General features: G+C 57.8%; 37 protein-coding genes and 2 pseudogenes. 25 read left to right on the top strand and 14 right to left on the bottom strand.

Going from position 1 to position 50628, the window contains the following annotated elements:
- Nucleotides 1-270: hypothetical protein (locus V3W49_RS17660; protein ID WP_500147254.1), on the top strand; the 270-nt coding region annotated here is incomplete at its 5' end.
- A gap of 153 nt (nucleotides 271-423) precedes the next feature.
- Nucleotides 424-633: a hypothetical protein gene (locus V3W49_RS17665; protein WP_500147256.1), complete on the top strand. Its 210-nt coding sequence runs from the start codon at nucleotides 424-426 to the stop codon at nucleotides 631-633.
- A 638-nt stretch (nucleotides 634-1271) separates the two neighbouring features.
- On the opposite strand, the gene V3W49_RS17670 is transcribed toward V3W49_RS17665, so the two are convergent.
- Nucleotides 1272-2744: a DASS family sodium-coupled anion symporter gene (locus V3W49_RS17670; protein ID WP_500147257.1), complete on the bottom strand. Its 1473-nt coding sequence runs from the start codon at nucleotides 2742-2744 to the stop codon at nucleotides 1272-1274.
- Between the two features lie 259 nt (nucleotides 2745-3003).
- The gene (rnz, locus tag V3W49_RS17675) at nucleotides 3004-3918 is read right to left on the bottom strand and encodes a ribonuclease Z (RefSeq protein WP_500147259.1); all 915 of its coding nucleotides are present in this window, start codon (nucleotides 3916-3918) and stop codon (nucleotides 3004-3006) included.
- A gap of 73 nt (nucleotides 3919-3991) precedes the next feature.
- Between rnz and V3W49_RS17680 the strand changes: the two genes are divergently transcribed.
- The 8 genes from V3W49_RS17680 (at nucleotide 3992) to menE (ending at nucleotide 12118) form a co-directional block, all read left to right on the top strand.
- The gene (locus V3W49_RS17680; RefSeq protein ID WP_500147261.1) at nucleotides 3992-4432 is read left to right on the top strand and encodes a GNAT family N-acetyltransferase; all 441 of its coding nucleotides are present in this window, start codon (nucleotides 3992-3994) and stop codon (nucleotides 4430-4432) included.
- A 68-nt stretch (nucleotides 4433-4500) separates the two neighbouring features.
- Entirely contained in the window at nucleotides 4501-4812 is a 312-nt protein-coding gene (locus V3W49_RS17685) for an ElaB/YgaM/YqjD family protein (RefSeq protein WP_500147263.1), read from the top strand.
- A gap of 105 nt (nucleotides 4813-4917) precedes the next feature.
- Nucleotides 4918-6219, top strand: a complete 1302-nt coding sequence (menF, locus tag V3W49_RS17690; RefSeq protein ID WP_500147264.1) for an isochorismate synthase MenF — start codon at nucleotides 4918-4920, stop codon at nucleotides 6217-6219.
- A 269-nt stretch (nucleotides 6220-6488) separates the two neighbouring features.
- Nucleotides 6489-8159 carry a 2-succinyl-5-enolpyruvyl-6-hydroxy-3-cyclohexene-1-carboxylic-acid synthase gene (gene menD / locus V3W49_RS17695; protein ID WP_500147265.1) on the top strand — a complete coding sequence of 557 codons (1671 nt, stop codon included), beginning with the start codon at nucleotides 6489-6491 and terminating at the stop codon, nucleotides 8157-8159.
- On the top strand, nucleotides 8156-8938 hold the full coding sequence (menH, locus tag V3W49_RS17700; RefSeq protein ID WP_500147266.1) for a 2-succinyl-6-hydroxy-2,4-cyclohexadiene-1-carboxylate synthase: 783 nt from the start codon (nucleotides 8156-8158) through the stop codon (nucleotides 8936-8938). The genes menD and menH overlap by 4 nt, the downstream gene beginning before the upstream one ends.
- On the top strand, nucleotides 8935-9792 hold the full coding sequence (menB, locus tag V3W49_RS17705; RefSeq protein ID WP_500147267.1) for a 1,4-dihydroxy-2-naphthoyl-CoA synthase: 858 nt from the start codon (nucleotides 8935-8937) through the stop codon (nucleotides 9790-9792). The genes menH and menB overlap by 4 nt, the downstream gene beginning before the upstream one ends.
- Nucleotides 9792-10757 (top strand): o-succinylbenzoate synthase, encoded by a 966-nt coding sequence (gene menC, locus V3W49_RS17710; RefSeq protein ID WP_500147269.1) that lies wholly within the window; start codon nucleotides 9792-9794, stop codon nucleotides 10755-10757. The genes menB and menC overlap by 1 nt, the downstream gene beginning before the upstream one ends.
- Nucleotides 10754-12118, top strand: coding sequence for an o-succinylbenzoate--CoA ligase (gene menE, locus V3W49_RS17715; protein WP_500147270.1), 1365 nt, complete (start codon nucleotides 10754-10756; stop codon nucleotides 12116-12118). The genes menC and menE overlap by 4 nt, the downstream gene beginning before the upstream one ends.
- An 86-nt stretch (nucleotides 12119-12204) precedes the next feature.
- Here the strand turns inward: menE and V3W49_RS17720 are convergent.
- The 4 genes and pseudogenes from V3W49_RS17720 to V3W49_RS17735 all read right to left on the bottom strand — a co-directional run.
- A pseudogene (locus V3W49_RS17720) lies at nucleotides 12205-12375 on the bottom strand (Rpn family recombination-promoting nuclease/putative transposase); the annotation flags it as partial.
- 141 nt (nucleotides 12376-12516) lie between these two features.
- Nucleotides 12517-14043, bottom strand: coding sequence for a tripartite tricarboxylate transporter permease (locus V3W49_RS17725; RefSeq protein WP_500147272.1), 1527 nt, complete (start codon nucleotides 14041-14043; stop codon nucleotides 12517-12519).
- Nucleotides 14044-14054: 11 nt separating this feature from the next.
- A complete protein-coding gene (locus tag V3W49_RS17730; RefSeq protein WP_500147273.1) occupies nucleotides 14055-14489 on the bottom strand; it encodes a tripartite tricarboxylate transporter TctB family protein in 435 nt (144 codons plus the stop codon).
- A gap of 12 nt (nucleotides 14490-14501) precedes the next feature.
- Nucleotides 14502-15485 (bottom strand): Bug family tripartite tricarboxylate transporter substrate binding protein, encoded by a 984-nt coding sequence (locus V3W49_RS17735; protein WP_500147274.1) that lies wholly within the window; start codon nucleotides 15483-15485, stop codon nucleotides 14502-14504.
- Between the two features lie 329 nt (nucleotides 15486-15814).
- On the opposite strand from V3W49_RS17735, the gene tctD reads away from it, so the two are divergent.
- The gene (gene tctD / locus V3W49_RS17740; protein ID WP_500147275.1) at nucleotides 15815-16489 is read left to right on the top strand and encodes a transcriptional regulator TctD; all 675 of its coding nucleotides are present in this window, start codon (nucleotides 15815-15817) and stop codon (nucleotides 16487-16489) included.
- Nucleotides 16476-17900, top strand: coding sequence for a sensor histidine kinase (locus tag V3W49_RS17745; protein WP_500147276.1), 1425 nt, complete (start codon nucleotides 16476-16478; stop codon nucleotides 17898-17900). The genes tctD and V3W49_RS17745 overlap by 14 nt, the downstream gene beginning before the upstream one ends.
- A gap of 14 nt (nucleotides 17901-17914) precedes the next feature.
- Here the strand turns inward: V3W49_RS17745 and V3W49_RS17750 are convergent, their stop codons facing one another.
- Nucleotides 17915-19360, bottom strand: a complete 1446-nt coding sequence (locus tag V3W49_RS17750; protein WP_500147277.1) for a catalase — start codon at nucleotides 19358-19360, stop codon at nucleotides 17915-17917.
- A 278-nt stretch (nucleotides 19361-19638) separates the two neighbouring features.
- On the opposite strand from V3W49_RS17750, the gene V3W49_RS17755 reads away from it, so the two are divergent.
- The 3 genes and pseudogenes from V3W49_RS17755 (at nucleotide 19639) to glpQ (ending at nucleotide 23599) form a co-directional block, all read left to right on the top strand.
- A complete protein-coding gene (locus tag V3W49_RS17755; protein WP_500147278.1) occupies nucleotides 19639-20841 on the top strand; it encodes a nicotinamide mononucleotide deamidase-related protein YfaY in 1203 nt (400 codons plus the stop codon).
- 329 nt (nucleotides 20842-21170) lie between these two features.
- A complete protein-coding gene (gene glpT / locus V3W49_RS17760) occupies nucleotides 21171-22532 on the top strand; it encodes a glycerol-3-phosphate transporter (protein WP_500147279.1) in 1362 nt (453 codons plus the stop codon).
- A pseudogene (gene glpQ, locus V3W49_RS17765) lies at nucleotides 22529-23599 on the top strand (glycerophosphodiester phosphodiesterase). Before glpT ends, glpQ begins: the two are co-directional and overlap by 4 nt.
- A gap of 64 nt (nucleotides 23600-23663) precedes the next feature.
- Here glpQ and yfaE read toward each other — a convergent pair.
- From yfaE to ubiG, 4 genes are all read right to left on the bottom strand, one after another.
- Complete coding sequence (yfaE, locus tag V3W49_RS17770; RefSeq protein ID WP_500147281.1) at nucleotides 23664-23921, bottom strand: class I ribonucleotide reductase maintenance protein YfaE; 258 nt, start codon at nucleotides 23919-23921, stop codon at nucleotides 23664-23666.
- A 2-nt stretch (nucleotides 23922-23923) separates the two neighbouring features.
- On the bottom strand, nucleotides 23924-25057 hold the full coding sequence (gene nrdB / locus V3W49_RS17775; RefSeq protein WP_500147282.1) for a class Ia ribonucleoside-diphosphate reductase subunit beta: 1134 nt from the start codon (nucleotides 25055-25057) through the stop codon (nucleotides 23924-23926).
- A 54-nt stretch (nucleotides 25058-25111) separates the two neighbouring features.
- Nucleotides 25112-27397, bottom strand: coding sequence for a class 1a ribonucleoside-diphosphate reductase subunit alpha (gene nrdA / locus V3W49_RS17780; protein WP_500147283.1), 2286 nt, complete (start codon nucleotides 27395-27397; stop codon nucleotides 25112-25114).
- 368 nt (nucleotides 27398-27765) lie between these two features.
- Nucleotides 27766-28485, bottom strand: coding sequence for a bifunctional 2-polyprenyl-6-hydroxyphenol methylase/3-demethylubiquinol 3-O-methyltransferase UbiG (ubiG, locus tag V3W49_RS17785; protein ID WP_500147284.1), 720 nt, complete (start codon nucleotides 28483-28485; stop codon nucleotides 27766-27768).
- A gap of 158 nt (nucleotides 28486-28643) precedes the next feature.
- On the opposite strand from ubiG, the gene gyrA reads away from it, so the two are divergent.
- Nucleotides 28644-31283, top strand: a complete 2640-nt coding sequence (gene gyrA / locus V3W49_RS17790) for a DNA topoisomerase (ATP-hydrolyzing) subunit A (RefSeq protein WP_500147285.1) — start codon at nucleotides 28644-28646, stop codon at nucleotides 31281-31283.
- A 412-nt stretch (nucleotides 31284-31695) separates the two neighbouring features.
- Nucleotides 31696-34542, top strand: coding sequence for a two-component system sensor histidine kinase RcsC (rcsC, locus tag V3W49_RS17795; RefSeq protein WP_500147287.1), 2847 nt, complete (start codon nucleotides 31696-31698; stop codon nucleotides 34540-34542).
- A 214-nt stretch (nucleotides 34543-34756) separates the two neighbouring features.
- Here rcsC and rcsB read toward each other — a convergent pair whose 3' ends face one another.
- Both rcsB and rcsD read right to left on the bottom strand, forming a co-directional pair.
- On the bottom strand, nucleotides 34757-35407 hold the full coding sequence (rcsB, locus tag V3W49_RS17800; protein WP_138098506.1) for a response regulator transcription factor RcsB: 651 nt from the start codon (nucleotides 35405-35407) through the stop codon (nucleotides 34757-34759).
- 21 nt (nucleotides 35408-35428) lie between these two features.
- Nucleotides 35429-38101, bottom strand: coding sequence for a phosphotransferase RcsD (gene rcsD, locus V3W49_RS17805; RefSeq protein ID WP_500147289.1), 2673 nt, complete (start codon nucleotides 38099-38101; stop codon nucleotides 35429-35431).
- Between the two features lie 980 nt (nucleotides 38102-39081).
- Here rcsD and V3W49_RS17810 point away from each other — a divergent pair.
- The 6 genes from V3W49_RS17810 (at nucleotide 39082) to mgtE (ending at nucleotide 46490) form a co-directional block, all read left to right on the top strand.
- On the top strand, nucleotides 39082-40182 hold the full coding sequence (locus tag V3W49_RS17810) for a porin OmpC (protein ID WP_500147290.1): 1101 nt from the start codon (nucleotides 39082-39084) through the stop codon (nucleotides 40180-40182).
- 134 nt (nucleotides 40183-40316) lie between these two features.
- Nucleotides 40317-41360, top strand: coding sequence for an FAD:protein FMN transferase ApbE (gene apbE / locus V3W49_RS17815; protein ID WP_500147291.1), 1044 nt, complete (start codon nucleotides 40317-40319; stop codon nucleotides 41358-41360).
- Between the two features lie 80 nt (nucleotides 41361-41440).
- Nucleotides 41441-42499, top strand: coding sequence for a bifunctional DNA-binding transcriptional regulator/O6-methylguanine-DNA methyltransferase Ada (gene ada / locus V3W49_RS17820; RefSeq protein WP_500147293.1), 1059 nt, complete (start codon nucleotides 41441-41443; stop codon nucleotides 42497-42499).
- 2 nt (nucleotides 42500-42501) lie between these two features.
- On the top strand, nucleotides 42502-43152 hold the full coding sequence (alkB, locus tag V3W49_RS17825; RefSeq protein ID WP_500147295.1) for a DNA oxidative demethylase AlkB: 651 nt from the start codon (nucleotides 42502-42504) through the stop codon (nucleotides 43150-43152).
- A gap of 78 nt (nucleotides 43153-43230) precedes the next feature.
- Nucleotides 43231-44877, top strand: a complete 1647-nt coding sequence (locus V3W49_RS17830; RefSeq protein ID WP_500147297.1) for a multidrug ABC transporter permease/ATP-binding protein — start codon at nucleotides 43231-43233, stop codon at nucleotides 44875-44877.
- Nucleotides 44878-45053: 176 nt separating this feature from the next.
- Nucleotides 45054-46490, top strand: a complete 1437-nt coding sequence (gene mgtE / locus V3W49_RS17835) for a magnesium transporter (protein ID WP_500147299.1) — start codon at nucleotides 45054-45056, stop codon at nucleotides 46488-46490.
- A gap of 21 nt (nucleotides 46491-46511) precedes the next feature.
- Here mgtE and V3W49_RS17840 read toward each other — a convergent pair whose 3' ends face one another.
- Nucleotides 46512-48005 carry a SulP family inorganic anion transporter gene (locus V3W49_RS17840; RefSeq protein ID WP_500147301.1) on the bottom strand — a complete coding sequence of 498 codons (1494 nt, stop codon included), beginning with the start codon at nucleotides 48003-48005 and terminating at the stop codon, nucleotides 46512-46514.
- A 193-nt stretch (nucleotides 48006-48198) separates the two neighbouring features.
- Here V3W49_RS17840 and V3W49_RS17845 point away from each other — a divergent pair, with 193 nt between their 5' ends.
- On the top strand, nucleotides 48199-48528 hold the full coding sequence (locus tag V3W49_RS17845; protein WP_500147302.1) for a hypothetical protein: 330 nt from the start codon (nucleotides 48199-48201) through the stop codon (nucleotides 48526-48528).
- A gap of 209 nt (nucleotides 48529-48737) precedes the next feature.
- The gene (mqo, locus tag V3W49_RS17850; protein ID WP_500147303.1) at nucleotides 48738-50390 is read left to right on the top strand and encodes a malate dehydrogenase (quinone); all 1653 of its coding nucleotides are present in this window, start codon (nucleotides 48738-48740) and stop codon (nucleotides 50388-50390) included.
- The last annotated feature ends 238 nt before the right edge of the window (nucleotides 50391-50628 follow it).

Consider the following 50628-nt stretch of genomic DNA (forward strand, 5'->3'; position numbering starts at 1 on the left):
TCAGCGGCGTTTTTTACCGCCGGGGAGCCCGGGTTGCCAGGGGAGCGGCGACTGAGCCCCCCTGGCCCGTTCACCCGCGGTGAATTAACAGAGAAGCAATCACTCAAAGTGAACGGAACAGCCCACCGCATCATCATATTCTGCCCAGTGACCTTTCAGATGCAGGCCGGGGCGGCGGTTGTATTGGTGGTCATGCCGGCTGCACTATTTCTGCGCCAGTGTCGTGTTCTGGAGGAATATGCCGCGCTGGCGGAGATTCCGTTCACCTGAAGGTGATTTCTCTTATGCCGGTTGCGGAGTCGGTGAATTCACAGTGATGTGCCGTATTCCGGAGAAATATGCCGCGCTGGCGAAGGTTCCGTTCACCTTAAGGTGATTTCTCTTATGCCGGTTGCGAAACCGGTGAACGGGCCAGGGGCTCAAATGCCGCCCCTGACAACCCCGCTTTCCGGCGTGAAAATCGCCCTTCGGGGCCCCTGCGTATTCCCGCCAGCCGGACGGGGCGGGCGTGACGTCACCTCCCTGTGCCGCACGCCCTCAGCCCGACGTCCTGTCGGGCTGACCCTGGCGGCCGTGAACGCTGCGGCGATTTTCAGGCCGGAGAATGTCATCGCCTTTAATCTTCTGCCCTGATTAATCAGAGCTGGTATCATTTGAAAAAACAGACTGAAGCGACGAGGGGCTTATATCCCGGCTTAAAAAACGCCGTAGCGTTCACGCAGGGCCGGAGGAGCGACAGGATGTCGCGACAGGGCAAGGTCGCCATGGATGGAGACTCTTGCCCGTTCCGAAAAGCCCGGAGTGATAAGCGAAGGGGCCCGCGACAGCGGCGTTTTTTAGCGCCGGGGAGCCCGGGTCGCCAGGGGAGCGGCGACTGAGCCCCCTGGCCCGTTCACCCGCGGTGAATTAACAGAGAAGCAATCACTCAAAGTGAACGGAACAGCCCACTACATTGTCATATTCCGCCGCTTTTATTCTGAAACCGGGCGCCGGAGCCGCCTGTCACCCTCACCCCGGCCCTCTCCCTGAAGGGAGAGGGAGTCTCATTCTGCTCACTGGCGGTGAATCAACAGAGAAGCAGTGACGCAAAGTGAACGGAACAGCCCGCCGCATCGTCATATTCTGCCGCTTTTATTCTGAAACAGGGCGCCGTAGCCGCCTGTCACCATCTTCCACGGGACGTACACCCAGGAAGGGAGCTTCCCCCCAGGTCTTCTAAAACCTCACGCTAATCTGCGATAATTCATTTAATTATCAATAAAAAACGCCCATCACCAGTACCCCAGCCACTTCCACCACAGCCCGCCGACGATTAACCAGACCGCCAGGTTAATCACGCTCATAATAAAACCGGCCTTCCACCACTGGCTAAGCGTGGTATAGCCGGAACCGAAAATAATCGGCGCCGTACCGGTGGCGTAATGGGTTAACGACATCATCAGCGAAGAGGAGAATCCCAGTATCAGACCCAGCAGCGCAGGCGGGGCGCCCAGCGTGATACCGGCTGCGAAGAAGGCGGCGAACATTGCGGTGACGTGGGCGGTGGTGCTGGCGAAAAAATAGTGAGAGTAAAGATAAACCAGGGTTAACAGCAGCGTGCTGCTTACCCAGCCCAGCCCCATATGGCTGATACTGCCGCCGACCGCCAGCGACAGCCAGTGAATCAGCCCCAGCTTACCCAGAAAGCTGGCCATCATCACCAGGGCTGCGAACCAGACCACCGTATCCCAGGCGCCTTTGTGCTTGAGAATATCGTCCCAGCTCAGTACGCCGCTGCCCAACAGCACCGCCAGCCCAATTAGCGCGGCGGTAGTCGGATTCACCGCCAGCGCCGGGCCGAACAGCATGGCAGGAACCCCCGCCCACAGCAGCAGTAACAGCGCGAAGACGGCCAGGGTAATTTTTTCCGGTAGCGTCACCGGCCCCAGCGCTTGCAGCTTTTCCCGGGCGAAGTGAGGGGCGTCCGGCGTGCTTTTAATTTCCGGCGGATAGAGGAAATAGACAATCAGTGGCATCAGCAGTAGCGAACAGACGCCCGGTACCAGCGCCGCCAGCGCCCACATGCCCCAACTTAGCTCTACGGCGCCGTGAGTGCCTTTAGCGATCAGGCTGACCACCAGGGGGTTCGGCGCCGTGGCGGTAATAAACATCGCCGAGGTTACCGGGTTGATATTGTAGTTAACCAGCGCCAGATAGCGGCCGATTTTAGCGCTGCTGTTCAGCTCGGGCCGGGAGCCAAAACTGTCGGCAATCGACTTCATTATGGGGTGAATAATACCGCCGCCGCGCGCGGTGTTGCTGGGCGTCACCGGCGCCAGCGTGGTTTCCGCCAGCGTCAGGGCATAGGCGATCCCCAGCGTTTTCCTGCCAAACAGCGAAATAAAATAGTAGCCGATTCGCGCGCCCAACCCGGTTTTATTCAGGCTGATGGAGATCATCATTGAAAAGCCAATCAGCCAGATTAACGGGTTAGAAAATCCGCTCAGGGCGTCGCTGAGCGCGGCGCCGGGCTTGCCCGGATGGGTGACGCCGGTAACGGCGACCAGGGCAATAGCGATAATCGACACTGCGCCAATCGGCATCGCCTTACCGATAATCGCGATAATGGTGCCGATAAACAGCGCCAGTAACTGCCAGGCGTTAGGTGCAACGCTTGCCGGCGGCGGAATAACAAACCAGAGTATTAACGTGACGGCGACAGCGATCAGAGAGGGAACAGGCCTGAGCGGCGTGAGTTTATCCATAACATCCCCATTTATGACCCGCGATATTTAAGTTGCCAGCCTGAAGGCACAGCGCCAGGCGGCTTCCCTGCAACTTTAAGATCTGTTGGGCTGATTCAACGAAAGGGAAAACCCGGCAATGGCAGGGTATCCCGGCGGCTCAAGCGTGAGGGGACGGCGCTATTCGCTCAATGATGTATATCAATGCGGTGGGGGATATGCGTGATTGTACTGATAAACGGGCCGGATATGATGCGGATATCCGGCCTGCGCGGCTTAATTACAGGGTGACGCTGTAGAAATCTTCCGCCAGTTCAGTATTCGCAAACAGCGCCCGGCTTTCGGCCAGCAGGGCGGCGGCACCTTCGGGGCTATAGCGCGAGCTGATATGGGTAATAATCAATCGAGCGGCGGCCGCGTCGCGGGCAAGCTCTGCCGCCTGACGACTGGTGGAATGGCCGCGGCTGTTGGCCTTTCCCGCCATGGCGTGCTCCAGGGTCGCTTCATGAACGATAAGATCCGCTCCGCGTGCGAGCGTCAGCGCATTGGGGGTTGGCGCCGTGTCGCCGAAGATGGCGACGGTTTTGCCGCGTAGCGGGGGCCCCAGCCATTCGCGGCCGTCAATGACCCGGCCATCCTCCAGTCTGACGCATTCGCCTTTTTTCAGCTTCTGGAACAGCGGCCCGGGTTGGATGCCCGCTGCGGCCAGCCCACGGGCGTCAAGCGCGCCGGGTCTGTCGCGCTGCTCAATACGCCAGCCGTAGCACTCCACCGGGTGTACCAACGGGGCGGCGCTAACCCGTAGTTCGCCGTCGTCAAATATTTGTCCTGGCGAGATCTCGTGAATTTCCATCGGGTAGTCGGTCCAGGAGCCGCTGAGTCGCAGACAGGTTTCGACATACTCCCGCAGCCCTTTAGGGCCGTACAGCGTTATCGGTGCGGCGCTACCCGCCATGGAGCGGCTGCATAGCAGGCCCGGCAGGCCGAAAATATGGTCGCCGTGCAGATGGCTGATAAAGATCTTCTCGATATTTCCGGGATGGCTGGCCGTGTGCAGCAACTGGTGTTGAGTGCCTTCGCCGCAGTCGAACAGCCAGCGCCCGCTTCCCTGGTCAGCAGGTTTAAACAGAATGGCGGTGACATTGCGTGAACGGGTTGGGATGCCTGCGGAGGTGCCGAGAAAAGTCAATTCCATGGTAATGTTCTGTCGTCTGCGCAAATTGAAGCCCCAGTATAGCGATATCAGAAAAACAAATAAGGAGCACATCATGATTCAGTGGCAGGACCTGCACCATTCCCAACTTTCGCTAACCCAGCTTTATGCGCTACTAAAGCTGCGCTGCGCGGTGTTTATCGTCGAACAAAACTGCCCTTATCAGGATATTGACGGTGAAGATCTGCGGGGCAATAACCGCCATATTCTGGGCTGGCGTGACGGTGAACTGATCGCCTGTGCCCGCCTGCTGGAAGAGTCGGACGGCGCTATCGCCATCGGCCGGGTGATCGTGGCGTCCCAGGCTCGGGGAGAAAAGCTGGGCTATCAGTTAATGGAACAGGCGCTGGCGTCCTGTGAACGCCACTGGCCCGGTGTCGGATTGCGGCTGGGTGCTCAGGCTCACCTTGAAGCATTCTATGCAAGCTTCGGCTTTCAGCCGGTAACCGATATCTACGACGAAGACGGTATCCCCCATATCGGTATGGCGCGTTGATGAGTACGCAAACCGCCCATATCCTGGCTATAGTCAATTGAGGTTAACTTGCATGAGGAAGGTAAAGAATGGCGGAAACTTCAACGGGTTATCGCAGCAATCCGCAAGATGATCTGGAGCAGCTCCGGGAAACCCTGGACGAGATCCTGCACGCATCCGAGGATCCGACGGATCAAAAATATATCGAACTGCGGGAACGTGCGGAACAGCGACTGCATACCATCAGGCAGCGTCTGAGCAACGCATCGGACAGCTATTACTACCGGGCGAAAAGGGCGGTGTGCTGTACCGATAGCTACGTTCGCGATAATCCCTGGCGTGGCGTGGGAATCGGCGCCGCCGTGGGCGTGGTGCTGGGAGTATTGCTGGCTCGGCGCTGAATTCGCACATCGTGCGCCATTGTTGACCTTACCTAATGGGTGGGATTTCTCTTTGCCACTCAGACCACGTATACTTCAGGGCTTTTCAGGGAAGGCGGGGTTAGCGTGAATTCACTTACTGGGGCGTTGAATCAGTTGCTGCGTCAGCTCGATAGCCCGTTTCCTGAAGCGCCAGGCTTGCGGCAGTTCTATGTCACAGTGACACCGGAGGGCGAAGCCGATGGGCTGGCGTGGCTGGCGAGCCAGTGGCTGTGGCCGCAATTTTACTGGCAGCAGCGTGATGGCGTAGAGGAGCTGGCAGCGTTAGGGGCGGTGCGCCGCTTTTCCAGCCTTGCCGCCGCCCGGGATTTTCTGGCGGCGGAGCAGGGTGGTGCCTTGCTGCGTATCTGCGGCCTTAACGCCTTCGACCCCGAACGGAGTTTCCTGTTCGTGCCCCGTCTGCTATGGCGTCGTCGGGGTAATGAGATAAGCTTTATCCTGACGCTCTGTAGCGAGCGCAGCCTCCAGCAGGATGCACAGGTCGCCCGCCGTTTCCTCCGCCGTCTCGTGGCCCCGCAGCCCTTGCTCGCCCTGACAAGCCAGTGCCTTGAAGAGTGTCACCTGCCCACCAGGGAAGGATGGCGCGATATGATAAACCAGGCGCTGGATGCGATTATTGTCGGCGATATGGAAAAGGTGGTGCTGGCCAGAGCCAGCGACCTGCGCTTCGCAAGCCCCCTTTCGCCGGCCTCGCTGCTGGCTGCCAGCCGCGCGGTGAACCGCGGCTGCTATCATTTCTTTATGGCCTTCGATGACGATTCGGCTTTTCTGGGCTCCAGTCCGGAACGTTTGTGGCGTCGTAATGGTCTGGCGCTCACCACCGAAGCCCTGGCGGGTACCGTGGTGGGGGACGACGACGACGGTCGTGCAGCGCAACTTGCCCGATGGCTGCTAAACGATGAAAAGAATCAGTACGAGAATAGCCTGGTCGTGGAAGATATCTGTCAGCGCCTGGAAGGGGCGGCCAGCGTCACCGACATTGCGGAGGCGCAAATTGTCCGGCTGCGCAACGTACAGCACCTGAGGCGAGAAATCGAGGCCCGGCTGTCAGCGCCCGACGACGCCCTGTGTCTGCGGCGGCTGCAACCCACTGCCGCCGTGGCAGGGCTGCCGCGTGAAGCGGCGCGACGTTTTATCGAACAGACAGAACCCTTCGAGCGTGAGTGGTATGCGGGATCCGCAGGCTGGCTTTCCGCCGATGACAGCGAATTTTGCGTGTCGCTGCGTTCGGCAAGCGTCCAGGGCGATCGCCTGAGGCTGTATGCCGGCGCCGGGATAGTGGCGGGCTCGGTACCCGATGCCGAATGGCAGGAAATAGAAAACAAAGCGGCGGGGCTGCGTTCGCTGCTTTTTTCGTCCGGACGATGAATGTGCCGATCCCCGTCATACTTCAAGCTGCAGGTGCGTTGGCCGCACTCGTGCACCTGGTCACATAGTACGGCTATGTTCCCGGGAATTCACGAGCTTGCCGCGTTACGAGGTCCTGATGGGCCTTGCCCCTTCGGGGCCGTGCTGAAGCACGTTCATGCCTGCCTGCGGCAGACGTGTCCTGCAACTCGAATTATTTAGGGGATATATCAATAATCCGATCAGGCGCAATTCTTATAATATTTGATAAATGAATACCGGACTTCGACATGTCTACAAGTACCTTTAATCGCCGCTGGGCGGCGGTCATTCTGGAAGCCCTGACCCGGCATGGCGTGCGCCATGTTTGCATTGCGCCTGGCTCGCGCTCCACGCCGCTTACGCTTGCGGCGGCGGAAAACGGCGCTTTTATTTGCCATACCCACTTTGATGAACGCGGGCTCGGCCACCTGGCGCTGGGGCTGTCCAAAGCGGGAAGGGAGCCGGTTGCGGCAATCGTGACTTCCGGGACGGCGGCGGCAAACCTCTACCCTGCGCTGATTGAAGCCGGGCTGACCGGCGAACGCCTGATCCTGCTGACTGCCGACCGCCCGCCGGAACTGATCGATTGTGGGGCGAATCAGGCTATCCGCCAGACCGGAATGTATGCCAGTCACCCGAGCCAGACCCTTTCCCTGCCGCGACCGACGCCGGATATTCCGGCGCGCTGGCTGGCTTCCACCATTGATAGCGCCATGGGGCGGTTGCGCGCCGGTGGTCTGCATATTAACTGCCCGTTCGCCGAGCCGCTCTACGGCGATCCGGATGACAGCGGTTTGCCGTGGCAGCAGGCGCTGGGCGACTGGTGGCAGGAAGATACCCCGTGGCTGCGCGAAGCGCGGGAAACGACCAGCGCGCGCCAGAGCGACTGGTTCTTCTGGCGTCAGAAACGCGGCGTGGTGGTGGCAGGGCGCCTGAGCGCCCGGGAAGGCGAGCGGGTAGCCGCATGGGCGAAGACGCTGGGCTGGCCGCTGATTGGCGATGTGTTGTCCCAGACCGGTCAGCCGCTGCCCTGCGCCGATCTGTGGCTCGGCAACGCCCGGGCCGTGACGGAGCTTAACGAAGCGCAGATTATTATTCAGTTCGGCGCCAGCCTGACCGGCAAGCGTTTACTGCAGTGGCAGGCGACCTGCCATCCGCAGGAGTACTGGCTGGTAGACAATCTGGAAGGGCGCCTCGATCCCGCCGGACACCGGGGCCGACGTCTGGTGGCGGATATCAGCGACTGGCTGGAGACGCATCCGGCGGAAAAACGCACGCCCTGGTCGCAGACGCTGGCGCCGCTCTCAGAGCTGGCCAGAGAGCGGGTCGGCCAGATGACCGAAACCTTTGGCGAGGCGCAGGTCGCCAGCCGGCTGCCGCAACTGCTGCCGCACCAGGGGCAGCTGTTTCTGGGCAATAGTCTGGTGGTGCGGCTGGTGGATGCGCTGGCGCAGATGCCGGTGGGGTATCCGGTGTACAGTAACCGCGGCGCCAGCGGCATCGATGGCTTGCTTTCCACCGCCGCCGGAGTACAGCGCGCCATGGCGCGGCCGACCCTGGCCGTGGTCGGCGATCTTTCGGCCCTGTATGATTTGAATAGCCTGGCGCTGCTGCGTCAGTGCCCGGCGCCTTTCGTACTGCTGGTGGTGAATAACAATGGTGGACAGATCTTCTCGCTGCTGCCGACGCCTGCGAATGAGCGCGAACGCTTTTACTGCATGCCGCAGAATGTCGATTTTTCCCATGGAGCGGCGATGTTCGGCCTGAATTATCAGGCGCCACAGGACTGGGAAGAACTGAAGGCGGTGATGGAGAACGCCTGGCGAACGCCGGGCGCTACCGTGGTGGAGCTGAAGGTCGAAGAGACCGCAGGCACCCGGACGCTCCAGCAACTGCTGGCGCAGGTCAGCCATCTGTGAAACTCCATGCCATCGCCCATGTGGCTGGCGGCGTCGGGGCGCCCTGGCTGGTCTGGCTGCACGGTTTTCTCGGCAGCGGCGAGGAGTGGCGTCCTTTTCTCGGGGACTTTCCCGGCTGGTCGCAGCTGTGGGTGGATCTGCCGGGGCACGGCGGCTCGGCGGATATTGTGGCGCATGATTTTAACGACGTCAGTGTCCGGCTGGCGGCGACTCTGAAATACCATGGCGTGGCGCGTTACTGGCTGGTTGGCTATTCGCTGGGCGGTCGGCTGGCGATGTATCACGCCTGTCTGGCGCGGCCCCGGGGGTTACGGGGACTGGTGGTGGAAGGGGGTAATCCCGGCCCTGAAACGCCTGAGGCCAGGCGGGAGCGTGCCCGGAGCGATGCCCGCTGGGCGATGCGCCTGCGCTCGGAACCGCTGGAGCAGGTGCTGGACGACTGGTATCGCCAGCCGGTGTTTCGCCATCTGAATGCATCACAGCGTGCGGCGCTGGTCGCGCTGCGTCGCCATAACGATCCCCGGGCGCTGGCGGCGATGCTGGAAGCGACTTCACTGTCGCGCCAGCCGTATCTGGCGCCCCAGCTAAAAACGCTGGATATCCCTTTTTATATGCTGTGCGGCGAGCAGGACGCGAAGTTTCGCGCACTGGCAAGCCGCGATGCGCTGCCGCTGCGTATTATCCCCGGCGCCGGGCATAACGCCCACCGGGAAAATCCGCGGGCGTTCAGCGCGACGCTTACTGAACTACTTCATTCGGCTTATGAGGAACCATCATGATTTACCCTGACGAACAAGAGCTCTATGCCCCGGTGAAATGGCACGATTGCTCTGAAGGCTTCACCGATATTCGTTATCACAAGTCGGAAGACGGTATTGCGAAGATTACGATTAACCGTCCGCAGGTGCGCAACGCCTTTCGTCCGCTGACCGTTAAAGAGATGCTTCAGGCACTGGCCGATGCCCGCTATGACGATGGCATCGGCGTTATCGTTCTGACCGGGGAAGGGGAAAAAGCCTTCTGCGCCGGTGGCGATCAGAAAGTGCGCGGCGACTACGGCGGTTATCAGGATGACAGCGGGGTTCACCATCTTAACGTGCTGGATTTTCAGCGCCAGATTCGCACCTGTCCGAAACCGGTGGTGGCGATGGTGGCGGGTTACTCCATCGGCGGCGGCCACGTTCTGCATATGATGTGCGACCTGACGATTGCGGCAGACAACGCCATTTTCGGTCAAACCGGGCCAAAAGTCGGCTCCTTTGACGGCGGCTGGGGCGCTTCCTATATGGCGCGGATCGTGGGGCAGAAGAAGGCGCGTGAAATCTGGTTCCTGTGCCGTCAGTACGATGCGCAGCAGGCGCTGGATATGGGGCTGGTTAACACCGTGGTGCCGCTGGCGAGTCTGGAAAAAGAGACCGTGCGCTGGTGTCGCGAAATGCTCAGGAACAGTCCGATGGCGCTGCGCTGCCTGAAGGCGGCGCTGAATGCCGACTGTGACGGTCAGGCGGGGCTGCAGGAGCTGGCGGGTAACGCCACCATGCTGTTCTATATGACCGAAGAAGGGCAGGAAGGGCGCAATGCCTTTAACCAGAAGCGTCAGCCTGACTTCAGCAAATTCAAACGGAATCCCTGATGCGTAGCGCCCAAATCTGGCGCTACAGCCTGCCGATGGAGGCGGGCGTAGTGCTGCGCAACCAGCGGCTGAAGAGCCGGGATGGCCTGGTGGTTCGCCTTAGCGAGGGAGATAGCGCAGGGTGGGGCGAAGTGGCCCCGCTGCCGGGCTTTAGCAAGGAGTCGCTGACGGATGCCGAAAGTCAGACGCTGGGCTGGATCGATGCCTGGCTGACCGGCAGCGATCCCGCCTGGCCGCAGGCCCCCTCGGCCGCCTTTGGTCTGAGCTGCGCGCAGGCGGAGCTGGCCGGCGTTTTGCCCGCGCAGGCGGATTATCGCGCCGCGCCGTTGTGTACCGGCGATCCGGATGAGCTGTTCGCCATGCTTCAGGCGTTGCCGGGTGAAAAGATAGCCAAGGTAAAGGTCGGGCTTTATGAAGCGGTTCGCGATGGCATGGTGGTGAATCTACTGCTGGAGGCCATTGGCGATTTACGGCTGCGGCTGGACGCCAACCGTGGCTGGACGCCGCTTAAGGCGCGGCAGTTCGCGAAATATGTGAATCCGGCCTACCGTTCGCGTATCGCCTTTATTGAAGAGCCCTGCCAGACCCGCGAGCAGTCGCGGGAATTCGCCCGCGAGAGCGGTATCGCGATCGCCTGGGACGAGAGCCTGCGCGAAGCGGATTATACCTTCGAGGCAGAACCGCATCTGGCGGCGGTGGTGATAAAGCCGACCCTGACCGGTAGCCTGGAGCGGGTTCAACAGCAGGTGGCGCAGGCCCGGGCGCTTGGGCTGGAGGCGGTGATTAGCTCCTCCATTGAGTCCAGTCTGGGACTTACCCAACTAGCAAGAATCGCCGCCTGGCTGACGCCGGAGACGATTCCGGGGCTGGATACCCTGGCGCTGATGGAAGCGCAACTGATACGTCCCTGGCCTGGAAGTCCGCTTCCTGTTATGGCGCAGAGCGCGCTGGAGCCGGTGCGATGATATTTAACGACTGGCCCTGGCGTCACTGGCGTCGGGTACGTCCTGACGCTACGGCGCTGTGGTTCGAGCAGGAGCGACTGGACTGGCGGACTCTGGCACTACGTATCGATGCGCTGGCGGCGGGTTTTCAGGAACAGGGGGTTCGCGAAGGCGATGGTGTGGCGCTGCGGGCCAAAAATAGCGCTCAAACATTGCTGAGTTCGCTGGCGCTGCTCCAGTGCGGTGCCCGGATACTTCCGTTGAATCCACAGCTTCCGCAAACGCTGCTGGATGCATTACTGCCTGAGATGTCGCTGGCTCACGCGCTGGATCTGACGGAAGAGACTTTGCTTTCGGACTTGCACCTCCTTGACTACCGGGAAGCCTGCGGCGATACGGCGGCGGTGTGGCAGGCCGATCGTCTGGTATCGATGACCCTGACTTCCGGTTCTACCGGTTTACCTAAAGCCGCGGTGCACAGCGCGGCGGCCCATCTGGCCAGCGCGGCTGGGGTGCTGGCGCTGATGCCTTTTGAACCGGGGGACTGCTGGTTGCTGTCTCTGCCTTTGTTTCACGTTTCGGGGCAGGGGATTATGTGGCGCTGGCTGCTGGCCGGGGCGACTCTGGCGGTACGCGCCATGCATCCGCTGCACGAGGCGCTTCGGGACTGTAGCCATGCCTCGCTGGTGCCCACCCAGCTCTGGCGTTTGCTGAACGAGGGAACCAGACCCGCGGCCTTGCGTGAAGTGTTGCTGGGCGGCGCCGCGATTCCGGCAGCCCTGACCCGGAAGGCGCAAGCGCTCGGGATTCACTGCTACTGCGGCTATGGCCTGACGGAGCTGGCTTCCACGGTCTGTGCCCGTCGGGCCGATGGCGAAGGCGATGTGGGGCCGGCGCTGCCCGGTCGGGAAGTTCGGGTGGTGGATGATGAAATTCAGATTCGCGCCGTCAGTATGACCAGCGGTTACTGGCGTAATGGCGCGCCACAGCCGGTGGTCGATGCCCGGGGGTGGTTTCACACCCGGGATCGCGGGGTGTTAAAGAATGGCGCGCTAACCGTGCTTGGGCGTCTCGACAATCTGTTTTTCAGCGGCGGCGAAGGGGTTCAGCCCGAGGCGGTCGAGCGAATTATCGCTTCGTATCCTGGCGTGCATCAGGTACTGGTGGTGCCGGTGGCGGATGTTGAATTCGGCCATCGCCCGGTCGCAGTGGTGGAGTGCGACGACAGGCTGGAACTGGATGCACTTCGCGACTGGGCCGCAGAGCATCTGGCGGGTTTTCAGCAACCGGTGTGCTGGCTGCGTCTGCCGGAAGCGCTGAAGTCCGGCGGCATTAAAATTTCACGCCGTGCCGTGCAGGCGTGGGTGGAACAGCAACGGTAGCGCTCACCGCAAAGGATAGGAACGACCTTCGATAAGCAGATAAATACGACTTCGGGTATGCCGGAGTTCCAGGCTCCGAGAATATGCAGACTCTCTTCGACAAACTGGCCGGATTCCAGTTGTAACGTGGTGAGATAGCAAAGGGATATGGGCTCCGCAGGCAGGTGTAACGTCATAAAATCGCGGGCCACTTCCTTTGTGGAGAGCAACTGGCGGAATACCGCGTCATGTAATGAAAACCCTTTGGCATCCTGCATCTTCCCGCTTCTTTGTTGATGAGGTTGGGGAGATTTAGCATAGAGAATTGGCGGGCTGTGGGGGGAGTTTCGTTTATGGAATCGGGCTTCCGGGTTGGATGATATGCGACCCGATGAATTCTCATCGGGTCGCGACAGACATCAACCTGCGCTGGCCTCCTCCTCTTTATTTTTACCGTGCTGGCGGCGGCGCGCCAGCCGCACCAGTGGAGGAACCACGACGATCAAAACGGCCAGCACCAGCAGGGATTTAGCGACGCCGCTCTCCCACAGGATGTTGAGATTGCCGTTACTGATGGAAAGCGCACGGCGCAGGTTCTGTTCCAGTAGCTCTCCCAGCACGAAGCCCAGAATCAGCGGTGACATCGGGAAGTGCATTTTGCGCAAAATATAGCCAAGGATGCCCAGCGCCACCATCAGCAACAGGTCAAAGGTGGTGCTGTGTACCGCATAGACCCCCACCGCGGAGACGGCGGCGATGGCCGGTACCAGGAACCAGGAGGGGATCGCGAGCATCCGGGTAAACAGGCCGATCAGCGGAATGTTCATCACCAGCAGCATGACGTTGGCGATCAGCAGGGCGGCGATAAGCCCCCAGACGATATCAGGCTGTTCGGTGAACATCGCAGGGCCAGGGGTGATGTTATAGAGCGTCAGGGCGCCCATCATCACTGCCGTGGTGCCGGAGCCGGGAACGCCGAGCGTCAGCATCGGAATAAAGGAGCCGCAGGCTGAGGCGTTATTCGCCGCTTCCGGCGCCGCCACGCCGCGAATATTCCCCTTGCCGAAGCTCTCTTCGTCGCCGCTGATCTTCTTCTCCATCATCCAGGTAATAGCGCTGGCGATAGTTGCCCCGGCGCCGGGCAGGATCCCTACGAAGAAGCCCACGAATGAGGAGCGCAGCGTGGTGCCAGCGCACTGACGCGCTTCTTTAAAGTTAAACAGCAGGCGACCGGTTTTGCGCACCAGCGTTTGTCCGGTACTGGTGCTTTCCAGCATCAGCAGGATCTCGGACACCGAGAACAGGCCGATCACCACCACCACAAACTGGATGCCGTCGGAGAGGTGTACGCTGTCGAACGTGAAGCGGTAGACCCCGGTGTTGGCGTCAACGCCGACGGTAGCCAGCCCCAGGCCGATTAACGCCGCCAGAAAGGACTTCAGCGGGTTCTGGGCCATCATGCTGCCCAGACAGGCGATAGCAAACACCATCAATGCGAAGTATTCCGCCGGGCCGAAGGCCAGCGACCAGTTGGCCAGCAGCGGGGCGAACAGGATGATGCCGCAGATGGCGATCATAGAGCCCACGAAGGAACTGACCGCGGAAATGGAAAGCGCTACGCCACCGCGCCCCTGCTTCGCCATGGGATAGCCATCCATCGCGGTCATAATGGCACCAGCGTCGCCAGGGACGTTAAGCAGGATAGAGGAGATACGTCCGCCGTATTCACAGCCGATATAGACGGTGGCCAGCAGTATCAGCGCCGATTCGGCGGGCAGGTGCAGAGCGAAGGCCAGCGGCAGCAGGATAGCCACGCCGTTAATTGGCCCAAGGCCCGGCAGCAGCCCGACGATAGTGCCGACAAAGCAGCCGATGAGCGCGATCATCAGGTTGCCGGGGGTTAGTGCCACGGCAAATCCCTGAGAAAGATAGAGCCAGGTATCCATTGGAGCCTCCGTTATTGGGGCAGCCACGCGCCCAGGGGCAGCGTGACGTCCAGCAGTCGATCAAAGGCATACCATAAGGCGATGCCCAGGGAGGCGCCGGAAATCAGCGCCGCAGGGAGCCTGGCGCCAAACAGCAGGCCAAGCGTGGCGGTGAGTAACGCGGTGGCCAGCGCAAAGCCGAGCCACTCAAAACTCCAGGCGTAAATCACCAGCGCCAGCATCATAATCAGCAGGCGGCGCAGGGTGGAGGCTGACGGCCAGTCCACTTTCTCCGGGCGGCGCACCAGCATCATCAGCGAGCAGAGAAGCATCAGCGCCAGAATGGCGACCGGAAAAGGACGCGGCCCTACCGGCTCATAGCTGTATTCGCTGTGGATCTGCCAGCCGACGAACAGTCCGCCGACGCACAGTAGCACCCAGATAACGGCAAAAATTCGATCGCTCATCGCAGCCTCCGGTTATTTTGCCAGACCGAACTCTTTGGCCTTATCGCGGTAGTAAGCCACCTGTTTCTTCACGTAGTCGTCCAGCTCTTTACCGGTTTTATTGAATTCAAACAGGCCGCGCAGATCGCGCTGCTTCTTGAATTCATCGCTCTGCTGGAGCTTGTTAAAGGCGTCCACCCACCACTGGTATTCGGCGTCGCTGACTTTGGGGCCAACATAGAAACCGCGCATCACCGACCATTCCACGTCGTAGCCCTGCTCTTTAGCTGTGGGAATATCGGCCAGTTTGCCCGGCAGGCGTTTGTCCGACAGTACCGCCAGCACGCGGATCTTATCGCCACCGATGTAGGGGATCATTTCACTCAGATCGCCGGAGATGGCCTGGACGTGATTACCAAGCAGCGCGGTAATCGGCTCGCCGCCGCCTTCAAAAGCAACGTAGCGCATCTTGCGCGGGTCTACCTTCGCCTGCTGAGCGACAAGCGCGGTTTTCATCCAGTCCTGGCTGCCGATAGAGGCACCGGCGCCAAAGACCACATCGTTGGGATTCTTTTCCAGCGCGGTCATCAGGTCTTTCAGGTTTTTCCACGGAGAGTCGGCGCGTACGGCGATCATGCCGTAATCGGTGCCGACGCTGGCGACCCAGCGTACGTCGTCAACGCCGTAGCGGCCGAACTTGCCCTGCGCCAGATTGAGCAGGGAACCGCCGGAAAAGGCGACCACGGTGCCGGGCTCGTCCGGGCGCTGGGCGATAATGGCGTTGTAGGCGACGGCTCCCACGCCGCCAGGCATATAGGTGACGCGCATCGGTTTGTCGATGGCGCCGGTTTCCACCATGCTGACCTGCAGCAGTTTACAGGTCAGGTCGAAGCCGCCGCCGGGCTTGGCAGGGGCGATACATTCGGTACGCGACGGCGCCTTTTGCTCCGCCTGAGAAGGCAGTGCGCCGAGCAGCAGGGGGAACAGGGCCAGGGTTGCGATCAGGCTCTTTTTCATTGCTTATCCTCGTGCCATAAATATTGAGTTGTCGTTGCTTGTCATCGGCCATTGGCGTGATGGCCTGGTTGCATGATTGTTAAGACAGTTACCTTTCATTTCCCTTTCAGCGGCGTGTGGATATGGATTTATGTGACCTGTGTCGAGGGTTAACCAACTGAGGAGACGAAACTATCGATATATTGTTTTGCCGGGTCGCCAGCAAATATTGAAAACGTTTGTTGCAAAAATGTAATGAATTTCCATGATCGCTATGGATCGGAAATCATTGCGTCACGTTGTGCCCGATCAGGCGTTGCGGAGACGAACAAAAATAAGAGCAGGGGAAAATGCGTCTGTTACTGGCGGAGGATAATCAGGAACTGGCCCACTGGCTGGAAAAGGCTTTGGTACAGAGCGGTTTTGCCGTGGACTGCGTATTTGATGGCCTGTCGGCCGATCATCTGTTGCAGAACGAGGGCTATGCCGTCGCGGTGCTGGATATCGAAATGCCGCGCCTTGACGGGCTGACGGTTCTGCAGCGGTTGCGCCAGCGTGGACAGGCGCTGCCGGTACTGCTGCTAACGGCGCGCAGCTCGGTGGCGGATCGGGTTCGGGGGTTGAATCACGGCGCCGACGATTACCTGGCGAAACCGTTTGAGCTTGAAGAGCTGGACGCCCGGCTCAGGGCGCTGGTGCGGCGCAGTGAGGGGCAGCTCCAGGAGACCCAGCGCCTGGGGGAACTGAGCTGGCATGACGGCGGCTACTTCGAACTTCAGGGGCGCCCGCTGTCGCTGACGCCACGCGAACAGGCGCTGCTCACGGTGCTGATGTACCGACGCCGTCGACCAGTGGCGCGCCAGCAACTGTTTGAACAGATTTTCAGCCTGAGCGATGAAGCCAGCCCGGAAAGTATTGAGATTTACGTTCATCGGCTGCGCAAGAAGCTACAGCCCGGCAACGTGCGTATCACCACCATCAGGGGGCTCGGCTATTTGCTGGAGTGCAGCGATGAACTGGCTTAAAGGCCCTTCGTCTCTGCTTTCCCGCCAGTTGCTGTTTCTTGGGCTGCCGCTGGTGGTTCTGTGGGGGTTTTCCGCCTTCAGCAGCTATATCAGCGCCATGAATGCCGCCACACAGGCATTCGACCGGATGCTGCTGGCATCCACTCGTACCGTGGCGGAACGGCTGGTGGTACGCAACGGCCGTTTGCAGGTGGATGTGCCCTGGGTGGTGCTCGATAGCTTTGAGCGCAATATGGACGATCGCCTCTATTACAAGGTGGTCGATACCGAGGGGAAGGTGATTTCCGGTTATGACAGCCTGCCGGATATTCCCGCCGCCACGCCGCGCAGCGAGCTGTATCCGGCGCTGGCGTGGTTCTGGCATACCCGCTGGCGCGGTCAGGGGATGCGGGTGGCCTGCCTGTTGCAGCCGGTGAATGAAGGGGGCATCAACGGTATGGCGCGCATCTACGTGGCCGAAACCCTGCAGTCCCGGCGCGAGATGGCGGCGAACCTGCTGGCGTCATCGCTGTGGACTCAGGGGGGACTGGTAATGCTGACCCTGATTCTGAGCGGCTGGCTACTGCGCAGGGTGCTGCGGCCATTGCGGCGCCTGTCGGCGCATCTGGCCCGGCGCCAGCCTGGCGATCTTTCCGCGCTACCCTCGTTGCTGCCGTGGTCGGAAACCCGGCCGCTGATGAACGCCTTTAACCGCTATCTTGAACGGCTGCGGCACCTGATCGCAAGGCAGGCGCGCTTTAGCGCCGATGCATCCCACCAGTTGAAAACGCCGCTTACCGTGCTGAAAACCCAGGCGGCGGTGGCGCTGGCAAGTCAGGATCCTCAGGTATGGCGCCAGAGCCTGGAGGCGATGAGCACCACCCTGGACGGGACGGTGCAGCTCACGGAGCGATTGCTACAGCTGGCCAGCCTGAAACGGCGGGAACCGGGAAGCCGGGCGTTTACTCGTATCGATCTGGTAGCGCTGGCCCAGGCCTGCTGTTTTTCCCGGTTAACCCAGGCGCGTAGTCGACACATTGATCTGGGCTATGAGGGGGAAACTAACCCGGTCTGGATTGACGGCGAGGAGCTGCTACTGGCGGAAATGTGCGCTAATCTGCTGGATAACGCCCTGAAGTATACGCCCACTGGCGGCACCGTTACCGTTCGGGTGACGGGCCGGTTTCCCTGGGCGCTGCTGGAAGTGGAAGACAGCGGCCCGGGAATCGATAAACAGCAGACACAGCAGGCGCTCAGGCCGTTCAGTCGTCTGGAACAGGGAACGATGCAGCCGGGCGCGGGGCTGGGGCTGGCGCTGGTCAATGATATCGCGCGCTGGCACCGGACGAGACCGGAACTGCTGCATGGCGAAACGCTGGGAGGATTACTGGTGCGGATTCGTCTGGCGTGTCATGAAGAACGGGGGCCCTGAGCCCCCGGTAGCCTTTATTTCTGAGCCTTCAGCGCTTCCAGCGCGCTGGCAACGCCCGCGCCGTAGGCCGGATGCACCTGGGTAAACAGGCCAATCTGGCGCTCCTGAATAAATTCCGGTACCTGCACCAGCTCACCGGCGATACGGCCGAACATCCGCTGATGCTCATCTTCACTCAGCAGCTCGAACAGCTTACGTGGCTGGCTGAAGTAGTCGTCATCTTCGCGGTGGTTCCAGTGGTCGGCGGCGCCTTCCAGCGACAGCGGCGGCTCGCTGTAGTCCGGCTGCTCCTGAAATACCCCAAAGCTGTTCGGCTCGTAGGTCGCGCCGTTACCGCTGTTACCGTCTACGCGCATGGCGCCGTCGCGGTGGTAGTTGTGGAACGGGCAGCGTGGGGCGTTGACCGGAATCTGGTGGTGGTTCACGCCAAGGCGGTAGCGGTGAGCGTCGCCGTAGGAGAACAGACGCCCCTGCAGCATACGGTCTGGTGAGAAGCCAATACCGGGAACGATGTTGGCCGGAGACATGGCGACCTGTTCGACTTCGGCAAAGTAGTTGTCCGGATTGCGATTCAGCTCCAGCTCGCCCACTTCAATTAGCGGATAGTCGGCATGCGGCCAGACTTTGGTCAGATCGAACGGGTTGTAAGGCACTTTAGAGGCATCGGCCTCCGGCATCACCTGAATGTAGAACTTCCAGCGCGGGAAGTCGCCTTTCTCTATGGATTCGAACAGATCGCGCTGGGAGCTTTCGCGGTCTTCGGCCACCAGTCGTTTGGCTTCATCATCCATCAGGTTTTCAATGCCCTGTTCGCAGCGCAGGTGGAATTTCACCCAGAAGCGCTGATTATCGGCATTGATAAAGCTGTAGGTGTGGCTCCCAAAACCGTGCATAAAGCGATAGCCGCGCGGCAGGCCTCGGTCGCTGAAGTCGATGGTCAACTGGTGCAGCGATTCCGGCAACTGGGAGAAGAAGTCCCACTTGTAAGTGGGGTTACGCAGGTTGGTACGCGGATCGCGCTTCACCACGTGGTTGAGATCCGGGAATTTCAGCGGGTCGCGCAGGTAGAAGACCGGCGTGTTGTTGCCTACCAGATCCCAGTTGCCCTCTTCGGTATAGAATTTGATGGCGAAGCCGCGGATATCTCGCTCGGCATCGGCGGCGCCGCGCTCACCGGCAACGGTAGAAAAACGGATGAAAAGATCGGTCTTTTTCCCCGGCTGGAAGACTTTGGCGCGGGTGTAGCGGCTGATATCCTGAGTGATGGTAAAGGTGCCGTAAGCGCCGGAGCCTTTGGCGTGCATACGGCGCTCGGGTATAACTTCACGGTCAAAGTGCGCCAGCTTTTCCAGAAACCAGACATCCTGTAACAGCATAGGGCCACGCGGGCCCGCAGTGGCTACATTGTTGTTGTGAGCCACGGGGGCGCCAGAGCCGGTGGTTAATCCTTTCTTGGTCATCGATTGTCTCCCTGGGATAAAATCGGGTGGATTGTTAATTTCCGTACTACGACGGATTACGCTACGCCTTATTCTTGACCAGCTTGTTGATCGCACGCAATTTGGCTTTCTCTATCACAGTTATTTCCACTGCCTGTCATTATCGTCATAAAAATAAGGACTTTTCCCCGGTCTCCTGGCTGGGATAATGCCTGGATTTCGAATTATCCAGGGGCGATTGGTTATTTAGCAGGTTCGCCAGGTTATAGTTGAACTCTTTATTTGGGCGGGGCCGAACGATGATAAAAGTAGAAATGCTCTCTACCGGCGATGAAGTGCTGTATGGGCAGATAGTGGATACCAATGCTGCCTGGCTGGCCGACTACCTGTTTGAACAGGGGCTGCCGATGAGTGGGCGCAGCACCGTGGGCGATAATCTGGACGCGCTGGTTTGTGCTTTACAGCGCCGCAGCCGGGAATGCGATGTGCTGATCGTCAACGGCGGCCTGGGGCCGACCAGCGATGACCTGAGCGCCGAGGCGGCGGCGTGCGCCGCTGGCGTGGCGCTAGTGGAAGATGTCGGATGGCTGGAGACCATGGCGCGCTATTTTTCTTCCCGCGGTCGCGAGATGTCGCCCGCAAATCGCAAGCAGGCGCTGATTCCGCAGGGCAGTGAAATCATCGACAACCCGGTGGGCACCGCCTGCGGTTTTGCCATGCGCCTGAATGGCTGCCTGCTCTGCTTTACCCCGGGGGTTCCGGGCGAGTTTAAAACCATGGTGGCGCAGCAAATTTTGCCGCTGCTGCGTCGCCGCTTTGAACTGCCGGCGCCGCCGCTCTGCCTGCGCCTGACCACTTTCGGGCGCAGCGAAAGCGAGCTGGCCCAGGCGCTGGACGCTCTGCCGCGCCCACCGGGCGTAACCCTGGGCTATCGCTCTGCCATGCCGATTATCGAGCTGAAACTGACCGGCCCGGACGCCATGCGTTCACAGATGATGACGCTGTGGCAGGAGGTGCGTCGGGTGGCGGGCGACAGCCTGATTTTTGAAGGCACCGACGGCCTGGCCGCCCGCCTGGCCGGGCTGCTCGCGACCCGGGGGCTACGGCTTGCCGTCAGCGAGCAGTTTACCGGCGGCCTGCTGTGCTGGCAGTTAGGGGAAGGTGGCGTGACGCTACAGGCGGGGGAGGTTCTGGCACCGCCGCCGCAACCGGAAGCCCTGGCGCAGAGCGCGGCGCGGGCGCTACGCTTTGCCGGGCAGAGTCAGAGCGACCTGGCGCTGCTGGTAGGGGAGCTGCGGACAGAGAGCCTGAATCTGGTGCTGCACACGCCGGACGGCACGCACAGTTTGCGGATTTCGCTGAACGGTCGGCGATACAGCCGCCGGGATCTTCAGCAGGCGTGCGCCATGATGGCGCAGAACATGCTGCGCCGCTGGCTGGAGGGGCTGCCGCTGGAGGCCAGCCACGGCTGGATCCAGGTCGAGGAGAGCTTTACGGCCTGAGCGATCGCCCTGGCGTCCTGCCAGGGCATTTTCCATTATGTTGTTTTCTTCCCGTCTGAATATTCCTTATCACCCGTCATGGGGGTTTTTATGACGTATTTTGTTCCTTTATGGGTGAAAACGAGCAATTCGTCCTTCTTATGGTCGATTTTTCTGTGCGCTGTCGTTTATTTTTAATAAATTTGTAACACAATGTGCGATGTTTCACATTAAAGTATGCGCGCATTCACTATTATTACGCTCGAAAAAGAAAATTGATGATTTTTCAATCAATTGATAATCAAAATAATCAGTGACATCGCAAGAAAACAGAACGCCACGGAGGCTACATGTTAACAATTTTTAAACCTGCCGCGCATAAGGCGAGGCTGCCGGCTGACAAAATCGATCCGGTTTACCGCCGTCTGCGCTGGCAGATTTTTATGGGGATATTTTTTGGCTACGCGGCTTATTATCTGGTTCGCAAGAACTTTGCGCTGGCGATGCCCTATCTGGTGGAGCAGGGGTTTTCCCGCGGCGATCTGGGCTTTGCGCTTTCTGGTATATCCATCGCCTATGGTTTTTCCAAATTTATTATGGGATCGGTTTCCGATCGCTCGAATCCGCGCGTTTTTCTGCCAGCCGGGCTGATCCTGGCGGCAGTGGTGATGCTGTTTATGGGGTTCGTTCCCTGGGCGACTTCTAGCATTGCCGTAATGTTCGTGCTGCTGTTCCTGTGCGGCTGGTTCCAGGGCATGGGCTGGCCGCCGTGCGGACGCACCATGGTGCACTGGTGGTCCCAGAAGGAGCGAGGCGGCATCGTTTCAGTCTGGAACTGCGCCCATAACGTAGGGGGCGGTATTCCGCCGCTGCTGTTCCTGCTGGGGATGTATTGGTTTAACGACTGGCATGCAGCCCTGTATATGCCCGCCTTTGCCGCGATTCTGGTGGCGCTGTTCGCCTTCGCCATGATGCGCGATACCCCGCAATCCTGTGGCCTGCCGCCGATTGAGGAGTATAAGAATGACTATCCGGACGACTACAGCCACGAGCACGAGCAGGAACTGACGGCGAAGCAGATTTTTATGCAGTATGTTCTGCCAAACCGCCTGCTGTGGTATATCGCCATCGCCAACGTTTTCGTCTATCTGCTGCGCTACGGCATTCTCGACTGGTCGCCGACCTACCTGAGAGAGGTGAAACACTTCGCGCTGGATAAATCCTCCTGGGCCTATTTCTTCTATGAGTATGCTGGTATTCCCGGAACGCTGCTGTGCGGCTGGATGTCCGATAAGGTGTTCAGAGGCAATCGCGGCGCGACCGGCGTTTTCTTTATGACCCTGGTGACCATCGCCACCGTGGTTTACTGGCTGAACCCGCCGGGAAATCCGGGCATCGATATGGCCTGTATGATCGTTATCGGCTTCCTGATTTATGGCCCCGTGATGCTGATTGGTCTGCATGCGCTGGAGCTGGCGCCCAAGAAAGCGGCGGGGACCGCGGCGGGCTTTACCGGGCTGTTCGGCTACCTGGGCGGTTCAGTGGCCGCCAGTGCCATTGTCGGTTACACCGTCGACTTCTTCGGCTGGGACGGCGGCTTTATGGTGATGATCGGCGGCAGCGTGCTGGCGGTACTTCTGCTGTTGATAGTGATGATGGGTGAACGTAAACACCACCGTGAAATGCAGGCAAAACAGGAGAACAAAGGATGATATTCCCACGACGGTTAGCAGGCGTCGGTATTGGTATCGTGGTTGCCGGTATGATGGCGGGCGCCGTGGCGCAGGCCCAGGAGAAGATCGTTATCGCCCATCGCGGCGCCAGCGGCTATCTGCCGGAGCACACGCTACCGGCGAAGGCGATGGCTTACGCTCAGGGGGCGGATTATCTTGAGCAGGATCTGGTGATGACCAAAGATGACCAGCTGGTGGTGCTGCACGACCACTATCTGGACAGGGTCACCGATGTGGCTAAACGTTTCCCGAATCGCGCCCGCAAGGACGGGCGCTATTACGCCATTGATTTCACCCTGGCGGAAATTAAGTCGCTGAAGTTTACCGAAGGGTTCGATATTGAAAACGGTAAGCAGGTGCAGACGTATCCCGGCCGTTTCCCGATGAATAAGTCGGATTTTCGGGTTCACACCTTTCAGGAATAGCTGGAGTTTATTCAGGGGCTGAATCACTCCACCGGTAAAAATATTGGTATCTATCCGGAAATTAAAGCCCCCTGGTTCCATCACCAGGAAGGTAAGGATATTGCGGCGAAAGTGCTGGATGTGCTGAAACAGTATGGCTATACCGGGCCTGAGGATAAGGTTTATCTGCAATGCTTCGATACGGATGAGCTTAAACGCATTAAAAATACCCTTGAGCCGCAGCGCGGTATGAATCTGAAACTGGTACAGCTTATCGCCTATACCGACTGGAATGAGACTCAGCAGAAACAGCCGGACGGTAAATGGGTGAATTACAGCTACGACTGGATGTTTAAGCCCGGCGCCATGAAGCAAATCGCGCAGTATGCCGACGGTATCGGCCCCGATTACCATATGCTTGTGGAGCAGGGGTCAACCAAAGGCAATATTCGCCTGACGGCGATGGTGAAGGAGGCCCACGCCAGTCATATGGTGGTGCATCCCTATACGGTGCGTGCCGATGACTTACCGGACTATGTCAGCGACGTAAATCAGCTGTTCGACCTGCTCTATAACCGGGATAACGTAGACGGCCTGTTCACTGACTTCCCCGATAAGGCCCGCGCGTTTCTTGATAAATAAGCGGCGCCCATAAAAAAACGCCAGTCGGCATTCAGCGGCTGGCGTTTTTTCTGACCTTAATCTGTTACATCCCGATTTCGATATCGCCTTTCGCCTGGCAGCAGCAGGGCAGGATCTCGCCGGGCTGAATAAAGGCCAGCGGCTGACTCAGCCAGTTAACCTGGCCGGCGATCAACCGGGTGCGGCAGGCGCCGCAATAGCCTTCCCGACACTGATACTCCACGTCGATTTGGTGCGACTCCAGCGCCGCCAGCAGCGACGGATGCTCATCGTGGCACTGGAGCTGGGTGCCGCTGTGGCGAAGGAGGATACGGAAAGCCATAATCAGAGCTGGAAGTTGCTCAGATCGTCGGCGTCGATATTGGAATCGATCTGGCCGACCAGGTAAGAGCTGACTTCCACTTCCTGAGGCGCGACCTGAACGTTGTCAGACACCAGCCAGGCGTTGATCCAGGGGATCGGGTTGGAGCGGGCTTTATCGTACGGCATCTCCAGTCCCACGGCATTCATACGAATGTTGGTGATGTACTCCACGTACTGGCACAGAATATCCTTGTTCAGACCGATCATCGAGCCGTCGCGGAACAGATAGTTGGCCCACTCTTTTTCCTGCTGCGCCGCCATCACAAACAGGTCATAGCACTCCTGCTGGCATTCGCGGGCGATCTCGGCCATTTCCGGGTCGTCTGCGCCGCTGCGCATCAGGTTGATCATATGCTGGGTGCCGGTCAGGTGCAGGGCCTCGTCGCGGGCGATCAGTCGGATGATTTTGGCGTTGCCTTCCATCAGTTCGCGCTCGGCAAAGGCGAAGGAGCAGGCGAAGCTGACGTAGAAGCGAATGGCTTCCAGCGCGTTTACGCTCATCAGGCACAGATAGAGCTTTTTCTTCAGCTCGCGCAGGTTAACGGTAATAGTTTTGCCGTTAACGCTGTGCGTGCCTTCGCCAAGCAGATGCCAGTAGCTGGTCATCTCAATCAGGCCGTCGTAGTAGGTGGAGATATCCTTAGCGCGCTTGAGGATCTCTTCGTTGGTGACGATATCATCGAACACCAGCGCCGGATCGTTGACGATGTTGCGGATAATATGGGTGTAAGAGCGCGAGTGGATAGTTTCTGAGAAAGCCCAGGTTTCCACCCAGGTTTCCAGCTCCGGAATCGAAATCAGCGGCAGCAGCGCGACGTTCGGGCTACGGCCCTGAATGGAGTCCAGCAGGGTCTGATACTTCAGGTTGCTGATAAAGATATGTTTCTCGTGATCCGGCAGGCTTTGATAGTCGATGCGGTCGCGGGAGACATCCACCTCTTCCGGACGCCAGAAGAAAGAGAGCTGCTTTTCGATAAGCTTTTCGAAAATCTCGTATTTCTGCTGGTCGAAGCGGGCCACGTTGACCGGCTGGCCGAAAAACATCGGTTCGCTTAGCTGGTCGTTTTTCGTCTGTGAAAATGTGGTGTATGCCATGTTATTTGTTCCTGTGATACGAAAAACAGGGGCGGCTCGTCCCGCCCCCGGATATCAGATCTTGCAAGCGCCGCTTTCGCAGCCGTCATCCTGGATGGAAGGCGCCAGGTCGTCCTGAGAATCTTCCGCGCCGTCGCGGGTGTTCTGATAGTAGAGCGTCTTCACGCCGAACTTATAGGCGGTCAGCAGATCCTTAAGCAACTGCTGCATCGGCACTTTGCCGGACGGGAAGCGTACAGGATCGTAGTTGGTGTTGGCGGAGATCGACTGGTCGATAAATTTCTGCATCAGCCCCACCAGCTGCAGATAACCGTCGTTGCCCGGCATATCCCACAGCAGCTCGTAGTTATCCTTAAGGCGCTCATATTCCGGCACCACCTGGCGCAGAATACCGTCTTTAGACGCCTTGATGCTGATGTGGCCGCGCGGCGGTTCGATACCGTTGGTGGCGTTCGAAATCTGGGAAGAGGTTTCGGACGGCATCAGGGCTGAGAGCGTCGAGTTACGCAGGCCGTGGGCCTTGATGGATTCGCGCAGAGCTTCCCAGTCGTAGTGCAGCGGCTCGTTGCTGATGGCATCGAGATCCTTTTTATAGGTATCGATAGGCAGCACGCCCTGAGCGTAGGTGGTTTCATTGAACCACGGGCAGGCGCCCTGTTCCTTCGCCAGCTCGTTAGAGGCTTTCAGCAGCCAGTACTGAATAGCTTCGAAGGTTTTATGGGTCAGATTATTAGCGCTGCCGTTGGAGTAGCGTACGCCGTGCTTCGCCAGGTAGTAGGCGAAGTTGATAACGCCGATACCCAGCGTACGACGGCCCATGGCGCCGCGCTTCGCCGCCGGAATCGGGTAGTCCTGGTAGTCGAGCAGGGCGTCCAGCGCGCGCACCGCCAGGGTGGCCAGCTCTTCCAGCTCGTCCAGGCTTGCTATGGCGCCCAGGTTAAAAGCGGAAAGGGTGCACAGGGCGATTTCGCCGCTTTCGTCGTTGACGTCGTCCAGCGGTTTAGTCGGCAGAGCTATCTCCAGACAGAGGTTGCTCTGGCGTACCGGCGCCACCTGGGCGTCGAACGGGCTGTGGGTGTTGCAGTGATCCACGTTCTGGATGTAGATACGGCCGGTGGAGGCGCGCTCCTGCATCATCAGAGAGAACAGCTCGGCAGCCTTAATGCTTTTCTTACGGATGCTGTCGTCATTTTCGTACTGCACGTACAGACGCTCGAACGCTTCCTGATCGGCGAAGAAAGCATCATAGAGCCCGGGAACGTCGGACGGGCTGAACAGCGTAATGTCGCCGCCTTTCAGCAGACGGGTGTACATCAGCTTGTTGATCTGCACCCCGTAGTCCATATGACGAACGCGGTTAGCTTCGGTGCCGCGGTTGTTTTTCAGTACCAGCAGGCTTTCGACTTCCAGGTGCCACATCGGGTAGAACAGGGTGGCCGCGCCGCCGCGAACCCCGCCCTGGGAGCAGGATTTCACCGCGGTCTGGAAGTGCTTGTAGAACGGAATGCAGCCGGTGTGGAACGCTTCGCCGCCGCGGATTGGGCTGCCCAGCGCGCGGATACGGCCAGCGTTGATGCCGATGCCGGCACGCTGGGAAACGTATTTCACAATGGCGCTGGAGGTGGCGTTAATAGAATCCAGGCTGTCGCCGCACTCAATCAGCACGCAGGAGCTGAACTGGCGGGTCGGAGTACGCACGCCGGACATAATCGGCGTCGGCAGCGAGATCTTAAAGGTGGAGATCGCGTCGTAGAAGCGCTTCACATAGTCCAGACGGGTTTCGCGCGGATAGCCAGAGAACAGGCAGGCGGCAACCAGAATATAGAGGAACTGTGCGCTTTCATAGATTTCGCCGGTCACGCGGTTCTGGACCAGGTATTTACCTTCCAGCTGTTTTACCGCGGCGTAGGAGAAGTTCATATCGCGCCAGTGGTCGATAAAGCTATCCAGTTGAGCGAACTCTTCCTCGGTATAGTCTTCCAGCAGGTGGCGGTCGTATTTACCCATTTCCACCATTTTGGTCACATGATCGTAAAGCTTCGGCGGCTCGAACTGGCCATAGGCTTTCTTACGCAGATGGAAGATGGCCAGACGTGCGGCCAGATACTGGTAGTCCGGCGCTTCGCGGGAAATCAGGTCTGCCGCCGCTTTGATCATGGTCTCATGGATATCGGAGGTTTTCATCCCGTCGTAGAACTGGATCTGGGAACGCAGCTCAACCTGAGAGATAGAGACGTTGTTCAGCCCCTCTGCCGCCCAATCCAGTACCCGATGGATTTTATCCAGATTGATGCGCTCAGTGCGACCGTCACGTTTTGTAACCAGCAGACTCTGATTCATGTGGGAAATACCTGTCCGTGAGATGAAAATATCCCCCGTTTTATTCACAGAAGCTGCCCTGTGGCTAACCCTGTGGATAAATACTATATGTAGGGGGTTGAAGATAAATAAACCGCTATATGGTGAGTATTCTAGTAAGGAATCTCAGGAGAACAAGTATTGATTTTGTTATCAAATTGGGGTTGTCGATGAGGGGATTTCGCTAAGTCCACGCCACATAAGGGCCGGGCGGATTGTCAATGACCTGAAAAAAAAAATGAAAATTTGATCGAGTGCTGAATTCTTAGCCCTGCTGAAAAAATTCTATTCTGAAACCAGGTAAAAGTCCTGGTGATAACCGGCACCTGACTGGTGCCGGAATGAACGGATCAGGCCGTGGTGTGCAACATATAATTAACATCAACCCCAGGCCCCAGGGAGAAACGGTCGAGCAGCGGATTATAGTGCAGGCCGGTCATGTGGCTTTCCCGCAACCCGGTCTGATCCACCCAGCCGAGCAGCTCCGCCGGCCTGATAAATTTTTTCGCGTCGTGGGTACCGCGCGGCACCATACGCATAATGTATTCGGCACCCACCACCGCCATCAGCCAGGCTTTGCCGTTACGGTTGATGGTGGAAAAGAAAACGTGGCCGCCGGGTTTCACCAGACGGGCGCAGGCATTAACCACCGATTGCGGATCCGGCACGTGCTCCAGCATTTCCATGCAGGTCACCACGTCATAAGCCTGGGGATGCTGGTCGGCATGCTGCTCCACGGTTTGCTGAACGTACTCGACCTGAATGCCGCTTTCCAGCGCGTGAAGACGCGCCACCTGCAAGGGTTCGGCCCCCATATCCAGACCGGTAACGTCGGCGCCTTCACGGGCCATACTCTCGCTCAGAATGCCGCCGCCGCAGCCGACATCCAGCACTTTCTTGCCGAACAGGCCGCCGGCATGCTCGCAGATATAGCCCAGACGCAGAGGATTAATGCGGTGCAGGGGGCGAAACTCTCCTTCCATATCCCACCAGCGGGAAGCGACCGCTTCGAATTTGGCGATCTCATCCCGATCGACATTGGGTGAAAGCGGCGCGTTTTCTTGATTCATGGCGGTTGACACTCCTTCTTGGTTATAAAAGCGAGTATATCAGGCCAGGCGCCTGAATAAAGCGCCGGGAGAGCGCTATCCTGCTTACCTGAGTCGTCAGGGCTGTGTTATAATTTTTGACCTTTAAATCCGGGATACAACAGAGGGATAGCGGTTACATGAGCGACCTTGCCAGAGAAATTACACCGGTCAATATTGAGGAGGAGCTTAAGAGCTCTTACCTGGACTACGCTATGTCGGTCATCGTTGGCCGTGCACTGCCGGACGTCCGTGATGGCCTCAAACCGGTTCACCGTCGCGTCCTGTACGCCATGAACGTACTGGGAAATGACTGGAACAAAGCCTATAAAAAGTCGGCCCGTGTCGTTGGTGACGTAATCGGTAAATACCATCCCCACGGCGATTCCGCTGTTTATGACACCATTGTACGTATGGCGCAGCCTTTCTCCCTGCGCTATACCCTGGTCGATGGCCAGGGTAACTTCGGCTCCATTGACGGCGACTCCGCGGCAGCGATGCGTTATACCGAGATTCGCCTGGCGAAGATCGCCCATGAGCTGATGGCCGATCTGGAAAAAGAGACCGTCGATTACGTAGATAACTATGACGGTACCGAGAAAATTCCTGATGTGATGCCAACTAAGATCCCTAACCTGCTGGTTAACGGCTCTTCCGGTATCGCGGTGGGAATGGCGACCAACATTCCGCCTCATAACCTGACCGAAGTGATTAACGGCTGCCTGGCCTATATAGATGATGAAGACATCAGCGTCGAAGGGCTGATGGAGCATATCCCCGGGCCGGACTTCCCCACCGCCGCCATTATTAATGGCCGCCGCGGAATCGAAGAGGCCTACCGTACTGGTCGCGGCAAGATCTATATTCGCGCGCGCGCGGAAGTGGAAACCGATGCCAAAACCGGGCGTGAAACCATTATCGTTCACGAGATTCCCTACCAGGTTAACAAAGCGCGTCTGATCGAGAAGATCGCCGAACTGGTGAAAGACAAGCGGGTCGAAGGCATCAGCGCCCTGCGCGATGAATCCGATAAAGACGGAATGCGCATCGTGATTGAAGTGAAGCGCGATGCCGTGGGCGAGGTGGTGCTGAACAACCTTTACTCCCAGACTCAGCTCCAGGTCTCTTTTGGGATTAACATGGTGGCGCTGCACCACGGTCAGCCGAAGATTATGGCCCTGAAGGAGATTCTGGAAGCCTTCGTACGTCACCGTCGCGAAGTGGTGACTCGCCGTACCATTTTTGAACTGCGTAAGGCGCGCGATCGTGCCCATATCCTGGAAGGCCTGGCGATTGCGCTGGCTAATATCGACCCGATCATCGAACTGATCCGCCGTGCGCCAACGCCAGCGGAAGCGAAGGCCGGGCTGATCGCCCAGTCCTGGGATCTGGGTAATGTTTCCGCCATGCTGGAACGCGCCGGCGACGATGCGGCGCGTCCTGAATGGCTGGAGCCGGAATATGGCATTCGTGACGGTAAATATTATCTGACCGAACAGCAGGCGCAGGCGATTCTGGATCTGCGTTTGCAGAAACTGACCGGCCTGGAGCACGAAAAGCTGCTCGACGAATATAAAGAGCTGCTGGAGCAGATTGCCGAACTGTTGCACATCCTTGGCAGCGCCGAGCGTCTGATGGAGGTGATTCGCGAAGAGCTGGAACTGATTCGCGATCAGTTCGGCGATAATCGCCGTACTGAAATTACCGCCAACAGCGCCGACATCAACATCGAAGACCTGATAAGCCAGGAAGATGTGGTCGTTACCCTGTCTCACCAGGGCTACGTGAAATATCAGCCGCTCACCGATTACGAAGCCCAGCGTCGCGGCGGTAAGGGCAAATCCGCCGCCCGTATAAAGGAAGAGGACTTTATCGACAGGCTGCTGGTGGCCAACACCCACGACACTATCCTTTGCTTCTCCAGCCGCGGGCGTCTGTACTGGATGAAGGTCTATCAGCTACCGGAAGCCAGCCGTGGCGCCCGTGGTCGACCCATCGTCAACCTGCTGCCGCTGGAAGCGGACGAACGTATTACCGCCATTCTGCCGGTGCGTGAATATGAGGAAGGGGTCAATGTCTTTATGGCGACCGCCAGCGGCACCGTGAAGAAAACCGCTCTGACTGAATTCAGCCGTCCGCGCAGCGCCGGTATTATCGCGGTGAACCTTAACGATGGCGATGAACTGATCGGCGTTAATCTGACCGATGGCAGCGACGAAGTGATGCTGCTCTCCGCTCACGGTAAAGTGGTGCGCTTTAAAGAAGACGCGGTGCGCGCCATGGGCCGTACCGCCACTGGCGTTCGCGGCATTAAGCTTGCCGAAGGCGATCGCGTGGTTTCGCTGATTATTCCGCGCGGCGAAGGGGCTATCCTGACGGTCACGCAGAACGGCTACGGTAAGCGTACCGCCGTGAGCGAGTATCCGACCAAGTCCCGCGCCACCCAGGGGGTTATCTCCATCAAGGTGACCGAGCGTAACGGCCATGTGGTGGGCGCGGTTCAGGTGGATGACTGCGACCAGATCATGATGATTACCGATGCCGGTACTCTGGTTCGTACCCGCGTTTCCGAGGTCAGCATCGTGGGCCGTAACACCCAGGGCGTGATTCTGATCCGTACCGCGGACGACGAAAACGTGGTGGGGCTGCAGCGCGTGGCTGAGCCGGTGGATGACGAAGAGCTGGACGCTATCGACGGTAGCGTGGCGGAAGGCGAAGATGAAATCGCGCCGGAAACCGACAGCGACGACGCTGATGCCGAAGGCGACGATAACGACTGACTGGTTTAGTCGTCGTAATAAACCGGCCGGGGAGACCTGGGCCGGTTTTTTTTATGCGCGCGTTCAGAACAGCAACAGGCCGATAATAAAGAGCGCTGCCGGGAAGATCGGGACGGTCATACAGAATCCTATAATAGATCCGGCGATGACTATCACCGATTTTTCCATATCGGCCTCAGTTCCCGGGCGGCCTGCATGACAACAGGCCCAATGACTATCTCCGGGTGGCATGCGGCGCGGCGGGTATTATTAAAGATAACGAAAAGTTCCGTTGATTGTGCGATTCGACGGACTTTACCGGGCAACTGACAATGGACTGCCGCAGGAATGGGAGTCCTGGCGTTGCGGGAGCGGGCGTTTGCGGATACCTTATCCGCATTCCTCCAGAGGTACTAAGGACGCCGGGGCCACTTTGAAATATTTTGTCTCCTTTCGCACCACGCTGAAAGTTTCACGCTATCTGTTTCGCGCGCTGGCGCTGCTGCTCTGGTTACTGATTGCGCTGTTCTCGGTGTTTTACATCGTGAATGCGCTGCATGAAAAAGAGTCGGAGATTCGTCGCGAGTTTAATCTGAGCTTCGATCAGGCCCAGCGCTACATTCAGCGCACTTCGGACGTCATGAAGGAGCTGAAATACATTACCGAAAACCGGCTCGACGGAACCCGACAGCTACCGCCCCTTGATGGCGGCAATGCATCGGTACAGACGCCCAACTTTGTGCCGCTGTTTCCGGATTCAGACTGCTCAGCGCTGGGTAATACCTGGCGTAGATCTCTGCAATCGCTGGCCTGGTTCCTGCGCTACTGGCGGGAAAACTTTTCCGCCGCCTACGATCTGAATCGGGTCTTTCTGGTCGGGGGGGACAGTCAGTGCATGGCCGATTTTGGGCTGCGTAACCTGCCTCTGGAGCGCGAAGGGGCGTTGAAGCCCCTGCATGATAAGGTACTGAAATACCGAAATACCCCACAGAACGAACAGTCCAGTAGCCTGTACTGGATAAGCCAGGGGCCGCGTCCTGGCATCGGTTACTTCTATACCCTGACGCCGGTCTATCTGGCGAACCGCCTGCAGGCGCTGCTGGGGGTGGAGCAGACTATCCGGATGGAAAATTTCTTTACGCCGGGCAGCTTGCCGATGGGGGTGACGGTGCTGGATGAAAACGGCCATCCTCTGTTCTCGCTGACCGGCGGCGATAGCGCTATTGTGCCGGACAGCCGCTGGGTGCAGGAGCGCGCCTGGTTTGGCTATACCTCTGGTTTTAAAGAGCTGATTCTGAAAAAAAACCTGCCGCCTTCTTCTCTGAGCGTGATTTACTCAGTGCCGGTGGATATGGTGCTGGAACGCATTCGGATGCTGATACTGAATGCGGTGCTGCTGAACGTGCTGGTGGGGATTGTGCTGTTTACCCTGGCCCGCCTGTACGAACGGCGTATCTTTATTCCGGCGGAAGCCGATGCCCAGCGTCTGGAAGAGCACGAGCAGTTTAACCGTAAGATTGTAGCTTCGGCGCCGGTGGGAATTTGCATTTTGCGTACCCAGGACGGCACCAATATCATCAGTAATGAACTGGCGCACAACTACCTGAATATGCTGACGCCGGAGGACAGGCAGCGTCTGACGCAGATTATCTGCGGCCAGCAGGTTAACTTCGTGGACGTGTTGACCAGCGATAGCACCAATCTGCAAATAAGCTTCGTGCATTCGCGCTATCGCAATGAAAACGTGGCGATCTGCGTGCTGGTGGACGTTAGCGCCCGCGTGAAGATGGAGGAGTCCCTGCAGGAGATGGCCCAGGCGGCGGAGCAGGCCAGCCAGTCGAAATCGATGTTTCTTGCCACAGTCAGCCATGAACTGCGTACTCCGCTATACGGTATTATCGGTAATCTGGATCTGCTGCAGACCCGGGAGCTGCCGAAAGGGGTCGATCGCCTGGTAACGGCGATGAATAACTCCTCCAGCCTGCTGCTTAAGATTATCAGCGATATTCTCGATTTCTCGAAGATAGAGTCGGAGCAACTGAAGATTGAGCCGCGCGAGTTTTCACCACGCGAAGTGATGAGCCATGTGACCGCCAACTATCTGCCGCTGGTGGTGCGTAAGCAGCTTGGCCTCTACTGCTTTATCGAGCCGGATGTGCCGTTGATGCTACGCGGCGATCCGATGCGCCTGCAGCAGGTGATCTCCAACCTGCTGAGTAACGCCATCAAGTTTACCGATGTAGGCTGCATTATCCTCCAGGTTTCGGTGGATGACTGCTATCTGCGCTTACGGGTGCGCGATACCGGGGTGGGGATTGCGGCTAAAGAGGTGGTGCGTCTGTTTGATCCCTTCTTTCAGGTGGGCACCGGCGTGCAGCGTAATTTCCAGGGAACCGGCCTGGGGTTGGCTATCTGCGAAAAACTGGTCGGTATGATGGATGGCGATATTGCGGTGGATTCCGAACCCGGCATCGGCAGCCAGTTTACTATCCGTATTCCGCTGTACGGAGCCCGTTTCTCAACGCCGGACAGCATCAGGGCGCTGGAAAAAAGCTGCTGCTGGCTGGCGGTGCGTAACGCCTCGCTTTATCACTATCTGGAGCAGTTGCTTGGGCGTCACGGCATTCCGGTTCGGCGCTACAGCGATCAGACGCCGGGTGAAGAGGATGTGCTGCTGATTGATGATGAACCGCGTCATGAATGGGCGGGCAGGGCGCAGGTCGTCTTCTGTCGGCGTCATATCGGCACGCCGCTGGAGCGCAGCCCGGGGTGCTGGACTCACAGCGTCTCTTCGCCCCATGAGCTGATTGCGCTGCTGGGCAGAATCTTTAGCATCGAGGTTCAGCATGAGGGCAGCGCGCCGGAACTGCCTGCGCCGGAAACCATCCGCCAGCAGAATGACGATATGATGATTCTGGTGGTGGATGATCATCCGATTAACCGCCGTCTGCTGGCGGATCAGCTGGCATCGTTGGGTTATCCGTGCCTGACCGCCAATGACGGGGTGGATGCGCTGAATGTGTTGAGCAAGAACCATATTGATATCGTGCTCAGCGACGTCAATATGCCTAATATGGACGGTTACCGTTTGACCCAGCGGATTCGTCAGTTGGGCCTGACGCTGCCGGTCATTGGTGTGACGGCCAACGCGCTGGCGGAAGAGAAGCAACGCTGTATCGAGTCGGGTATGGATAGCTGTCTGTCGAAACCGGTAACGCTGGATATTATCAGGCAGACCCTGGCTCTCTACGCCGAGCGGGTGCGCAGTACCCGGGAGTAAAAATCCGTCTTCATAGAAGGCGGCATTGATTTCGCCCCATAGGGGCGTACCAAAGACCTTAAAAAGAGGTATCTGCCCGTCCCGAGAGATTTAAATCCGAAGACAATAAGGCAGAGCCAAAACCAGCTGATGACCACGCCCGCAGGACGTGGTCATCAGCTGGCAATAAAAAAAGCCCTCCGTAAGGAGAGCTTTTTTACCCGAGCACGCTTCGTTACTCTTTATCGGCAGGCGTCAGGCTGACCGAAGAGAGATAGTTCAGCAGCGCGATATCGTTATCGACGCCCAGCTTCATCATGGCCGATTTCTTCTGGCTACTGATGGTTTTGATACTCCGGTTCAGCTTGCGGGCAATTTCCGTTACCAGGAAGCCCTCGGCGAACAGACGCAGTACCTCGCTCTCCTTCGGAGAGAGGCGCTTGTCACCGTAGCCGCCAGCGCTGATTTTTTCCAGCAGGCGGGACACGCTCTCCGGGGTAAATTTCTTCCCTTTCTGCAACGCGGCCAGGGCTTTCGGCAGATCGGTCGGAGCGCCTTGCTTAAGGACGATCCCTTCGATATCCAGATCCAGCACTGCGCTAAGAATGGCCGGGTTGTTGTTCATTGTCAGAACGATGATCGAAAGATTAGGGAAGTGGCGTTTGATGTACTTAATGAGCGTAATGCCATCGCCATATTTATCGCCAGGCATGGAGAGATCGGTGATCAGTACATGCGCGTCAAGTTTCGGCAGGTTGTTGATTAAAGCTGTGGAATCCTCAAACTCACCGACAACGTTCACCCACTCAATCTGCTCAAGAGACTTGCGGATGCCAAACAGTACGATCGGATGATCGTCGGCAATAATTACGTTCATGTTGTTCATGTAATAGGCTACCTTGCTATGCTACAGCAAGCTTTTGACATAGCTGTCAATCTCGCTGATACATTTCTCTATGGCCGGAGCATCTTTCTCGCGAATGTGATGTTCCAGCGTTTCACATAACTGCTTGCCGGGTACCAGATTAAGCATGGCAAACACCCCTTTAAGGCGGTGAGCCGTCTGTGCCAGCGAAGCAAAATCGTCCGTTGCTGACTCAGTATACAGCCTCTTCACATCATCCGGTACTGTATCGACAAAGAGCGCGTAATAGCCACTGGCGTGGAGTTGGGCGCTTTCATCGCTGACGGGCGATGTTGTTTCAGTTACGGTTTCCTGCGCCAGTTGCTCTTCTATTAGTTGTAGCACTGCTTCCTGCATGGCATGACTAATATTAAAGTTAACGCGGTACTGGCCGGGGCCGAGTTTCCGCATTCCTGGCTCATCATCGCTTAAAAGTATGCCGGAATCTGTAAGATTAGACGGATTATCAGTCAAAAAGAGATCAAAATCTTGACTGGTCGTTTTTTCGTCTGGCGTGATGCAGGTGGCGCCCCAGCTTTCCAGCTTGCGTACCACGATGTTACGGACTTCGTTGGCCGTGATATCCACCTGAGCTATCACGTCGTCCAGCAGGCCTTCATCCTGTCCTTCTGCTATTTCGCTAAGCTGTTTAGGCATGCTGACATGCAGACTGTAGCGGGTACCCAGACCTTCCCGGGTTTTAATATTAAGATGCCCGTCCATCTGGCGCGCCAGCTGATTGCACAGCCAGAAGGTCAGGCCATTGGCCGTATCGAAATCATCTTTGCTGGTGGCGTTACGGAACGGGAAGTGCAGATTATCTATTTCGCCGCGATCGATGCCGTCGCCGGTATCCAGCACCCGGAACAGCAATCGGTCTTCAGCGCCTTCTTCGGCGCTGACCTCCAGAGTAATTTTACCTATTGGGGTGGTGACAATGGCGTATTGCAGCAGCATCAGCAGAATCTGGCGCAGCGCTTCACGATCGCCGTAGCGTTCGTCGTTTTCCGCCAGATAGTTATTAGTCAGCAGCTGTAGTCCTTTGCGGCGGATGGCGGGCAGCATTTCCGGAACCACATCGTCAATCAGCGACTGTAGAGTAAAGCGCTGGCTGTTCGGCTTCCAGCCGCCTTCTTCCAGCCGCGTCGCCAGTTGAATTTCGTCCACCAGCCTTACCAGACGGTGAGCATCATCCACCAGGCTGCGACGCGATTCATCGGCAAGGGTTGCCGCCTTATCCGCCAACTGATTTACGGGGCGTTTCAGTGCGTTGCTGATGTGCTTCATAAATTCAGCGCGCCCGTGCTGATTGCGTTCATACAGCACCTGAGCCTGGCGCAGCTTTTTATTGACCAGAATCTCTTTATCCTGATCGCGGATCACGAAAATTTGCAGGCGCGGGGCGACCTGGCTGCGGAACAGGCGTATTTCGTAAAGCTCGTTATTGACCGTCGCCTGAATGACTCCCTGGTGTTGATCCGCCATAGAGGCGATATTCTGCAAATTCAGATGGGGCAACAGATGATCGGCCGTCGGGTTGCTGATGAGCGTGCGGCGGGATTCCGGGTCCCAGGCCAGCAGCCCAAGCGGAAGCTGGGCGACGATCTCTTCATTCAGTGCCCGCAGGGTTTGCAACTCGCCGCTGGCGGCGCTGTTCTCTTCCTGGCGCGGAGCCGGATTACGGAAGGTGGTGTAGCCGAACAGCGCCAGCGCCAGCAGGCCGATATTGAGCAACAGAGGCAACAGGATGTTCTGTAACGTATCGGTTAACAGCGAGCCGAACGGCACCTGCCAGACCAGCTTCAGGTGAGTGCTGATAAGCGGGGAAACTATCTCCAGCCGGGTGCCGTTAAAGGTGACGGCAACGCTATCCCGGGCCTCTTTTTCCTGCCCGTTGGCGCTGGCGGCATCTTCATCCGGATCCAGACGGAAATTTTCCAGTGGCATACCCGGCGGAATCAGGTCGTTAATCGGCAGATCAAAGGCCACCACCGTCGCCAGATGGCCCGGCTGGTTAAAGGTGGTGCGCAGCGTAAAGTAGTAGCCGTTTTGCCATGCCAGGCGGCGCAGTGGCGAGAAGCTTTCTCGTTCATCAAGGGCATTCGCCTGCTGGAGCATTTCAGCGCGGCGCGAATCGACAATGCTGCTGACCCCGGACTCTTTCAGCCCGGTGGAGAGATCTTTTAGTGGCAGTGTCGAGACCAGAATCAGGCTGTTATCCTGGCCGTTAAGGTAGTACATCGACCAGGGGGTTGATTCGGCGCCCCACAGCGTATCGAGATAGCTTGAGATACGCTGGGTCATCTCCAGAGTGGTATTGTCATGAGAGCCGAAAATCAGTGCTTCGGTCTTGCGGCGCGGCTTTTCCAGATACCAGACATCCTGGCGCAGACGGGTTTCCTGCAGGTTTCTGGTGCCTTCGCCGGAAGAGGGGGGCGTAGCGACGTTGTCGTAGATTTGCCATGTGGCGTAACGCCATGTATCCACGCGCTTATGCAGAGCCCGGGAGATATCGGCTACCTGATAGCTTTTGTTCTTAAGCCAGGCGTTAACCGAACTCTGAACCATCACTCCCATAGTGACCAGAAGAACGATGACCAATAGCAGAAAGAAGCGGGTAATGCTGCCCGGCATAAGGGAAAATTTATTGGGGCTCATAGCGTCAGATTGACTCATTATTCCGGTGTAATCCTGCGGCCCCTGGCCGTTGGTTAGTGGATGATGCATGTTGATGCCGCGCATCAGGCGGCGCGAATGCCAAAAGCATACCGGGAAAAGGGGCTGACGTCATCGCCAATCACCGGGCCTGGGGCGTGAGGTATCGCAAAAAATGTGCGAATAACGTCGTGAACGAAGAAAAACAGACGGTGGTTTGAGGTCAGGGAAGAACCGGCACTTTTTGCGGGGCGTGATAATAAAAAGAGTAATATTTGAGCTGGAAAATGAATTCGGTGGCGGCTTATTCTGAACGAAATATTGATTGAAGCTTAATCGATTTCTGGATTTTGTGACAGATGCAACCTTATTAACATAAATAAAGGTAAATTTAAGTAAACAGGAAATAAAAAAAACCGGATCGAGGATCCGGTTTAAATAGGGGTAAACGGACATTCAGATCTGAATGACGGTAATAAATAAAGTTAATGATGATAGCGAGAGTGATTCTATATTTGAATGGCGTCACTGTTTTGACAATCAGTGCTTAAGCCTTTTTCGTCTGAGGAGAAATACATCGAATTCCTGTTATTACAGGGGTTTCTTAACGTTTGATGCGCTGTTTTTGCCGTTATGTGCTGAAAAAAGTTCCTTGTCATTTACATTTGGTTACATCTATATTGCAGACCGAAACATCTAAAAAGTTTTAGTATCATAATCCCATTGGATTATTCCGTATTTGTTTTACACAATGGGTTGCCGGCTGATTATGAGGGTAATCAGCAAGCAGTGGCAAATTACCTGAATTACTGGGTTTGCATCGTGCAGCAGGCGGTAACAAATCGACGTTAAAGCGATGAAAATATGCCAGCCGCACAGCGTCGGGCCTCTGAGGGGGGGCTCGCCATAACCGTTCGCCATATACGGTTTTGCGAATGGGGTTGCGCTGAGATGCCGCCAGGAATGAAGGTAAAAAAGGCATATAACAGAGGGTTAATATAATGAAACTGAAAGTTCTGTCCCTGCTGGTTCCAGCGCTGCTGGTAGCAGGTACCGCGCATGCGGCCGAAATCTACAATAAAGACGGAAACAAGCTGGATCTTTACGGGAAAGTCGACGCTGAACACTACTTCTCCGATGACGACGGTGCTGATGGCGATCAGACCTATATGCGTATCGGCTTTAAAGGCGAAACCCAGGTTAACGACCAGATCACCGGCTACGGCCAGTGGGAATACCAGATCCAGGGCAATACAGATGAAAGCTCTAATGACGCCTGGACTCGTGTGGCCTTCGCTGGTCTGCGCGTAGGGGACGCTGGCTCTCTGGACTATGGCCGTAATTACGGCGTTATCTACGATATCGGTGCCTGGACTGACGTTCTGCCGGAATTCGGCGGCGACACCTACGGTTCTGATAACTTCCTGATGTCCCGCGCTAACGGCGTTCTGACCTACCGTAACAGCGACTTCTTCGGTCTGGTGGACGGACTGAACTTCGCCCTGCAGTATCAGGGTAAAAACGGCAGCGCCCGCGGCGAAGATTTTGATGGTCGTAAGCTGCAGAAGCAAAACGGCGACGGTTACGGTATGTCCGTGACTTACGATCTGGGGGCTGGCTTCGCCATCGGTGGTGCGATGTCTTCTTCTAAACGTACCTGGGATCAGAACAACCTGACGCCTTATGGCAAGGGCGATCATGCCGAAGCCTACACCGGTGGTATCAAGTACGACGCCAACAATATCTACCTGGCGGCTATGTATACCCAGAACTACAACACCGCTCGCTTCGGCGGTAGTGATAATGATATCTACGGTTTCGCTAATAAAGCGCAGAACTTCGAAGTGGTCGCTCAGTACCAGTTCGACTTTGGTCTGCGTCCGTCTGTGGCCTACCTGCAGTCTAAAGGCAAGGACATTGAGGGCTGGGGCGACCAGGATCTCGTGAAATACGTGGATGTGGGCGCGACCTACTACTTCAACAAGAACTTCTCCACCTTCGTGGATTACAAAATCAACCTGATCGACGACAACCGCTTTACCCGTGCCGCTGGCATTGGTACCGACGATATCGTCGCGCTGGGTATGGTTTACCAGTTCTAAAAAACATTTGCGCGTCACCAGAGGGTCCTTCGGGACCCTTTTTTTATCCGTGAGCTAAACCAGTAATCACTTGCCGCCACAACGAACCGCTTTTGTTGTACCCTTGCCCGCGTATGTTACCAGAGGAAAGAAAAATGGATCTGACGCTGATGCGACGTGCGTTGCTGGCTGTGGCCGTACTACTGATGGCGGGCTGCGATAACGCGCCGCAAAAAACGACATCGAAAGGGGTGGTGCTGGAAGGTAAAACCATGGGCACATACTGGCGCGCCAGTCTGGCCGACGTGGAACCGGGGCGCGGCGCTGAGCTGCGCCAGAAAATTCAGGCCCTGCTCGATGCCGACGATCGACTGCTCTCAACCTGGAAGCCGGACTCGGCCCTGTCACGCTTTAACCAGTCGCGCTCTACCGCTCCCTGGCCGGTCAGCGAAGCGATGAGCGATATCGTTACGCTGTCGCTACGCATTGGCGCGAAGACCGACGGCGCCATGGATGTGACCGTCGGCCCACTGGTAAATCTGTGGGGATTCGGGCCGGATAAGCAGCCGGTGAAAACGCCGACTGAAGCACAGATCGAAGCAGCCCGGGCTCAGACCGGGCTTAATCACCTGAAGGTGATTAATGAAGCGGGCCGCCAGTGGCTGCAAAAAGATCTGCCGGAACTGTATGTGGATCTCTCGACCGTTGGTGAAGGTTATGCCGCCGATCACCTGGCCCGCCTGATGGAGCAGCAGGGCATTGGCCGCTATCTGGTTTCGGTTGGCGGGGCGGTTGTGACCCGGGGGGCCAGCCCGGAAGGGCGTCCGTGGCGGGTCGCGATACAAAAACCCACCGATAAAGAGAACGCCGCTCAGGCGATCGTCGACCTCAACGGCCACGGCATCAGTACGTCCGGCAGCTATCGCAACTACTACGAGCTGGACGGTAGGCGGATCTCCCACGTCATCGACCCCACCACCGGTCGTCCCATTCAGCATAAGCTGGTTTCGGCTACGGTCATTGCGCCGACGGCGCTGGAAGCCGACGGCTGGGATACCGGGCTGATGGTGTTGGGTACCGAAAAAGCAAAACAGGTGGCCCTGAAAGAGGGGCTGGCGGTTTATCTGATCGTTAAAGAAGAAAAGGGTTTCTCTACCTGGATGTCGCCGCAGTTTAAAACTTTCCTGCTGAGCGAATAAAATTAAAAAGCAAGAAACCGGGTTTCTGGCCGAAAGCGGACGGGCATAGTAGCGGAAAACCTGAACAGAAGGAGTCCGTTATGACACAGTACACTACCGATGAGAGCCGCTGGCAGGCGGTTCTGGCGCGGGATCCGGCGGCAGACGAACGCTTCGTCTTTGCGGTGATCACCACCGGTATTTTCTGTCGACCCTCGTGTCGTGCGCGCCATCCGCTGCGGCGCAACGTGCGCTTTTTTGGTGATGCCGCCGCAGCGACAGAAGCCGGTTTTCGCCCCTGCAAACGCTGTCAGCCAGATCGTGAGGATGCCATGGCGCGACAGCGGGAGCGGATTGTCGAAGCCTGTCGTCTTCTGGAACGCAGTGAAACGCCGCTGACGCTGGAAAAACTTGCGCGCCAGGTGGCGATGAGTCCGTACCATTTGCATCGGCTGTTTAAAGCCATGACAGGTCTGACGCCCCGGGCCTGGCAACAGGCCCGGCGCGCCAGTAAAGTTCGTGAGGCGCTGGCGTCGGGGCAGGAGGTAACCCGGGCGCTCTACGATGCCGGTTATTCTTCCGGCAGCAGTTTTTACCAGCAGGCGGATGCCGCATTGGGCATGACGGCGCGCCAGTATCGCCAGGGAGGCTATCGGGCCGACATCCGTTATGCCCTGACGCGCTGTCAGTTGGGCGAGCTGCTGGTGGCGGAGAGCGAACGCGGCATTTGCGCCATTTTGCCGGGGGATTCCCCCCAGGCGCTGGTTGCCGAGCTGACGCATATGTTTCCCCGGGCCCGGCTGGATGCCGGCGATCTCGGTTTCGCACAGCGGGTCGCCCGGGTGGTTAGCTGGCTGGACAGGCCAGATGGCGCGTTTGCGCTGCCGCTGGATTTACAGGGTACTGCGTTTCAGCGCCAGGTGTGGCAGGCGCTACAGGAGATCCCCGCTGGCGTCACGTTAAGCTACCAGGCGCTTGCTGCGCGTATCGGGCGGCCGCGGGCCACCCGGGCCGTAGCGGGGGCCTGCGCCGCCAATCGACTGGCGGTGGTGATCCCCTGCCATCGCGTTATTCGTCAGGACGGTACGCTCTCTGGCTACCGCTGGGGGGCCGCCCGTAAACGACTGCTACTGGCAAGGGAGACCGAACAGGAGGAGTAACGATGCTCGATCTTTTTGATGGCGAAGCGCCCTGGCAGGAGCCACTGGGGCCGGGGGCGGTGATTTTGCGCCGGTTTGTCAGCGCCGGGGCCGCCGGGCTGTTGCAGGCGATTGACCAGGTGGCGGCGCAATCGCCGTTCCGCCAGATGGTGACGCCGGGGGGATACCGCATGTCGGTGGCGATGACCAGTTGTGGTCCATTGGGCTGGGTCAGTACGCCTCAGGGTTACCGCTATGCCGAACGCGATCCCTTAAATCATCGCCCCTGGCCTGCCATGCCCGAGGTTCTGCAACAGCTTGCCGGTACTGCTGCCGTACAGGCGGGCTATCCAACATTTCGCCCCGACGCCTGCCTGATCAATCGCTATATCCCGGGCGCGAAGCTGTCGTTGCATCAGGATAAAGACGAACGCGATCTTAGCGCGCCGATTGTTTCAGTCTCGCTGGGGCTACCGGCTATTTTCCAGTTTGGCGGCGCTAAACGTAGCGATCCACTACGCCGCTTTTTACTGGAGCATGGTGATGTGGTGGTGTGGGGCGGTTTGTCGCGTCTGTGGTATCACGGCATTCAACCGTTAAAGCCGGGCCACCATCCCGCTACCGGTGAATGCCGCTATAATCTGACTTTTCGTCGGGTCGCTGAAAGCGAGTAAAACAAGAATTATTCTTGCCGTCTGGCGCCAGCCGTTTAAACTGCCCGCTGTTTTCGCGTCGTTGTGGATTGATGGTTTATGAAACTTCTCTTGGTCGTCTGGCGCCAGTATCGCTGGCCCTTTCTGATGGTGATGGCGTTAAGCCTCGCCAGCGCCGCATTAGGCATTGGACTTATTGCTTTTATCAATCTGCGTTTAATAGAAACTGTGGATCGCTCGCTGTCGGTACTGCCGGAATTTCTTGGCCTGCTGCTGCTGCTGATCGTTATCACCCTGGGCTCCCAGTTAGCGCTTACCACCCTGGGACACCACTTCGTCTACCGGCTACGCAGCGAATTTATTAAACGGATCCTGGATACCCACGTCGAGCGCCTGGAACAGTTGGGGAGCGCTTCGCTGCTGGCGGGGCTGACCAGCGACGTTCGGGCGATTACCATCGCGTTTGTGCGTCTGCCGGAACTGGTGCAGGGCATTATTCTGACTGTGGGCTGCGCGGCGTATCTGGCCTGGCTGTCGCCCACTATGCTGTTTGCGACTGCCGCCTGGGTGGCGGTGACCATTATCGGCGGCTGGCTGCTGGTTTCCCGGGTTTATCGTCATATGGCGATTCTGCGCGACACTGAAGATAAGCTCTATAACGATTACCAGACGGTGCTGGAAGGGCGCAAAGAGCTAACCCTGAACCGCGAGCGCGCCGCTGACATCTATCACAGCGTCTATCTTCCGGATGCCCGCGAGTATCGCCACCATATTATCCGAGCTGATACTTTCCATCTGAGCGCCCTGAACTGGTCAAACATTATGATGCTGGGCGCCATCGGCCTGGTATTCTGGATGGCTAACAGCCTGGGCTGGGCCGATACCAGCGTGGCCGCAACCTACTCCCTGACGCTGCTGTTCCTGCGTACCCCGATGCTTTCCGCCGTGGGCGCATTGCCGACGCTGCTGGCTGCTGAGGTAGCATTTAATAAGTTGAATCGTTTTGAGCTGGAAGCGTACCGGGAAAGCTTCCGACATCCTCGCGCGCCCGCGTCGTGGCAAACCCTGGAGTTACGCGACGTAGTCTTTCGCTACGGGGATGGGGGCTTCACTGTTGGGCCGCTGAATCTGACCATTCAGCGCGGCGAACTACTGTTCCTGATTGGCGGCAACGGCAGTGGCAAATCGACCCTGGCTATGCTGTTGACCGGGCTATATCGGCCGGTTTCCGGTGCGCTGTGTCTGGATGGCAAACCGCTGGCGGAGGCGGATATGGAAACCTGGCGCAGCCTGTTTTCGGCAGTCTTTACTGACGTCAGCCTGTTCGGGAAGCTACTGGGGCCGGAAGGGCGGCGCGCGGATCCGGCGCTGGTGGAACAGTGGCTGGTGCGCCTGCAAATGGAGAACAAGCTGAAGCTGGATAACGGCCATATTCTCAACCTTAAGCTTTCCAAAGGGCAGAAAAAGCGGGTGGCGCTACTGCTGGCAATGGCGGAACAGCGTGACGTCATTTTGCTGGACGAATGGGCGGCGGATCAGGATCCTCACTTCCGGCGCGAGTTTTACCAGGTGCTGCTGCCGCTAATGCAGCAGATGGGCAAAACCGTATTCGCCATCAGCCACGACGATCACTACTTTGTGCATGCCGATCGACTGCTGGAGATGCGCCAGGGACGGCTAAGCGAACTGGTTGGCGAAGAGCGTGAACACGCCAGCCGCGATGCAGTGGCCCGCACCGGTAGCTAATTCACCCTGAAATCAGACGCAATTGCACACTAATCCAGCGAACAACCGCTTTTTTTACGCCTGAACAGCGCGATATGGCGGTCGTTTATTATTATTTACAGAGCCTGTCGGTATGCTTGCTTCCTTCCTGATGCGGGAAGGCGCGATTGAGTTAATTTTTCCAGGGATGTCGAGTTATGACCGCGACGGTTAAATACAGTATTCAAGAGCGTGCCGCCGATCGGGCGCGTATTCGCTATCTGCTCTCCGAAGGGGAAGAGGTTACCGAGGCGATACTCGGAAAACCTGGCCCCGCGGATGAGCATGAGGCGCAGCGGTTACGCGACGATATCGACGAAGTTACTCTGCTGGCGCGCCGTCTTCCCGAACCCGACCTGGCGGATACTCTGGAAGCATTGCCTTCCGAAGAGCGTCACGCCCTGTGGCGTCTGATTGGGGAAGAGAAACGCGGGAAGGTATTGCACGAGGTTTCCGAGCACGTCTGGGAAGACCTGATCGATGAGATGAGCGACCGTGACCTGCTGCGGGTGCTCAGTACCCTGGATATCGATGAGCAGATCTATCTGGCGCAGCGCCTGCCCCGTGACCTGACCGGGCGCCTGCTGGCAACGCTGTCGCCGGAAGAGCGGGCCCGGGTGGGGCAGGTGCTGCGTTACGAGAAAGGCAGCGTCGGCGCCATTATGGAGTTCGAGGTCATCACGATCCGCGCCGACATAAGCCTGGCGGCGGTGCAGCGTTACCTGCGGCGGCTGGGCAAGATGCCGGAAAATACCGATAAGCTGTTCGTCACTACCCGGGATATGACGCTGCTGGGGGAACTGGAACTGACCACCATCCTGCTGCATCGTCCCCAGGCCCGGGTGGAAGAGGTGATGGAGCATAACCCGGTCACCTTTATGCCGACCGATCCGGACGAAGAAGCGGCGCGCACCTTTGAGCGAGATAACCTGGTCAGCGCCGCAGTGATCGACCATCAGGGAAAGCTGATGGGGCGTCTGACGGTTGACGAGATAGTCGACGTGGTGATTGAAGAGACCGACAGCGGCCTGCGTCGGATGGGGGGGATAAGCGCGGAAGAAGACGTTTTCGCCCCGGTCGGTAAAGCGGTCAGATCTCGCTGGGCCTGGCTGGCCATTAATCTCTGCACCGCGTTTATCGCCTCAAGGGTAATCGACGGCTTTGAACATACTATCTCTCAACTGGTGGCGCTGGCTTCGCTGATGCCTATCGTCGCCGGTATTGGTGGCAATACCGGTAATCAGACCATCACTATGATCGTGCGATCGCTGGCGCTTCAGCATATCCAGCCGGGCAACTTTGGTTTTCTGCTGCTGCGTGAGATGGGCGTGGCGTTAATCAATGGCCTGGTGTGGGGCGGTATCATGGGGATCGTGACCTGGCTTTTGTATGATGATATGGCGCTGGGGGCGGTAATGACGCTGGCGATGGTGCTGAACCTGCTGGTAGCGGCCGTGATGGGCGTGATCATTCCGATGGTGATGGCGCGGCTGGGGCGCGATCCCGCCGTGGGATCCAGCGTAATGATCACCGCAATTACTGACACCGGCGGTTTCTTTATCTTCCTGGGGCTGGCGACGCTGTTTTTGATGTAAAGCGGCGCCGCCAGCCGTCCGTTACAGCAGACCGCTCAGCTTCTGATGGAAGCTGCGGCTGCGCATATCCAGCCCGACAATCTCCACCTCGCAGTGATGGCGCCGATAGCGATTTTCAATGGCGTCGAGCGCCGCCACGCTTGAAGCGTCCCAGATTTGCGCCCAGCTCAGATCGATAACGACCCGCTTTGGATCTTCTGCATAGTTAAAGTGCTCGAACAGATCGTTGCTGCTGGCGAAAAACAGCGGCCCGCGTACCGTATAGCGCACCGACTGGCCGTCCGTCGCCAGTTCACGATCGGCGTGAATAACGTGAGCCACGCGGCGGGCAAACAGGATAATAGCGAATACTACGCCGCCGACAACGCCGATGGCCAGGTTACCGGTCCAGACCGTGGCGGCGACGGTCACCATCATCAGCAGGGTTTCGGAGAGCGGCAGGCGCTTCAGCGTGGCGGGGGCCAGGCTATGCCAGTCCACGGTTTTCAGGGCCACGACCATCATAATTCCTGCCAGCACCACCATGGGAATGCGCGCCATCAGAGCGCTCAGACCGGTGACCAGCAACAGCAGAAACAGTGCGGCGGCAATGGTGGAGATTCGGGTACGCCCTTTGCCCAGTTCCACGTTGACCATGGTCTGGCCGATCATGGCGCAACCGGCGATACCGCCGTAGAAGCCCGCCAGAATATTGCCTACACCCAGGCCCCAGCTTTCGCGACGCTTGCTGGATGGGGTATCGGTCAGATCGTCCACCAGCTTGGCGGTCAGCAGGGATTCCATCAGGCCCACCAGCGCTACGCTCAGCGCGCAGGGCCAGACTATCTTCAGCGTTTCCAGATTCAGCGGCACCGCCAGTTCCGTCAGACCGGGGAGCCCGGGCTGCATGGGGCCTTCATCGCCTACGGTCGGCGTCTGAAACCCAAAAATCAGGGTGAGGGCGGTGACAACTACGATCGCTACCAGCGGCGAAGGCACGCTTTTCAGCAGGCGGGGCAGTAGCAGAACGATAGCCAGGGTCAGGGCGAATAGCTGCCAGACTGTCATGTTCTGCCCCCAGACGTGGGGAACCTGGGCGCAGAAGATCAGAATCCCCAGCGCGTTCACAAAACCGGTCATTACCGAGCGGGGAATATAGCGCATCATGCGTGCCAGCCCCAGCAGGCCGAACAGGATCTGGAAGATACCGGCCAGCACGACGGCAGGCAGGATATAACCCACGCCGTGGGCGTGCACCATCGGGCCTATTACCAGCGCCACGGAACCCGCGGCCGCAGTGACCATCGCCGGGCGGCCGCCCAGCAGCGACAGGCTCAGACACAGCACAACGGAGGCGATCAGGCTGACTTTAGGATCGACGCCGGCGATAACAGAAAAGGAGATGACTTCAGGAATGAGCGCCAGGGCGGTAATGATGCCCGCCAGGCATTCCCGGGTTAGCAGGAGCGGCGACAGCAGCACCTGGCGTACGCTTGGGGTCGGCTCAGCGCCAGGCTGAGGGGCTATTTCAGACATAGTGTATTCGCAGGCTTATTATCATTTCCCCGGATATGGGGTACAGAACGAAGTGTGACTTTTGTCACGAAAGGTCAGAATAGTACAGGGAGCGCGCAGCAGATTCCAGTTTTGGCTGTGGTGAAGGTTTTAGTTCAGCCTGCAAATCATTGTGGGTTGTTATACTGAGGAAAACCAGGAGGCGGAGAGAGCGATGAAGAGCATTCTGACGGGCGCGTTAATGTTTGGACTGGTCGCCTGTGCCAGCGGCGGGCAGAAAGTGGAGGTTTACCGTTCCCTGAACGGTAAACAGTGCGAGCAGGGAGGATTGTCGCTGACAGAGCTGGAGCAGGCGCTTTTGGCCCGCGGGGTACGGGCGCCGGGCAAGGGGAAAAGGGTGGACGACGGTCGCATGCGCGTGGCGATGTGCGGTGCGCCGGACGGTAAAGTGGGGGTATTTCAGATTGATAAAAGCGAACTGGAACTGGCCCGCCAGGCGGGATTCGCTATCTGGCCCGTGAATAGCGCTGATAACTTTAATTAAAAAACTATTGTTATATTGCATTAAATAAATAACTTGATGCCTTTCTTAATTTTCCCCATGCGGGGAAATAGTGTTGGATTGTTTTTTGGATTCATTAAATGTCTACAAAACTTGTGGTTTAAATACTGGTGAATGATATTTTAAAATAAAGTGAAAATAAGTTAACATGCATTCTCAAATAACTTGATCATCACTTAATAAACATTATTATGCCTGCAATAAAAAAGAGTGTTCTTTCGCTAACCGCGCTGGCGATGTTTGTCAGTTCAACAACTTATGCCAATACTGATGCGTTGCAAAAAACGGATTTCCTGTTAATCGGCGGCGGTATTATGAGCGCCTCTCTGGGAACCTGGCTGCAGGAGCTACAGCCTGAGTGGCGCCAGATGATGGTGGAAAAGCTGGACGGTGTGGCGCTGGAGTCTTCCAATGGCTGGAACAATGCCGGAACCGGTCATTCCGCCAATATGGAGCTGAATTATACGCCGTTGCGGGCAGATGGCTCTGTTGATATTAGCAAGGCGCTGAACATCAACGAACAGTTTATGATTTCCCGCCAGTTCTGGTCATCCCAGGTTAAACGCGGAAACCTGAACGATCCCCATACTTTTATTAATTCCACCCCGCATATGAGTTTTGTCTGGGGCGATAACAACGTTAACTATCTGAAGAAGCGTTATGACGCGCTGCAGAAATCCACGCTGTTCCAGGGAATGAAATTCTCGACCTCGCACAGCCAGATTAAACAGTGGGCGCCGCTGATTATGGAAGGACGCGATCCGAATCAGAAAGTGGCAGCAACCTGGACGCCGGTAGGGACTGACGTTAACTACGGCGAAATTACCCGCCAGCTGATCGGCAGTCTGAAGAAAAGCGCGAATTTTACGCTGCAGACCTCGTCTGAAGTCACCGGATTTACGCGCAACGCGGATAACTCCTGGCACGTTACCATCAAGGATGTGAACAGTGGAAAAGAGCGCGCGGTCGATGCGAAGTATGTCTTTATCGGCGCCGGCGGCGGCGCGCTGAAGCTGTTGCAGAAAACCGGTATCCCTGAAGCTGACAACTATGCCGGATTTCCGGTGGGCGGCTCTTTCCTGATGACGGAAAATCCGGCAGTTACGGAAAAGCATCAGGAGAAAGTTTATGGTCAGGCGTCCGTCGGTGCGCCGCCAATGTCGGTGCCGCATCTGGACGCTCGCTATATCGACGGCAAACGCGCAGTGCTGTTCGGGCCGTTCGCGACCTTCTCGACCAAATTCCTGAAGAACGGTTCGCTGTTCGATCTGCTGAGCACCACCACCACCAGCAATATCCTGCCTATGGCCGATGTAGGTCTGGATAATTTCGATTTGGTGAAATATCTGATAAGTCAGGTGATGCTGAGCGACGACGATCGTTTTGCGGCGCTGAAAGAGTATTATCCGGATGCGCGCAAAGAGGACTGGAAGCTGATCCAGGCCGGTCAGCGCGTGCAGATAATCAAGAAGGATCCGGAAAAAGGCGGCGTACTGAAGCTGGGTACGGAAGTGGTGGTAGACCAGCAGAAGACCATTTCCGCGCTGCTGGGGGCATCGCCCGGGGCATCTACCGCGGCGCCGATCGCGCTGGACGTGATTAAGCAGATGTTCCCGCAGCAGTTTAATTCGCCGCAGTGGCAGAGCCGTATTCACGCCATAGTGCCGAGCTACGGCGAGAAACTGAACGGTAATGTGGCCCTGACTCAGAAAGTCTGGGACGACACCGCCGCCGCGTTACAGCTGACCAAACCGCCGGTGATTCACATGTCGACTCAGGAGGATGCCGGCCCGGCTCAGCCTGACCAGAGGGAATTATTACCTCAGCATGATATGGCGCTGTAACAAGGCTTGCCGCTTCTGGCCCGCACCCGGTTTCAGAACAGAAGCTGCGGAATATGACGATGCAGTGGGCTGGGGTGAGGGTGACAGGCGGCTCTGGCGCCCTGTTTCAGAATAAAAATGGCGGAACATAGCGATGCGGTGGGCTGTTCCGTTCATTTTCAGGAAACTCCCTCTCCCGTTTCGGGAGAGGGCCGGGGTGAGGGTGACAGGCGGCTCCGGCGCCCTGTTTCAGAATAAA

Origin of the sequence: Rosenbergiella sp. YN46 (assembly GCF_036620675.1) — a bacterium.
Classification (GTDB): domain Bacteria; phylum Pseudomonadota; class Gammaproteobacteria; order Enterobacterales; family Enterobacteriaceae; genus Jejubacter.

Excerpts from the sequence above, each read along its gene's own strand:
- alkB (WP_500147295.1), top strand. The coding sequence starts at position 42,502 with ATGCTCGATCTTTTTGATGGCGAAGCGCCCTGGCAGGAGCCACTGGGG.
- glpT (WP_500147279.1), top strand. The coding sequence starts at position 21,171 with ATGTTAACAATTTTTAAACCTGCCGCGCATAAGGCGAGGCTGCCGGCT.
- menB (WP_500147267.1), top strand. The coding sequence starts at position 8,935 with ATGATTTACCCTGACGAACAAGAGCTCTATGCCCCGGTGAAATGGCAC.
- menE (WP_500147270.1), top strand. The coding sequence starts at position 10,754 with ATGATATTTAACGACTGGCCCTGGCGTCACTGGCGTCGGGTACGTCCT.
- V3W49_RS17725 (WP_500147272.1), bottom strand. The coding sequence starts at position 14,043 with ATGGATACCTGGCTCTATCTTTCTCAGGGATTTGCCGTGGCACTAACC.
- V3W49_RS17830 (WP_500147297.1), top strand. The coding sequence starts at position 43,231 with ATGAAACTTCTCTTGGTCGTCTGGCGCCAGTATCGCTGGCCCTTTCTG.
- rnz (WP_500147259.1), bottom strand. The coding sequence starts at position 3,918 with ATGGAATTGACTTTTCTCGGCACCTCCGCAGGCATCCCAACCCGTTCA.
- V3W49_RS17665 (WP_500147256.1), top strand. The coding sequence starts at position 424 with ATGCCGCCCCTGACAACCCCGCTTTCCGGCGTGAAAATCGCCCTTCGG.
- V3W49_RS17735 (WP_500147274.1), bottom strand. The coding sequence starts at position 15,485 with ATGAAAAAGAGCCTGATCGCAACCCTGGCCCTGTTCCCCCTGCTGCTC.
- V3W49_RS17685 (WP_500147263.1), top strand. The coding sequence starts at position 4,501 with ATGGCGGAAACTTCAACGGGTTATCGCAGCAATCCGCAAGATGATCTG.
- ubiG (WP_500147284.1), bottom strand. The coding sequence starts at position 28,485 with ATGAATCAAGAAAACGCGCCGCTTTCACCCAATGTCGATCGGGATGAG.
- V3W49_RS17840 (WP_500147301.1), bottom strand. The coding sequence starts at position 48,005 with ATGTCTGAAATAGCCCCTCAGCCTGGCGCTGAGCCGACCCCAAGCGTA.
- V3W49_RS17810 (WP_500147290.1), top strand. The coding sequence starts at position 39,082 with ATGAAACTGAAAGTTCTGTCCCTGCTGGTTCCAGCGCTGCTGGTAGCA.
- nrdA (WP_500147283.1), bottom strand. The coding sequence starts at position 27,397 with ATGAATCAGAGTCTGCTGGTTACAAAACGTGACGGTCGCACTGAGCGC.
- menC (WP_500147269.1), top strand. The coding sequence starts at position 9,792 with ATGCGTAGCGCCCAAATCTGGCGCTACAGCCTGCCGATGGAGGCGGGC.
- rcsB (WP_138098506.1), bottom strand. The coding sequence starts at position 35,407 with ATGAACAACATGAACGTAATTATTGCCGACGATCATCCGATCGTACTG.
- gyrA (WP_500147285.1), top strand. The coding sequence starts at position 28,644 with ATGAGCGACCTTGCCAGAGAAATTACACCGGTCAATATTGAGGAGGAG.
- tctD (WP_500147275.1), top strand. The coding sequence starts at position 15,815 with ATGCGTCTGTTACTGGCGGAGGATAATCAGGAACTGGCCCACTGGCTG.
- V3W49_RS17845 (WP_500147302.1), top strand. The coding sequence starts at position 48,199 with ATGAAGAGCATTCTGACGGGCGCGTTAATGTTTGGACTGGTCGCCTGT.
- mgtE (WP_500147299.1), top strand. The coding sequence starts at position 45,054 with ATGACCGCGACGGTTAAATACAGTATTCAAGAGCGTGCCGCCGATCGG.
- menD (WP_500147265.1), top strand. The coding sequence starts at position 6,489 with ATGTCTACAAGTACCTTTAATCGCCGCTGGGCGGCGGTCATTCTGGAA.
- apbE (WP_500147291.1), top strand. The coding sequence starts at position 40,317 with ATGGATCTGACGCTGATGCGACGTGCGTTGCTGGCTGTGGCCGTACTA.
- V3W49_RS17755 (WP_500147278.1), top strand. The coding sequence starts at position 19,639 with ATGATAAAAGTAGAAATGCTCTCTACCGGCGATGAAGTGCTGTATGGG.
- ada (WP_500147293.1), top strand. The coding sequence starts at position 41,441 with ATGACACAGTACACTACCGATGAGAGCCGCTGGCAGGCGGTTCTGGCG.
- yfaE (WP_500147281.1), bottom strand. The coding sequence starts at position 23,921 with ATGGCTTTCCGTATCCTCCTTCGCCACAGCGGCACCCAGCTCCAGTGC.
- V3W49_RS17750 (WP_500147277.1), bottom strand. The coding sequence starts at position 19,360 with ATGACCAAGAAAGGATTAACCACCGGCTCTGGCGCCCCCGTGGCTCAC.
- V3W49_RS17730 (WP_500147273.1), bottom strand. The coding sequence starts at position 14,489 with ATGAGCGATCGAATTTTTGCCGTTATCTGGGTGCTACTGTGCGTCGGC.
- V3W49_RS17680 (WP_500147261.1), top strand. The coding sequence starts at position 3,992 with ATGATTCAGTGGCAGGACCTGCACCATTCCCAACTTTCGCTAACCCAG.
- mqo (WP_500147303.1), top strand. The coding sequence starts at position 48,738 with ATGCCTGCAATAAAAAAGAGTGTTCTTTCGCTAACCGCGCTGGCGATG.
- V3W49_RS17745 (WP_500147276.1), top strand. The coding sequence starts at position 16,476 with ATGAACTGGCTTAAAGGCCCTTCGTCTCTGCTTTCCCGCCAGTTGCTG.
- V3W49_RS17670 (WP_500147257.1), bottom strand. The coding sequence starts at position 2,744 with ATGGATAAACTCACGCCGCTCAGGCCTGTTCCCTCTCTGATCGCTGTC.
- nrdB (WP_500147282.1), bottom strand. The coding sequence starts at position 25,057 with ATGGCATACACCACATTTTCACAGACGAAAAACGACCAGCTAAGCGAA.
- rcsD (WP_500147289.1), bottom strand. The coding sequence starts at position 38,101 with ATGAGTCAATCTGACGCTATGAGCCCCAATAAATTTTCCCTTATGCCG.